Source organism: Fodinibius sp. SL11 (genome assembly GCF_052060035.1).
In the GTDB taxonomy this organism is placed as follows: Bacteria; Bacteroidota; Rhodothermia; order Balneolales; family Balneolaceae; genus Fodinibius.
Genome location: NZ_JBPOEA010000006.1, coordinates 1 through 57,671, shown reverse-complemented (window position 1 = coordinate 57,671; position 57,671 = coordinate 1). Strand labels below are relative to the sequence as shown.

Annotated in this window: 51 protein-coding genes (1 of these 51 running past the window's edge); 33 read left to right on the top strand and 18 right to left on the bottom strand. The window is 40.0% G+C overall.

Going from position 1 to position 57,671, the window contains the following annotated elements; genetic code table 11:
* From ACQ76V_RS09275 to ACQ76V_RS09260, 4 genes are all read right to left on the bottom strand, one after another.
* Positions 1 to 538: the beginning of a valine--tRNA ligase gene (locus ACQ76V_RS09275; RefSeq protein ID WP_441000212.1), read on the bottom strand. The gene continues 2,162 nt to the left of window position 1, outside the view; 538 of the gene's 2,700 nt are visible here — the first part of the coding sequence; it begins with the start codon at positions 536 to 538; its stop codon lies beyond the left edge, outside the window.
* Positions 539 to 944: 406 nt separating this feature from the next.
* Positions 945 to 3,302 (bottom strand): DUF2309 domain-containing protein, encoded by a 2,358-nt coding sequence (locus ACQ76V_RS09270; protein ID WP_441000211.1) that lies wholly within the window; start codon positions 3,300 to 3,302, stop codon positions 945 to 947.
* A 16-nt stretch (positions 3,303 to 3,318) separates the two neighbouring features.
* Positions 3,319 to 4,689, bottom strand: coding sequence for a proton-conducting transporter transmembrane domain-containing protein (locus tag ACQ76V_RS09265; RefSeq protein ID WP_441000210.1), 1,371 nt, complete (start codon positions 4,687 to 4,689; stop codon positions 3,319 to 3,321).
* Positions 4,690 to 4,943: 254 nt separating this feature from the next.
* On the bottom strand, positions 4,944 to 5,279 hold the full coding sequence (locus tag ACQ76V_RS09260) for a hypothetical protein (protein ID WP_441000209.1): 336 nt from the start codon (positions 5,277 to 5,279) through the stop codon (positions 4,944 to 4,946).
* Between the two features lie 201 nt (positions 5,280 to 5,480).
* Between ACQ76V_RS09260 and ACQ76V_RS09255 the strand changes: the two genes are divergently transcribed.
* The gene (locus ACQ76V_RS09255) at positions 5,481 to 6,383 is read left to right on the top strand and encodes a LysR substrate-binding domain-containing protein (RefSeq protein WP_441000208.1); all 903 of its coding nucleotides are present in this window, start codon (positions 5,481 to 5,483) and stop codon (positions 6,381 to 6,383) included.
* A 330-nt stretch (positions 6,384 to 6,713) separates the two neighbouring features.
* Here the strand turns inward: ACQ76V_RS09255 and rsmB are convergent, their stop codons facing one another.
* The 4 genes from rsmB to ACQ76V_RS09235 form a co-directional block, all read right to left on the bottom strand.
* A complete protein-coding gene (rsmB, locus tag ACQ76V_RS09250) occupies positions 6,714 to 8,033 on the bottom strand; it encodes a 16S rRNA (cytosine(967)-C(5))-methyltransferase RsmB (RefSeq protein ID WP_441000207.1) in 1,320 nt (439 codons plus the stop codon).
* Positions 8,034 to 8,239: 206 nt separating this feature from the next.
* The gene (locus ACQ76V_RS09245) at positions 8,240 to 9,556 is read right to left on the bottom strand and encodes an APC family permease (RefSeq protein WP_441000206.1); all 1,317 of its coding nucleotides are present in this window, start codon (positions 9,554 to 9,556) and stop codon (positions 8,240 to 8,242) included.
* A 45-nt stretch (positions 9,557 to 9,601) separates the two neighbouring features.
* Positions 9,602 to 10,450 carry a class I SAM-dependent methyltransferase gene (locus ACQ76V_RS09240; RefSeq protein WP_441000205.1) on the bottom strand — a complete coding sequence of 283 codons (849 nt, stop codon included), beginning with the start codon at positions 10,448 to 10,450 and terminating at the stop codon, positions 9,602 to 9,604.
* A 453-nt stretch (positions 10,451 to 10,903) separates the two neighbouring features.
* Positions 10,904 to 12,502 carry a histidine kinase dimerization/phosphoacceptor domain -containing protein gene (locus tag ACQ76V_RS09235; RefSeq protein ID WP_441000204.1) on the bottom strand — a complete coding sequence of 533 codons (1,599 nt, stop codon included), beginning with the start codon at positions 12,500 to 12,502 and terminating at the stop codon, positions 10,904 to 10,906.
* A 363-nt stretch (positions 12,503 to 12,865) separates the two neighbouring features.
* Here ACQ76V_RS09235 and atpD point away from each other — a divergent pair, with 363 nt between their 5' ends.
* Positions 12,866 to 14,368, top strand: coding sequence for a F0F1 ATP synthase subunit beta (gene atpD, locus ACQ76V_RS09230; RefSeq protein ID WP_441000277.1), 1,503 nt, complete (start codon positions 12,866 to 12,868; stop codon positions 14,366 to 14,368).
* Between the two features lie 19 nt (positions 14,369 to 14,387).
* On the top strand, positions 14,388 to 14,807 hold the full coding sequence (atpC, locus tag ACQ76V_RS09225) for an ATP synthase F1 subunit epsilon (protein ID WP_441000203.1): 420 nt from the start codon (positions 14,388 to 14,390) through the stop codon (positions 14,805 to 14,807).
* Between the two features lie 83 nt (positions 14,808 to 14,890).
* On the opposite strand, the gene ACQ76V_RS09220 is transcribed toward atpC, so the two are convergent.
* The 4 genes from ACQ76V_RS09220 to ACQ76V_RS09205 are packed head-to-tail and all read right to left on the bottom strand — an operon-like array spanning position 14,891 to position 20,145.
* Positions 14,891 to 15,982, bottom strand: coding sequence for a hypothetical protein (locus ACQ76V_RS09220; RefSeq protein ID WP_441000202.1), 1,092 nt, complete (start codon positions 15,980 to 15,982; stop codon positions 14,891 to 14,893).
* Between the two features lie 34 nt (positions 15,983 to 16,016).
* The gene (locus tag ACQ76V_RS09215) at positions 16,017 to 18,326 is read right to left on the bottom strand and encodes a penicillin-binding protein 1A (RefSeq protein ID WP_441000201.1); all 2,310 of its coding nucleotides are present in this window, start codon (positions 18,324 to 18,326) and stop codon (positions 16,017 to 16,019) included.
* Positions 18,326 to 19,111 carry a UDP-2,3-diacylglucosamine diphosphatase gene (locus tag ACQ76V_RS09210; protein ID WP_441000200.1) on the bottom strand — a complete coding sequence of 262 codons (786 nt, stop codon included), beginning with the start codon at positions 19,109 to 19,111 and terminating at the stop codon, positions 18,326 to 18,328. The genes ACQ76V_RS09215 and ACQ76V_RS09210 overlap by 1 nt, the downstream gene beginning before the upstream one ends.
* A 14-nt stretch (positions 19,112 to 19,125) precedes the next feature.
* Complete coding sequence (locus ACQ76V_RS09205) at positions 19,126 to 20,145, bottom strand: polyprenyl synthetase family protein (protein WP_441000199.1); 1,020 nt, start codon at positions 20,143 to 20,145, stop codon at positions 19,126 to 19,128.
* 328 nt (positions 20,146 to 20,473) lie between these two features.
* On the opposite strand from ACQ76V_RS09205, the gene ACQ76V_RS09200 reads away from it, so the two are divergent.
* The 12 genes from ACQ76V_RS09200 (at position 20,474) to ACQ76V_RS09145 (ending at position 30,681) form a co-directional block, all read left to right on the top strand.
* Positions 20,474 to 21,763, top strand: a complete 1,290-nt coding sequence (locus tag ACQ76V_RS09200) for a glucose-6-phosphate isomerase (RefSeq protein ID WP_441000198.1) — start codon at positions 20,474 to 20,476, stop codon at positions 21,761 to 21,763.
* A 3-nt stretch (positions 21,764 to 21,766) separates the two neighbouring features.
* The gene (locus ACQ76V_RS09195) at positions 21,767 to 22,432 is read left to right on the top strand and encodes a deoxynucleoside kinase (protein ID WP_441000197.1); all 666 of its coding nucleotides are present in this window, start codon (positions 21,767 to 21,769) and stop codon (positions 22,430 to 22,432) included.
* A gap of 46 nt (positions 22,433 to 22,478) precedes the next feature.
* A complete protein-coding gene (locus tag ACQ76V_RS09190) occupies positions 22,479 to 22,991 on the top strand; it encodes a YceD family protein (protein ID WP_441000196.1) in 513 nt (170 codons plus the stop codon).
* Between the two features lie 21 nt (positions 22,992 to 23,012).
* Positions 23,013 to 23,192, top strand: coding sequence for a 50S ribosomal protein L32 (gene rpmF / locus ACQ76V_RS09185; protein WP_441000195.1), 180 nt, complete (start codon positions 23,013 to 23,015; stop codon positions 23,190 to 23,192).
* A 21-nt stretch (positions 23,193 to 23,213) separates the two neighbouring features.
* Positions 23,214 to 24,197, top strand: coding sequence for a phosphate acyltransferase PlsX (plsX, locus tag ACQ76V_RS09180; RefSeq protein ID WP_441000194.1), 984 nt, complete (start codon positions 23,214 to 23,216; stop codon positions 24,195 to 24,197).
* Between the two features lie 13 nt (positions 24,198 to 24,210).
* Entirely contained in the window at positions 24,211 to 25,206 is a 996-nt protein-coding gene (locus ACQ76V_RS09175) for a beta-ketoacyl-ACP synthase III (protein WP_441000193.1), read from the top strand.
* A gap of 3 nt (positions 25,207 to 25,209) precedes the next feature.
* Positions 25,210 to 26,097: an ACP S-malonyltransferase gene (gene fabD / locus ACQ76V_RS09170; protein ID WP_441000192.1), complete on the top strand. Its 888-nt coding sequence runs from the start codon at positions 25,210 to 25,212 to the stop codon at positions 26,095 to 26,097.
* A 12-nt stretch (positions 26,098 to 26,109) separates the two neighbouring features.
* Positions 26,110 to 26,859: a 3-oxoacyl-[acyl-carrier-protein] reductase gene (fabG, locus tag ACQ76V_RS09165; protein ID WP_441000191.1), complete on the top strand. Its 750-nt coding sequence runs from the start codon at positions 26,110 to 26,112 to the stop codon at positions 26,857 to 26,859.
* Positions 26,860 to 27,007: 148 nt separating this feature from the next.
* On the top strand, positions 27,008 to 27,247 hold the full coding sequence (locus ACQ76V_RS09160; protein WP_441000190.1) for an acyl carrier protein: 240 nt from the start codon (positions 27,008 to 27,010) through the stop codon (positions 27,245 to 27,247).
* Between the two features lie 26 nt (positions 27,248 to 27,273).
* A complete protein-coding gene (fabF, locus tag ACQ76V_RS09155; protein WP_441000189.1) occupies positions 27,274 to 28,518 on the top strand; it encodes a beta-ketoacyl-ACP synthase II in 1,245 nt (414 codons plus the stop codon).
* Positions 28,519 to 28,521: 3 nt separating this feature from the next.
* Positions 28,522 to 29,265, top strand: a complete 744-nt coding sequence (gene rnc / locus ACQ76V_RS09150; RefSeq protein ID WP_441000188.1) for a ribonuclease III — start codon at positions 28,522 to 28,524, stop codon at positions 29,263 to 29,265.
* A 375-nt stretch (positions 29,266 to 29,640) separates the two neighbouring features.
* The gene (locus ACQ76V_RS09145) at positions 29,641 to 30,681 is read left to right on the top strand and encodes a sigma-54 interaction domain-containing protein (protein WP_441000187.1); all 1,041 of its coding nucleotides are present in this window, start codon (positions 29,641 to 29,643) and stop codon (positions 30,679 to 30,681) included.
* A gap of 202 nt (positions 30,682 to 30,883) precedes the next feature.
* On the opposite strand, the gene ACQ76V_RS09140 is transcribed toward ACQ76V_RS09145, so the two are convergent.
* Both ACQ76V_RS09140 and ACQ76V_RS09135 read right to left on the bottom strand, forming a co-directional pair.
* Positions 30,884 to 31,399, bottom strand: coding sequence for a nucleoside-diphosphate sugar epimerase/dehydratase (locus ACQ76V_RS09140; RefSeq protein WP_441000186.1), 516 nt, complete (start codon positions 31,397 to 31,399; stop codon positions 30,884 to 30,886).
* Positions 31,400 to 31,452: 53 nt separating this feature from the next.
* Positions 31,453 to 32,295: a sigma-54-dependent transcriptional regulator gene (locus tag ACQ76V_RS09135; RefSeq protein ID WP_441000185.1), complete on the bottom strand. Its 843-nt coding sequence runs from the start codon at positions 32,293 to 32,295 to the stop codon at positions 31,453 to 31,455.
* Between the two features lie 588 nt (positions 32,296 to 32,883).
* Between ACQ76V_RS09135 and ACQ76V_RS09130 the strand changes: the two genes are divergently transcribed.
* Positions 32,884 to 34,107 (top strand): glycosyltransferase family 2 protein, encoded by a 1,224-nt coding sequence (locus ACQ76V_RS09130; protein ID WP_441000184.1) that lies wholly within the window; start codon positions 32,884 to 32,886, stop codon positions 34,105 to 34,107.
* A gap of 81 nt (positions 34,108 to 34,188) precedes the next feature.
* Here the strand turns inward: ACQ76V_RS09130 and dnaB are convergent, their stop codons facing one another.
* The 3 genes from dnaB to mtaB form a co-directional block, all read right to left on the bottom strand.
* Complete coding sequence (gene dnaB, locus ACQ76V_RS09125) at positions 34,189 to 35,706, bottom strand: replicative DNA helicase (RefSeq protein WP_441000183.1); 1,518 nt, start codon at positions 35,704 to 35,706, stop codon at positions 34,189 to 34,191.
* Positions 35,707 to 35,850: 144 nt separating this feature from the next.
* On the bottom strand, positions 35,851 to 36,708 hold the full coding sequence (locus ACQ76V_RS09120; RefSeq protein WP_441000182.1) for a uracil-DNA glycosylase: 858 nt from the start codon (positions 36,706 to 36,708) through the stop codon (positions 35,851 to 35,853).
* Between the two features lie 7 nt (positions 36,709 to 36,715).
* Positions 36,716 to 38,167: a tRNA (N(6)-L-threonylcarbamoyladenosine(37)-C(2))-methylthiotransferase MtaB gene (gene mtaB / locus ACQ76V_RS09115; RefSeq protein ID WP_441000181.1), complete on the bottom strand. Its 1,452-nt coding sequence runs from the start codon at positions 38,165 to 38,167 to the stop codon at positions 36,716 to 36,718.
* A gap of 184 nt (positions 38,168 to 38,351) precedes the next feature.
* Here mtaB and ACQ76V_RS09110 point away from each other — a divergent pair, with 184 nt between their 5' ends.
* Genes ACQ76V_RS09110 through wecB form a run of 4 tightly spaced genes read left to right on the top strand, consistent with a single transcriptional unit; the run spans position 38,352 to position 42,940 of the window.
* Positions 38,352 to 39,299, top strand: a complete 948-nt coding sequence (locus tag ACQ76V_RS09110; RefSeq protein WP_441000180.1) for a GDP-L-fucose synthase family protein — start codon at positions 38,352 to 38,354, stop codon at positions 39,297 to 39,299.
* A 36-nt stretch (positions 39,300 to 39,335) separates the two neighbouring features.
* Positions 39,336 to 40,436 (top strand): GDP-mannose 4,6-dehydratase, encoded by a 1,101-nt coding sequence (gene gmd, locus ACQ76V_RS09105; protein ID WP_441000179.1) that lies wholly within the window; start codon positions 39,336 to 39,338, stop codon positions 40,434 to 40,436.
* Positions 40,399 to 41,802 (top strand): nucleotide sugar dehydrogenase, encoded by a 1,404-nt coding sequence (locus ACQ76V_RS09100; RefSeq protein WP_441000178.1) that lies wholly within the window; start codon positions 40,399 to 40,401, stop codon positions 41,800 to 41,802. Before gmd ends, ACQ76V_RS09100 begins: the two co-directional genes overlap by 38 nt.
* A gap of 40 nt (positions 41,803 to 41,842) precedes the next feature.
* Complete coding sequence (wecB, locus tag ACQ76V_RS09095) at positions 41,843 to 42,940, top strand: non-hydrolyzing UDP-N-acetylglucosamine 2-epimerase (RefSeq protein WP_441000177.1); 1,098 nt, start codon at positions 41,843 to 41,845, stop codon at positions 42,938 to 42,940.
* Positions 42,941 to 43,038: 98 nt separating this feature from the next.
* Here wecB and ACQ76V_RS09090 read toward each other — a convergent pair whose 3' ends face one another.
* Entirely contained in the window at positions 43,039 to 44,070 is a 1,032-nt protein-coding gene (locus ACQ76V_RS09090; protein WP_441000176.1) for a hypothetical protein, read from the bottom strand.
* Positions 44,071 to 44,609: 539 nt separating this feature from the next.
* Between ACQ76V_RS09090 and ACQ76V_RS09085 the strand changes: the two genes are divergently transcribed.
* The 13 genes from ACQ76V_RS09085 to ACQ76V_RS09025 all read left to right on the top strand — a co-directional run.
* Positions 44,610 to 45,635 (top strand): NAD-dependent epimerase/dehydratase family protein, encoded by a 1,026-nt coding sequence (locus ACQ76V_RS09085; protein ID WP_441000175.1) that lies wholly within the window; start codon positions 44,610 to 44,612, stop codon positions 45,633 to 45,635.
* A gap of 227 nt (positions 45,636 to 45,862) precedes the next feature.
* A complete protein-coding gene (locus ACQ76V_RS09080) occupies positions 45,863 to 46,420 on the top strand; it encodes a hypothetical protein (protein WP_441000174.1) in 558 nt (185 codons plus the stop codon).
* A 91-nt stretch (positions 46,421 to 46,511) separates the two neighbouring features.
* Positions 46,512 to 47,540 carry a hypothetical protein gene (locus ACQ76V_RS09075; RefSeq protein ID WP_441000173.1) on the top strand — a complete coding sequence of 343 codons (1,029 nt, stop codon included), beginning with the start codon at positions 46,512 to 46,514 and terminating at the stop codon, positions 47,538 to 47,540.
* Between the two features lie 445 nt (positions 47,541 to 47,985).
* Positions 47,986 to 49,266 carry a methyltransferase domain-containing protein gene (locus ACQ76V_RS09070; protein ID WP_441000172.1) on the top strand — a complete coding sequence of 427 codons (1,281 nt, stop codon included), beginning with the start codon at positions 47,986 to 47,988 and terminating at the stop codon, positions 49,264 to 49,266.
* A 205-nt stretch (positions 49,267 to 49,471) separates the two neighbouring features.
* Complete coding sequence (locus ACQ76V_RS09065; RefSeq protein ID WP_441000171.1) at positions 49,472 to 49,858, top strand: hypothetical protein; 387 nt, start codon at positions 49,472 to 49,474, stop codon at positions 49,856 to 49,858.
* Positions 49,859 to 49,956: 98 nt separating this feature from the next.
* The gene (locus ACQ76V_RS09060; RefSeq protein ID WP_441000170.1) at positions 49,957 to 50,409 is read left to right on the top strand and encodes a putative capsular polysaccharide synthesis family protein; all 453 of its coding nucleotides are present in this window, start codon (positions 49,957 to 49,959) and stop codon (positions 50,407 to 50,409) included.
* A 350-nt stretch (positions 50,410 to 50,759) separates the two neighbouring features.
* Positions 50,760 to 52,043: a methyltransferase domain-containing protein gene (locus ACQ76V_RS09055; RefSeq protein WP_441000169.1), complete on the top strand. Its 1,284-nt coding sequence runs from the start codon at positions 50,760 to 50,762 to the stop codon at positions 52,041 to 52,043.
* A gap of 41 nt (positions 52,044 to 52,084) precedes the next feature.
* On the top strand, positions 52,085 to 52,912 hold the full coding sequence (locus ACQ76V_RS09050) for a sugar phosphate nucleotidyltransferase (RefSeq protein WP_441000168.1): 828 nt from the start codon (positions 52,085 to 52,087) through the stop codon (positions 52,910 to 52,912).
* On the top strand, positions 52,909 to 53,562 hold the full coding sequence (locus ACQ76V_RS09045; RefSeq protein WP_441000167.1) for a PIG-L deacetylase family protein: 654 nt from the start codon (positions 52,909 to 52,911) through the stop codon (positions 53,560 to 53,562). Before ACQ76V_RS09050 ends, ACQ76V_RS09045 begins: the two co-directional genes overlap by 4 nt.
* 61 nt (positions 53,563 to 53,623) lie before the next feature.
* Positions 53,624 to 54,595, top strand: coding sequence for a glycosyltransferase family 2 protein (locus ACQ76V_RS09040; RefSeq protein WP_441000166.1), 972 nt, complete (start codon positions 53,624 to 53,626; stop codon positions 54,593 to 54,595).
* A 2-nt stretch (positions 54,596 to 54,597) separates the two neighbouring features.
* Positions 54,598 to 55,467, top strand: a complete 870-nt coding sequence (locus tag ACQ76V_RS09035; RefSeq protein ID WP_441000165.1) for a glycosyltransferase family 2 protein — start codon at positions 54,598 to 54,600, stop codon at positions 55,465 to 55,467.
* Between the two features lie 50 nt (positions 55,468 to 55,517).
* On the top strand, positions 55,518 to 56,654 hold the full coding sequence (locus tag ACQ76V_RS09030) for a hypothetical protein (protein ID WP_441000164.1): 1,137 nt from the start codon (positions 55,518 to 55,520) through the stop codon (positions 56,652 to 56,654).
* A partial coding sequence (locus ACQ76V_RS09025) for an EpsG family protein (RefSeq protein WP_441000163.1) occupies positions 56,642 to 57,671 on the top strand: 1,030 nt, incomplete at its 3' end. The genes ACQ76V_RS09030 and ACQ76V_RS09025, both read left to right, overlap by 13 nt.

Sequence of the window (57,671 nt, the reverse complement as noted above, 5' to 3'; positions counted from 1 at the left end):
TCATCCGCTTGCCGCGATAGATATATCCGCGGTCATAAAGTTCAATAAAACAATCCACCACCGCTTCGTATAGATCATCTTCCAACGTAAATCGTGTACGTTCCCAGTCGCAGGAAGCCCCGAGCTTGCGCAGTTGCTGCAGTATAATCCCACCGTGCTCATCGGTCCAATCCCAGGCATGTTCCAAAAATTCTTCCCGAGTAAGATCCGCTTTGGTGATGCCTTCTTTGCGAAGCTTTTGAACGACTTTGGCTTCGGTAGCGATGGAGGCGTGATCCGTTCCCGGAACCCAGCAGGCGTTTTTGCCCTGCATGCGGGCTCGGCGCACCAATACATCCTGTAGCGTATTGTTGAGCATGTGTCCCATGTGCAGCACGCCTGTCACATTGGGCGGGGGAATGACGACGGTGTAGGATTCGCGGTCGTCGGGTTCGGAGTGAAAAAAGCCGTTATCTTCCCAGAAGCTGTACCATTTATCTTCGATGCTGCCGGGATCAAAATGTTTTGGTATGTCTTGAGAAGCCGTGGATTTATCCAAAATTATGAAAGCTCGTTTTGCAAGTTTCGGTTATCGCTAATTTAGTCGCAAAGATACGAAAAAGGATAGAAGATGTTGAGTAAGAATTGAGGTTAGGTCTTATCACAAAAAGAGTTGCATTAAGATTGAAAGGGGGGGATAAGTTATTTGTATCTCGTTTTGCAACTCCGGACGGAAATATGGTTTTCCATATTGACCGATCAATGCCTCAGAAAAGTTACTGGATATATATTTTTTGGAAGTTGTCCTACTGAAAGAAGGGATTTTAGGTGAACAATAGAGATCAATGATCCGCAAAAATATTATGCAGCTGAAATTGCTACATGTTGATAGGCATCCAGTTAACTTAAAGCCACCAGCGGAATATTGTAAAAATAATTTACTGAATAAATTCGATAGGGTTTAGCTACGTTGCCAATGAAGTAGTTGAACTCTGCCAAAGAGAGCTATTTACAGTTTCTGTTTCCGGATCTAACACCATGAGATAAATCCATTCATTTTCGACTAATTTCCCAAGTGTTTCTTGGTTTGCTGCAAAAATGGATTTCACCCTTTCTTCAGGAGCATAAACTATAACAGTCAGACGAAGAGGCAGATGCTGTAGTAAGTTATCATCTTCACGGAGCGATTCTAGGGGTAAGCCACACTTGAGGTCTCCGCCATTGCCTTGTACTACGCCATGTTTCCCAGTTACATTCTGGGTTACCTTTGTTCCGCTGCCTAATTTTTCGTTATCCACGGCGGCAAAATAGTAGTGGTTGTTAATCCATTGGGTGACCACCATGGGGCCTTTCAAAATCGCCTCCAGTTTTTGGCCGTCGATATCTTTTTGCCAGTCATAGGAATGCAAAAAGCTGCGGGCTTCCAAGTCCAGGTTAGCAGTTAGTGCACGAGGGGCTATGATAAATGATGCATTGCCGGATAATCCCCATTCCGGGCGGGTTTCGGCCCAGTCCGAGGCCCTTCGACCAGCTTCAATTCTTGAGGCTTTCTGATTACCGTCCGAGATATCAAACTGCTCCAAATTTGCATAATTTTGTGCAGTTCTGAGGTTTTCTTTTAGCTGTTCTACTTGTTCGCGATAGGTGTCCGGCACTTTCTTATCAAACAGATGAATATGATTGGTCGTGGTATTGTGCTCAGCCGCTAAGAACCAAGTATCATCGGGAATGGCAATATTGTAATCCTCAGCAAGTAGTTTTCTAATGTTATTGTCATTACAAATATTTGCCAGGGCACGAGCATTATGGCGTCCTTTGTTCCCTGCACAGGCTCCACAATCCAAACTCGAAGCAAATGGATTATTAGCTGTTTGGCTACCATGACCCGCAAAAATGACCAGATCTGAAAATTTATCCCAGCCCATGAGGTTAAAAGCTGAATATGCAATTTCTGCTTTTTTCGAGGTTGATAACTCATTAAGGATCTGCGATCTATCTGATGATTCAGTAGATAAAATTATATCGCTAAAATATTCAGGGTGCCCAATGAATTCAGATACAAAGTGTTCCAGGCGATGGACCAGATTAGGAGCAAGCGTCCGAATCAACATGGCAATGGCGTAAAAGAATCCTGTGGATTCCACATAGCCGAAAGAGGCCGGGATGTTGTTTTTGAGCGAAAATTTGAGCTTCTCAATCGCTTTTTTAAGGCTATTGTAATAGTCAAAATTTTCGGCTTGGGAGTGATCTTCTGTTCGTATCTGTTCGGTTGCCTTCAGTTCAGCGTCAATTATGGGTGGGCATGATTTATGGTGTACGTCTTTTTCGGGATGTACGTACTCCATGGCCACCCCAAAGAATCCGGCATAGCCGAAGGTTTCATAGTCACCTGCCTTTTCTACTGCACGCCGAATCCGTTCGGAACGGGTATCGATGCAGAATACAATTTGTGCATCCGGCATCGTTTGGGTACCGTTTTGTTTTATTAACGCCTGGTTTTTTACTTTTTGGATGAGCGTATCTTGGTAAGTACGTTCCAGAGCTGTAAGCCAAGCCAATTTAAGCTTGTCTAATTCTTTTCTGTCTTGCTCACTTGGATTTGGCGGCGGGAAAAAATCTGTATCAAGCATAGAGCAGAGTGTTAATCGAACTGCCAAATAGTCTTCCAGCGTAATGGGATGGGCATCTTGCCAATCACTTGGATTCTCAGTACGGAATTTGATGTAGCCGACCCATCCGGGAAGTGCAAATAGATGGTGCCTGAGAATGGGGATAAGATCTTCGGTATGATAGGGGGATGTGAGATGTTTAATCGTTTCTAAAGGATCCCCGGGAAGGGAGCTGATAATCTGCCGGTTTGGTAATCTCCGATCAAAACGAGCTGTCGATAGCCATGCTTGGTAAAAGCCTGAATCCCTGTTTGGCATTCCCCACTCGGTAGATCCCTCGTCCAAAAAGACGGTTAGCCATTTAATCATATGCCGGTCTACTTCGCCAAGCAGATGATTTTGGGTTTTCTGGGATTCTAACTCTTTTATGTGCAATAACGACTCCTCAACAGTGAGTGTTATATTTTGATCTTGTAACTGTTGCTCAAGTCTTGCCTGATCAATAGCTCCTCTTTCCCGGGCCTGTTGAAAAAATCTGGCAGAAGGGTATCCATCAATCCCAATATCTTTTCGGATTCGGGCGATAGCCTCATCAAAACGAAGGTTCTCCAGGCCTGCCAACGGATTTGAGGTAACAAAAGAGTAGAGGGGCCAGTTATTTGGTAATTGTTGTGAAAGTGCTCGGATCGTTGCAGCAATCGGTTCTTTTTTCATATAAATTTCAGTTCGATTATTGAAGAATCGTATTGGATTTGGGTTGTGAAACATTAAGTAGGTATACGTACAACCGCCGGGATTTTTTGTACCACTTGAGTTCGATAGCCAGAAAAGTAGCTAGATACAGCACTCCGATAGTGAGCTGATCCCAGGCAATAGGTACGGCCATTTCGGCCATGGGAACTTGTTGCATTAATGTTGATATGCTGTTAAATACAACCGCATACGCAAGAAGGAAAGGAATAACAACAATCGGGAGAGCGATAAGCCGTGAAAGCAGCGGAAGCGATGATCTGCCAAGAAAATCTTGTGCCCCGTGAATCACGGTTAGTACAATTACGAACGTTAGAAAAAGTCCACTATTTATCTCTAACCCCTTCCCGGTAGTAAGAGCAAATAGCCATCCTCCCGCCAAGCCACTCAGGAGTGTTACGGGCAGGTACCATTGCTTCCAACTTCGTTTGTTATCACCGTTGTAGGGTGATTTTTGCTCTATATTTTTGCCAGAAGAAAGAAAAAGATAAGCCTTATAAAAACCGTGCAATATCAGATGGGTAACAGCGGCAGAAAAGAATCCGAGTCCACATTGTAACAGCATAAATCCCATTTGAGCAGTTGTCGAACATGCCAGCTTCTGCTTGATGTTTGCCTGTACAAACTTACTGAATTTACCGATAAGAGCACCAATACCACCCACCAAAACCAGGACCCACAAAAGATCACTTACATAAAGAACGGGGGCCGTGCGCGTCAGTAATACAGCCCCGGCATTTACAAAACCGGCATGCATCAGTGCCGAGGCCGGAGTTGGTGCTGTCATGGATGACATCAACCAACGCTGAAAAGGGAATAGTGCTGATTGCACCACTGCACCGCCAATAAGTAGTAACGAAGGTCCCCAAGCTGCTAATTGGCTATCGGATTTCACGAAGGATATGATCTCCGAAATACTCCATGCTCCAGTAAGTATTGCCAGCCATAATAATCCGGCTCCTACCAATGCAGTGCTTCCCAAGAAGTAATTTCGCGCATTTTTTCTTGAGGCCTTTCCTTCATGATATTGGGTGTATCCTCCGATTAGTTCGGCCATGAACAGGCCCATACTTAGCCAGGAAGCAATAAATAAGAGAATATGATTGGCAACAGCCATCAGAATAGCTGAGATGGCAAAAAGTGCGCAGTTTATTAAAAATCGACGGAGTTTAGTATGGCCTGCCAAATATCTGGCTGAGTAACTAAGCACAATGCTACTAAAGAGGGCTACAGCCGTGCTAATAATAAGCCCAAGATGATCTATGAGTAGAATTTGGCCAAATTGAAACTCCAGGGGATAAAAAAATGACGCTGCTAAAAGTGAGGAAAGAAAAAGGGTCAACGTCCACATTAAAAAAACTATTACTCTGGAAAATGGCTGGTTTTTCTGTCTCAAACTCTCAATCCTTGATAGGGACGCCATGTTATATTCAATTAATTTTAAGAATTAGAATTTATGTACTTTTGTATTTGCTGCGCAGAATGTAGGGAATACCAAGAATAAATATTAATTAATGGTTTTAATGATATAGATAAGATATAGTTTATACTTAACGTATTAGATTTTAGTTTTCTTGGATAAAAGAGTGTGGTCATCCTATCTGACTATTGAGCATCAACTTGAAATTCGATATTGACCTGAGAATCCATGTTAACTGATACATCACTGTCATCAATATTTTCAAAAACCTTTAACAGTTTGTTACGGACTTTTTTAAGCCTTTTAATCTTCTTTTTTGAATCTTGGTCTTCTTTTCCATTGAGCTCATAAGACCGTAGATTCTTTATATTATGAAATGAAATCTTGCTGCTGATGAGGCTCATTAGTACTTCTTTGGCTTCGGTAGGCGTAAATGTTCCCTTTATCAATGTAAAATCTTCGGTAGAAGGGGAGTCAGAAAGTTTAATTTCGCTGCCATTCTGGTTGGTTACATTTCCCATGAGTTATCTTTGTTAGATTTCTTAGGTTTAAGTGCAGTTGATTTTATTGGTGTTTATGACCGACTTTAGATCGGACTTTGTACCATCTATTTATGAAATTGTTTTCATGGTACATTGTATTTACTCCCGCAAAAATAGTCGCTTTTATATATAAGTGTTAATTAATTATTTTGATTTTATACATTAACTATTATTTATGCTATGAAATTTACATTACACCAGCTAAAAGTATTCGGGATGGTAGCCCGTCACAAAAGTATGACCCAGGCGGCCCGTCAATTACATATGACGCAACCCGCTGTGTCTATACAAATAAAGCAGCTTCAGGAGGCGGTAGATATTCCACTGATTGAAGTAATTGGACGAAAAATTTATTTGACCGAGGCCGGAGAAAAACTTTATCAGGCTTACCAAACCGTGGACCAGGAATTGGAAGCATTTGATGCAGCTATTTCTCAACTTAAAGGTGGGCTTAAGGGAACACTGACCATATCATCTGCTTCAACAGCTAAATATTTTCTACCCTATCTACTTGGCGAATTCCAAAACAGGTATCCACAGATAGATATAGCATTGAAGGTAACCAACAGAAATGAGGTTCTACACCATCTGTCACAAAACCAGTATGACCTTGCGGTACTTACTCAGCTGCCAGATGATAATTCTACCACGGCTATTCCATTCCTTGATAACCCATTAGTTATCGGTGCGCCGTATGATCATCCGCTTTCAAAGGAAAAAGATATCACCTTGGAACAGCTTAAGGGGCAACTATTTATCTATAGAGAAAAAGGATCGGGTACACGCATGGTGATGGAAAAGTACCTAAAAGACAATGAAATATCCCCAAAGCCTACGATGGAACTCAGTACCAATGAAGCCGTAAAACAAGCGATTCGAGCGGGTATTGGTTTATCTGTTATTTCAGAACTAAGCCTTGCCAATGAGGTAGCGCTTAATCAGATATCAGTATTGGATGTTCCTAATTTTCCAATTACAACCCAGTGGCATGTAATTTATAGAAATAACAAAAAACTAACACCCGTAACAGAAAATTTCATCTCTTTTCTGCAAGAAAAAAATGTTGCGCAAAATATTCCTTAAAGGAGAGAGATAAGACAAAGCATAAGCATAATTAATGCTTGGATTGCCCAACAGTTGCCTTGCTACATTGGTAGAAACTGAGTTAAGGTGTAGTTTTTTTGCAAATTACCCCCATAACCAATTATTGAAATTCTACAAGACGAAGTTACAGCAAGCAATTACAACTGTCATATAATACAGCAAAAGATTTACGCCCATGGTGTTGGAGGTAAACGCCTGAACAGAAAGGGCTGTCACAGTTATAAGATACCGCCCACATCAGCCGGCTTAACTAACTGTCCATTTTTTTGTAGCAAGTCATTAATATAAGTTCAGAATTACTCTGATATTTTAGCTGGTTCGCTTTAGGAGTACCCCAAAGTGTCCGTCGCAGCCGTGTTTATGGGGGTAGGTTTGATAAGCTAATCCGCCATGAGCCATAACTTCGTCGGGGACGTATCCTTCAACCGATTGCATTTCAAAGTTTTCATGACGATCAAGGAATTGCATGACTTGTTCCATATTTTCTTCTTCCTCTAAGGAACAAGTGCTGTAAACCAGTCGCCCGCCTTTTTTGACCATCTTGGCAGCAGAATCGAGTAATTTAGCTTGTAACTCAACTGCGTTTTTTAGGCCTTCTTCATCGCGTCGCCAGCGCAGATCGGCTCGTTTTCTGAGTACGCCCGTTCCGGTGCAGGGGGCATCCAGCAGAACGGCATCTGTTTCATCAAGTTCTACTTCCGTGGCATCGGCTCGGCGCACCCGAATATTTTCGGCGTGATAGGAGAGGGCACTTTCCGCAAGTTTATCCAGTCGTTCAGAAGAGATGTCAACGGCTAAAATATCTCCTTCACCGTTCATCAGATCAGACATTAAAATGCTTTTGGTGCCAGGGGCTGCACAGAGGTCGTAAATTGATTCACCAGATTCTGGATCCAATAAATAAGGGGCAAAACCGGCTGCTATATCCTGCACCTGGCAGAACCCTTTATCGAGCCACTTTTTGGAAATAAAAGGAGCTACGCTGTCCACCTTGAAATAACCGGGTAGCCAGTCACTTTCTTCAAATTCGATACCGTGCTTGGTCATCCGCAGCTTAAAATTTTCTGTTTTGGTACGCAGATTATTGGCACGGATATAATAATTAGGCCGTTTATTATTGGCCTGCATTAACTTAAAAGCTTCGCGTTCCCCAAAACGATCGGTCCAGCGCTTCACCAACCATTCGGGATGCGAAAAGGTAGTAGCAACTAACTTGGTACGATCTTCAAAATTGGGTTTGGGAAGGTCATCAATATCTCGCTGCAGATTTCGCAATATTGCGTTGGTAAGATCGCCCGTTCGTGAGCCGAGGTTATATTTGGCAATCTCTACTGATTCGTTAATAGCCGCATAATCGGGCGTGCTATCCATAAAAACCATATCATAAACGCCAAGACGCAGGATATTTTTTAAGCTCGATTTCATCTCATCAATTTTAACATTTGAGAATTGATCGATCAGAAAATCGAGATAGGAACGTCGTCTTAAAATATTTTGCACATACTCGCGTACTTCAGCACGGTCGCGGCTCTCTAATTTATCTGCGCGAGAATAATCCAGAATTCTATTATCGTCAAAGTCTTTTAATATTTCTACGCTGATAGAACGAGCTGTTGCTTCAGTATCCAATGCAATATTTTTTTGAGTTAAACTTTCTTGTGATAAACAATCCTAAAATTTTGGGAAACCACATCTACAAAGTGTAACAGTAATTCTGCTCACTTATTTTGCACGCAGCTAATAAAATACCTGGTTACACAGGTTGCCAAAAATACGGGTTTAGCATGGGAGTTGCTAATTGAGAATGGATTAATTGTTCCCGATTTCGGACTTCGTTATTTCGATATATTTTGAGCCCAGTAGTAAACGGGAAGTCCTATAGCTAAGATAGCTATGCCTATCATTGCGCCCCATCCGGTAAACATTACACTCGAATACAGCAGGTATAGGCAACAGATGGTAAATAGAATTGGAGTTAGGGGATATAGCGGAACGTTGAACGTGTCTTGGGCAGATTCTTCAGTATTTCTAAAAAGAAATAGAGTAATAGTTGTAAGAAGAATAAAAAACCAGAAAACGGGTGCGGTATAGTCGACCATTGTGGAGACTGCCTCCTTAGTGAAGGCCCCTAAGATAACCAGTCCCAAGCTTATGCCTCCCTGTACGAGTAATGCATTAATGGGTGAATTGTAATGGGGGTTCCATTTGCCGATCCATCCCAAAGCGTTGAAATCGCGTCCCAGGGCATAGTTCGTGCGTGCCCCGGTGATAATCGTGGCATTGGCAGTTGAAAGGGCAGAAATAATCACAATTACTGCCATAATAAAGGCTCCCTCGGATCCAAAAATATTATTGGTAAGATCTACACCAATGGTTTCGGATGTACGAAGTTGTTCGAGTCCCAACACCTGAAGGTAGGCACTATTGATAAGTACATATAAAATAGTGATGACAGCTAAACCAATGAGCAAAACCTTGGCCATGTTTTGACGGACATCCTTTAGTTCTGCAGAAAGGTAAACTCCCTCATTCCATCCGCCATAAGTGAGCAAGACAAAAATCATTGCAGCACCAGCAGAAGTATTGACTGATGATCCGGTTTGGGATGTCACTTCCCCGCCAGTGATAACGCCGGCAAGCCCACAGAGTAGTAAAATGCCGACAATAAGAGTCGTCATTCCATTTTGAGCATTTTTGGCGGGATGGGTCCCCCAGATGTTTAAGCCTGTTAACCCGATGACGGTAATTCCGGCGTATATTGACGAGCTGTAGGTGCCCAGGCTATAGATGGTAGAGGCATAGTCGCCAAGGATAAAAGCAGCCAGTGCAATGGATCCGGTTTGAATGACCGTCATGCGACCCCAGGAAAACAGAAACCCGACGGTAGATCCGTAAGCCTCAGTAAGAAAATGGTATTCACCTCCGGCATCCGGTTTTTTAGTTGCAATTTCGGCATAGCAGAGAGCGCCCATTATAGATATGAGACCTCCTGCCAGCCAAAAGCCAATATAATGTAACTCAGATGAAGCATTTTGTGCCACAATGGAGGGCAGGCGAAAGATACCGATACCTACCACAATGCCAATAATGACTGCTATAGCACTGAGATTAGAAAAGATTTTGATCGGTGAACCTGAATCAGATGTGTCCATGCAGCAAGGCTCAAACGTTAATTAGATCAGGAAGTCCTTGGGATATTAGTTCTTTGTAGCCGACCACTGATAAAAATTCTTTTCCTGGCCATTGTGGTGCTGCATCATTCCGTAAATTTTGTCTCCTTCTACACGTCCGCTAAAGATATAATTTTGGTCACCGTTTGATGCCCGCACGGTAAGCCGCTTACCTTTAAGCTCGGCTTTGTGGATATCAAAAAAAGTATCCGTGTTGTCAGTAAGTTTTACCGAGATTTCCTGAAATCGCTGGTTAATGGTCATATTAAAATTGGTGTTCTTGTAGTTCCACGACCAGGATCCTTCTGCTTGTGCCGGTATTACCCAATAATAAATGTCATGGCTTCTGCCGTTATTCTTCACAACAACTTCTTTGTCAGCCTTCCAACTGCCCATGTCAAAACTGTGGGAGACAATTTGAGTACCGGGTTCTAAATCATTTAATAGTTTTGGGCGTAATTTTTTGTTTACAGATGGCAGCAGGTACATGGTAATTACAGAGGCTTCACTAAAATCCGTTTCAAAGAGATCTCCTTCCATAAACATTATTTGACTATCAACTCCTTCGCTGCTTGCATTCTCACGGGCTTCGGCGATTCGTTCTGGATCAAGGTCGATACCGTGACCATTGGCCCCACGCTTGGCGGCAGCAATGACAATACGTCCATCGCCGGATCCTAAATCAATCACATAATCACTGGATTCTACATCAGTTAGATCAAGCATGCGTTCAACTACATTGTCGGGGGTAGGTACATAGGGAACATCCAGGTTTTGTCCCATTGAGGGCGTTGCCCAAGTAAAGAATATTCCGAGAGTAATGATTACAGAGAAAAAATGATGAAGTAATGATTTACCTGATGGTAGTTTTTTCATAATTCGGTTGCCTAACTTTTAAGAAGAATATTTTAATTCTATTATCTATCAATTAAGTGGAATAGTAACTATGCTGGCTATGACTAATCAACTAACTTTTTTATCCCCTTGTTCCAATGAGAATGAATAATTACTATTTTTAATAGTATATCAACTTATAATAATTAACAACTGCAAAAACTATTTTTATGTAATGTAAATAGAGGCCAAGCAAAACTATTATTTCTGGAAAAGTGAAAGAATTAGTTGCGGATAAACTTTTTAAAAGAGGGGTTGGCAGTTTCTTTTAGTGATTTATTGAAGGGTGTTATTCTGAAAAAATACGTTCAGTTAATTACATCATCTAATCCAAGCATTTATTTTGGATGTGGATTTGAAAGGAGCAATAAACAGTTTTGAAGCTCGTGTTTCTTGCACTCAGACAAAAAGGACCGAGAATAGTTTGAAAGGTTCTTAATTTTGAAACACAATACTAAAGGTTGTCCCTTTATTATTTTCGCTCTCGATAGAGAGATCCGCTTTAAGCTGCTTTGAAAACTTTTTGATCAGCGTCATGCCCAGGGAGTTCTTTTTCGACTGCTTCGGATCTTGCGGGAGTCCCACCCCATTATCACGGATATAAATGTTTACTTGGTCATCCTCTACTATACTTCCAAGCTCAATATGCCCATTTGATTTGCCATCAAAAGCATGTTTATAGGCATTGATTAGAATTTCATTTATCACCAATCCAAGCGGTATGGATTTTGACATTTCAAGACGGGCATCTTCCAAGTTAAATTTGAGATCTATAGTAGCCTTTTTTTTGGTAAATGATCGGTGAGTTAGATTACCGATTCTTTGGATGTATTCCTTCATGCTGATATTGGAGAACGACTCATTTTGATAAAGGGCTTCGTGGGCCAGTGCCATCGATTTGATACGGGAACGCGCAGTTTTAAGTGTACCAGAATGTTTTTTTGACTCAGAATTCCTTTCCTGCAATTCTAAGAGGGCACTTACAAGGGCCATATTATTTTTTACACGATGATGAATTTCTTTGAGCAGTATCTTTTTTTTATCAAGTGAAACCTGCAGTTCTTTCTGGCTTTCATTAAGCTGACGGGTTCTATTTTCAACTTCCGATTTAAGTTGTCGGTTCCACCCACCGATCAGTTTAAAGGCTCCATATCCCGTTATCACGATTATTCCAATTGATATCCACGAAATGATTTCGAATGACTCGAGGGCATTGACCACATCTACCACCGTAGCCGATTTTTGTTCGGTCATAACCTCTTGGACTCTTAGTTTGCCCAAGTATTTCCCTGAAAAAATAAAAAGGGCCAGTGCACCCGTAATAGAAGTTACTGCACCCGATACCCATTTTAAGGACAATCGAGGTCGGTCGGGCAGCTCAAAATAGCGTTTCTTGAAACGTTCAATTGTAGGAGTGAATAACCATAGTAGCGGGCCCGTAATTATAATTGCTTGAATAAATGAACCGCTCCACCAGCTTTTCCAGACCATGAGTGTTTCAGAAGCGGAAAGTTCGTGGCTAAAACTCCAGATAAAAGAACCCAGAGAACTACCGATTGAAGCAATGAACATGATGGAGATGAAAAACGCAATGCTCTTAAAACTTCTTAAATCATAGGAGACGTTGAATCCTTGATAAGCCATTGCACAAATAGCTATTCCTAATACAAATGCGATAGCAAAAACGAGAGCCCATCCCCACGGCATGTTTGAATGAAATGCAATAATAAAAGAACTTAAAAAAATGGGGATAAACCCCCACTCAAAACCAAACCAGAAAAAAAGCAGCAGGCCTAAAATTAGTGCCGGATTAAAAAGAAAGAATTTAATGACGTCGGCACGACCGGTAGACAATGAAAGCCACTCGTTAGGGAGTAGGGCAATGGTAGCAAACAACGTTCCGAAAATAGCGACTATCCACATCGTAAACATCCCCAAAACGCGTTTATCCGTTAACGGATAACCCGAAAGCAGGGTATCAAATGTTAAAGGTTTCCAAAGTGAGGAAGTGCTTCGCTGTTCTTGATAATTCATAAAGATTTAATTCCCAACGCAAGTAACTTATTAGCAACGCATTTTTATGAAGGTAAAAAACAGCATAAACATTAAAAAATATTAATGTTTATTAAGGTAATGGTGTCCACTAAAAAGAATGGGGCAGATTAAGTAGCATCAATATTTTTCCAAAGTTGAGGATGGAGATATTGAAGTAGGATCTCAATTTTTATTATGAAGAGAGATAAAATCCACTGACAGCAATTGGTATGCAATAAAGGTGTTATTTAACTTTCATTTGCTCGTAAAAAGTCCTAACTTTTGCCGCTTCTTATGTGGTAGGAAATTTATATTTCTTTCCAAAAAGAAATTATCAAAAGTTAACTCATTAGAACTAAACAAATAATGAATAAAGGAACCGTTGCACAAGTGATTGGGCCGGTTGTGGATGTTGATTTCGATGAAGGAGACATTCCACCGGTGCTTAATGCACTTTATATCGAAAGAGAAGACAATTCTAAACTTTACTTGGAGGTAGCTCAGCACCTCGGAGAAAATCGTGTTCGTACTATTGCGATGGACTCTACCGATGGATTAGTTCGAGAGATGGAGGTTTTTGATACCGGAGCGCCTATTTCGATGCCGGTAGGTGAAGATATCCGTGGGCGGGTATTTAATGTGGTAGGCGAACCTATTGACGGTATTGAGCCGCCTAAGGGAGATCGAAAATATCCTATTCATCGATCTGCCCCAGATTTCGAAGATCTGGCAACTTCTACCGAAATGCTGGAGACCGGTATCAAGGTTATTGACTTGCTCTGCCCGTATGCCAAAGGGGGTAAAACCGGACTTTTCGGTGGTGCCGGTGTAGGAAAGACGGTTCTTATTCAGGAGTTGATTAATAACATTGCCAAAGGGCACGGTGGCCTTTCGGTATTTGCCGGTGTTGGAGAGCGTACGCGTGAGGGTAATGACCTTATCCGTGAGATGCTTGAAGCCGGTATTATTGATTACGGCGAAGAGTTTAAGAAATCGTTTGAAAATGGGAAGTGGGATCTGAGCAAAGTTGATATGGATGCCCTCAAGGAATCCAAAGCAACTTTTGCTTTTGGACAGATGAATGAGCCGCCCGGAGCGCGTGCTCGAGTTGCCCTTTCCGGATTGACGTTGGCTGAGTATTTCCGTGAAGAAATTTCTCGTGATATCCTACTCTTTATTGATAACATTTTCCGATTTACGCAGGCCGGATCTGAGGTATCAGCACTGCTTGGACGTATGCCTTCTGCCGTAGGTTATCAGCCGACACTGGCTACCGAGATGGGCGATCTGCAGGAGCGAATTACTTCTACCAAGAGTGGTTCAATTACATCAGTACAGGCTGTGTATGTACCAGCTGATGACTTGACCGACCCTGCTCCGGCAACAACATTTGCCCACTTGGATGCAACGACGGTATTGAGTCGTGCGCTTACTCAGATTGGTATTTATCCGGCTGTAGATCCCTTGGACTCTTCTTCTCGAATTCTGGATCCGCATATTGTCGGTAAGGAACATTATCAGACTGCGCAGCGTGTGATTGAGATCCTTCAGAAGTATAAAGATCTGCAGGATATTATTGCTATTCTGGGTATGGATGAACTTTCGGATGAAGATAAGACAGTAGTAGCACGTGCACGTCGTATCCAGCGTTTCTTGAGTCAGCCATTCTTTGTTGCTGAGCAATTTACCGGTCAGCCTGGTAAGTATGTAAACATCGAAGATACGGTAAAAGGCTTTAAGAAAATTCTCGAGGGTGAACTTGATCACCTACCTGAAAAAGCATTCTATATGGTTGGTACGATCGAAGAAGCTGAAGAGAAAGGCGATAAATTATTGGCCGAAGAAGAAGCGGAAGCCGCAGAATAATAAGTGAGGAACGTGACCAATGAACACCTTTAGTGCTCAAATACTAACTCCGGAAGGTTCTATTTTTGATGATGAGGTAACCGGAGTACAGGTTCCCGGAGAGATGGGAAGTTTCGAAGTTAAGACGCTTCACGCCAATATTATTTCATCGCTTGAGATCGGTCAAATATTGGTTCGAAAAGCTGCCGGTGGCGAACAGCATTTTGCTGTAACGGGCGGTTTTGTTGAAGTGGTAGATAATAAACTAACGCTGCTTGCTGAGGCTGCTGAACCGGTTGACGAAATCGATGTAGAGCGTGCAAAGGAAGCCAAGCAGCGTGCAGTCGAGCGTCTTGAATCTGACGATAAAGATATCGACAAAGAACGGGCAAGAAAGGCACTTAAGCGTGCTAAAAACCGAATTAAGTTATCGGTTAATCTCGGAGTAAGTACCCGGTAGTTCTTACCTATTTTGATAATTTCTTTAAGGCGATCTCTTTGTAGAGGTCGCCTTTTTTATTATAAAATTTGTCGGAATAAATCTTACTGGGGCCTGAGAAACAGGTGTTGGCTGGCGGTATGTAAATCACGCCAACATCTATTTATGACAGTTTCAGGGTTAATGACGGACATTCCTAAAAGAGGATAGATGTTATGCACAGAATCGAGGGCTATTTTACATGATCTGCGAGATTGTATCGATGCTTCTCGAATATATTTAGAATCAAGGCTATTAGATTTTTTCAGCTTCTGCCAAGACGTATCCACCGTTTGATATAACGCTTCTTTTGTTTTTTTGAACTGTAGTTGAAACTTTCCAAATTTTTTCTGTAATGAAGTTGGTACTTCATTGAATTTTGTAACGTCATTTTTGGATAGCAATAGATCTTTAGCCTCATCAAAAAATCGTCTCGCTATACCAAGAAAAGAAATAGCCAGCGTGCAATGAGCAAAAGTTTCAAATGGATATTGGTAGAGACGTCCAGTTACTTGTGCAGCATCCGATGAAATAGAAAACACTCTTTCCTTGGGAATCTGAGCATCTCGGGTATGAAAACTATGGCTTCCGGTGGCTTTTAATCCCATGCTATTCCACTTATGATTTATATTAATTTCATCGGGATAAAAGGCGACCGCCTTAGTTATGGGTTCGCTATCTTTGTATAGGACTTCTCCATTTTTAGAGATATAACAGGTTGCTGTAACCAGGGTAGCATGATCAATACCAGAAGCGTATTTCCATATCCCATTCACTTGAAACCCCGTATTATTCTTTTCTGCTTTGCCTCCCGGAAATCCAGAGCCGGCGATGAAGGTATTGTTTTTGTCGAAAATGGATTTTGCGAAGTCAGGATCCAGAAATGCACCGAAAAGTCCGGCACCAGAGGCAAGGGTAAGCGTCCAGCCTAAACTTCCGTCAATCCAAGAAGTTGCCTCAAGCCAGGGCAGAGCTGAAGGTAAATCGTGTTGCAATCCACCATACCGCCGGGGAACAAACAGATCTAAGAGCTGTTTACCGTGCAGAATATCGACTGCGGAATAAGTTAATTTTCCTGCTTTTTCAGAATACGTAGCCGCTTTGGTTAATGAAGAGACTTCTTCGTCAGAAAAATAATCCGAGATTTTTATTTCCATCTAATGTAGAGCGACTCTTTAACATTGATACCCTTTACCAACCAATGCGACCGGTCCCGGTTTCATTACCTTCCGTACTATCGGGATCTTGTGGCATCACAAATCCGGGAGGAGATTCAAACGCATCGTAGCTCCAAGGGGCTTTGGAATCCGATGAAGCCAGGTTAATAAATTTACCAACAATAGGTAAGGCAGAGCGTGCTCCCTGACCAATGTATGTATCTTGGGGGAAGCGAATCATACGGTTTTCTCCACCTACCCAAGCGCCCATCGTTATATGAGGCATCATAGCCATAAACCAATTATCTGCACTATTTTGGGTAGTACCGGTTTTTCCTGCTACATCTTGTCGAACACCATAGACATTACGCAGTCGAACGCCTGTACCATAATAATCTTCGCCACCACGAATAACCCCCCGCATCATATCTACCATCATATATGCCGTTTCGGGGCTGATCACTTCTTGCTGATATTCGGGATGATATTCCTTGATAACATTCCCTTCTTTATCTTCAATTCGAGTAACAGCAATGGGATCAATATGCACGCCTTGGTTGGCATAGGTTGTATAGGCGCTGACCATCTCAAGCAGAGAAACTTCAGCTGTTCCAAGTGCAATAGACGGATAGGCGCGCGTACCAGACATATCAATACCCAGATTGGAAGCCATCTGTTTAATTTTTCGGGCAGCAGGTTCCAACTCTTCCAGTTTGTTGGTACCAGGTGCACCGGCTAACTCAGGCAAAAGTCGAATGGTAACATTATTTAAGCTGCGAGCCAGCGCTTGCCGCAAAGGCACCATTTCTGGTCCCGAAGGAACTTCAGGATCTTTAGGTTTCCATGCTTTGCCCGATCGATCATAAAACACACTGGGATATTTGGAGAATTTATGATAGGGTTTGTAGCCGTTGTCGATTGCTACCGTATAAACAAAGGGCTTAAAGGTTGAGCCCGCTTGTCTTCTGGACTGGTAGACATGATCAAATTGGACATTACCGTAATTGGAGCCCCCCACCCAAGCTAAAATATTACCGTTATTGGGATCAATACCCACAAAACCAGCTTCAAGACGCGTTTTGGTATGCTTCACCGAATCCACAAAAGCAGAATCGGCCATCAGGGTATCAAAAACCACAGATTCTTGATCCGTATCATATTTCGAAAACGCATTTTTGTAGCGATCGGTGTCACGAATAAATTCCTTTAAAAAGGTTGGGTATTTTTTCCACAGCCGATCCATGTATTCTCCGCCGGATGAAGTCCATTCATCTTCATAAATAGATTGAAGAGAATCCAGTTTTGTACGAAGGGCCTGTTCTGCGTAGCGTTGCAGTCGCGAATCAATGGTTGTGTAAATGGTTAGTCCATCGGTATTTAAGTTGTATCCGTTTTCTTTTAGCCACGGATCTACTTTTTGCCGGACATATTGGCCGAAATAACGATTTTCTTGTCCGGATTCTGAAGGGGGATGGTAATCAAGTACTATTGGCTCTTCTCTTAGCTTATCATATACTGCATCACTGATAAAACCTCGTTTGTTTAGCAGGAAAAGGACGGTATTGCGTCGCTTTTTGGTATTTTCAGGATAAATGCGTGGATTGTACGTATATACCATCTGGAGCGAACCTATCAGTGTTGCGCCCTCCGAAATGGTTAAATCGCTTGCACTTTTACCGTAATGGGTTTGGGCAGCAGACTCAATACCAAAAGCGCTATTGGGAAATTCCACGGTATTGAGATACATTTCAATTATTTCACGCTTGGTATAGTTGTGTTCAATTTGAACAGCCGTAATCATTTCCCGGAGTTTACGGACCACCGAGAAGTCCCGACCAATTTTTTTATAAAGATTACGCGCCAGCTGCTGTGTAAGCGTAGATCCCCCCTGAACACGTCCATTAATTAAGTGCCAGGGTATAGCCAAAGTACGGATCATGTCGATGCCCCAATGATTGTAGAAACGATGATCTTCGGTGGCAATAAGGGCATCAACTACGTGAGAAGATATGTTTTCAATAGGTACGTAGGTGCGATTTTCGGTATAGTAGCGATCTAAGACAACCCCATCACGACTTTTTAGTTCAGAGGCCACGGCAGTTTGTGGATTTTCGAGCTCTTCTATAGAAGGAAGGCCTTGGTACAAATAAAGGGTAAAGCCGGTAACTAATAGTATGATGATTCCAGCAATTGATCCAGCCCATTGCAGCAGTTGTTTTGATAATCCATTTTTATCGGAGGAATTGTTGGCTGAATTCCCGTTACGTTCCTGGGCTTTTTTTCGGCGAAACTCGGGATCGTTGAAATAACGATCACTATCATTATTGTAGTTTGAATCACTCATTAATAACTGCTGATTTCAAATTGTGTTAGCGTCTGTAATTCCGGCTTCCAACAAACGAGAGAGATACCCTCATTATTATAAAAAGCCATCGTTTGATGGTGATAAAAGGTACCCAAATTTATATAGGTTCCGAAAGGAAATTGTTTCACTCTGGGGATATGATCGTGCCCGCATAAAATAAATTCTACATCTGAATTTTTGAGCTGTTGTTCGGCCCAGGTGTTTAGCTCTTCTTCTTTACGGAGATTCCAGTCCATTTTGCGGGTGATGCGTGAAAAGTATTTCATGATAGAAATCCCCATTTTTGGGGGAATTATCGTTTGAAAAAGTTCCACAAACGCTTGGCTTCTTAATAGGCGATGCATGAATGGTCGTTTTAACCCATACACTGGATCTGCAAGACCGTCACCATGCAGCGTTAATACCTGTTTGTTTTTGGTGCTAAACTTGAATTGTTCATGGATTAGATAAAATCCCCGATCTTTTAAATGGCTACGAGTCCAGTTGTCGTGATTACCCGTAATATAGAGAGTAGGACCAAGCTGATTGTTGAACGCTTCGAACCGGTTGAGAAGTTTTTGGCCAAGATTGGGAAAAAAGTCTGGATACTCCATCCAGTAATCAAAAAGATCTCCTAACACAGCAAGGCGAATATCATTACGTTGGCAATAATTGATAAGCTGGATGAGTTCGGATTCAATTCGTGCGTTTTTACTGCCAGAAAATCCCCCCAGGTGGATATCCGAAATGAATAATAGGGGTGGTTCTACGATGGGGCTATCCATTGATCTGCAAGCGATTATTTCTTCCGCTCAATGATAAAGGTGATAAGATCTTCAAATGATGTTCGTTCAGGTGATTCAGGCAGTGTGGCAAGTTCATCCAATGCTTGTTGAGCATAGTCATTCATAATAGAACGGGCATACTTCATGCCTCCTTTTTCGTGCACAAAACGTACGATTTCTTCAATTTCATCGTTACTTTTTTTGCGCTTTCGCATGAGATGTCGCATGCGGATCGTTTCAATAAAAGAAGCGTTATCAAGAGCTTTGATAAAGGGGAGCGTTACCTTGCGTTCCTGAATATCGTTGCGCTTCGGCTTTCCAATGTCGTCCACGCCGTAATCAAATAAATCATCCCGGATTTGAAAAGCGATACCGGTGTTCATCCCAATGTCGTGCATTTTTTGGTGCATTTTGGGATCATCAGAGGTAGATATTGCGCCACATTCACAACAGGCAGCAATTAGACTGGCTGTTTTTTCAGAGATTACTTTAAAGTAGTATTCCTCATCCATGTTGAAAAGACGGGCTGCTTTAAATTGTCGCAATTCGCCCTCACTCATCTTTTTAACGGCATCAGAAAGTACTTTCAGCAATTTAAACTCTTCATACTCCAAAGCAGTTAATAGTCCCTTTGAAAGTAAAAAATCGCCTAAAAGAACACTCGCTTTATTCTTCCAAACCTTATTGATACTGAGGAATCCACGTCGCACTTCGGCATCATCAACAACATCATCATGGATAAGGGTGGCAGTGTGGAGTAATTCAATCATGGTTGCAGCCACATAACTGCGCTCGTTAACATCCCCGAAAAGTTTGGCCGACATAAATACCAGGGTAGGACGAATTTCTTTACCCTTTTGTCGTAACAGATATTGAACAATTCTGTCAAGAAGAAATACATCAGTGCGAAGCGCATCTTTATAAAAAGTGCGAAACTCTGATAAACTGCTTGATACAGGACTGGTGATCTGCTTCAGCGTTTTTTTATCAGGTCGTTTGAATTTTGTGACTTCTTTTAGTTCAGTATCAATCATGTGCCTGAGTTGAGGACTTAATAATGTGCAATAGATGTTGGTTATAAATGATCGACAGCTTGCTTTGAATGATACCTAATATAGCTGTCTGTAATGAGCTTCTCCACATTCAATTTTAGATAAAATCATCTTTAATTTACGGGGTAGCAAAAATGTAATAATCAGCATTATTGGAAGTTGCCGGTGTAATGCTGATGCCTGGATAACCTAAATTATCCAATATTAATTTGAATTTTAGTGATTAATCGGGTTTTATATTGCATCAAATTTTTTAGTTTACGCCGATTGATTTACGTGAACCTAATGTACCTACAAAATACAGGAAATCATGATTGAGATTAATACTGATCGGGCAAAACAGTTTATAGCTGAGGATGATTTTAATCAGGCTTATAAACAGGCTGAAAAGGCTTTTAAATTAGTACAACAGGGCCGTGGAGAAGGATCTGAATGGCTGGGATGGAGAGAACTGCTTGCGGATCCTAATGATGCTGTTCTCGAACAGATCGATAGTTTGGCAACAGCCATCCGTGAAAAGGCCGACGTTTTTATTGTATGTGGTATTGGCGGATCCTATTTAGGTGCGCGTGCAGTTATTGAAGCTTTGAGTTCTTTCTTTGGAAGTGATGGTCCGGAGATAATTTTTGCCGGCCACCAAATGAGCGGGAAATATCTGAAAGATTTGGTTGACTATCTGGAAGAACCTAACAACGATGATGAGCCAAAGAGCGTATTCCTGAATGTGATTTCAAAGTCGGGGACTACTCTTGAAACAGCTCTTTCATTTCGTGTGCTTCGAAAATGGATGACCAAAAAGTATCCTGGAGATGTAGATGACCGGATTATTTGTACTACAAGTGAGGAGGGGGGGGCTCTTAATGAATTGATCGATGAGCATGGATATAAAAAATTTATTATTCCTTATGATATAGGAGGGCGGTTTTCAGTATTGACGCCGGTAGGATTGTTTCCTATTGCAGTGGGCGGGATAGATATCAGGACGCTTTTTTATGAAGCCGTTTCAAAATACGAGGAGCTGGAAGAAGATCCTGGCCAGGTTCTTGAATATGCGACCGCTAAGTTTGCGTTGTTTAACAAAGGTAAAACATTGGATGTAATAACGACTTTTGAGCCTCAACTACAAGCACTGGGGGGATGGCTCCAGCAGTTGTTGGGGGAAAGTGAAGGAAAACAGGGTAAGGGTATGTTTCCTGCTACAGCAACCTACTCAACTGATTTGCACAGTATTGGACAGTTTATCCAGCAGGGAAGTCGTAATATGATGGAAACGTTTATCACGGTAAAATCAGCTGACAAAAGTGTCACAATAGAGAAGTTGCCCGGAGATCATGATGGGCTTAATTATTTATCGGGATTAACATTTCATGAGATAAATACGCAAGCATTTAAGGGAACATTGCAGGCACATACAAATGGTGATGTTCCCAGCATTGTTGTTTCACTCGATAAGTTGAACGCCCAACATGTTGGTGAGTTTATCTATTTTTACGAGCTTTTGACGGCTGTGTATTGCTATTGTTTAGGGGTTAATCCCTTTGATCAGCCGGGCGTAGAAGATTATAAAAGAGAAATGTATCAACTACTGGGGAAAAATTAGGGTATGTCAGAGAATATCTCAGAACAAATTGACGAAGCCGAAGATGATAATTTAAAATTTATTGCTATTGCCGGTAATATTGGTGCGGGCAAATCGTCGTTGACAGGTCTTTTGGCAAAGCATTTTGGATGGGAGGCCTTTTACGAATCTGTCGATGATAATCCCTACTTATCCGATTTCTATGATGATATGCGCCGGTGGAGTTTTAACCTGCAGATCTACTTTTTGTCCAGCCGATTTCGGCATCAGAAAGAGATGCTGCAACGCGAAGGACGTTTTGTACAGGACCGGACGATTTATGAAGATGTTGAGATCTTTGCCAAGAACCTGCACGAAATGGGATTGATGAGCGACCGTGATTTTGCGAACTATGAAGCACTCTTTCAGGAGATGACCAATTATCTCCAAGAACCCAGTTTGTTAATTTATATTCGCGCGCAGGTTCCCACGCTCGTCCAGCAAATCCAGCAACGGGGTCGCGATTATGAAAACACTATTCGTATTGAATATCTTGAGCGTTTAAATCGCTTGTATGAAGATTGGATTCAGCGTTACCCCCATGAGAAGCTTATTATCGATACTGATGACCTCGATTTTGTAAATAACAAAGAGGATTTAGGCCGCATTATTGAGCTTATAGAACAGCGATTATTTGGATTGTTTAATTGATTGCAGGTAAATTCAAATATTCATATTTTTGGGCACTATTACAGATATGTCAAAACTTGAATTTAACATAGTAGAAATACCCGACGGTGAAAGCCGGCGCACGGTAGAATTAACCGAAGAGGATCTGGACTTGTCGCCCCATACGTTTGAGGGAGGGACAGTTGATCTGCTTTTTTACCGTACGTTACATTTTATTCGGGTGAATTTTCATGTGGATTCGGAAATAGAAATTACGTGTGATCGGTCACTTGAACCATATATTCAGCCCATTGAATCAGACTATGAAGTAGTTTTCAAAGTTGATGTACAAGAAGAAACAGAAGATGAAAATGGAGCTGTACGTCGGTTTAATTTTTCAAGTAATACGCTAAGCATTGAAGATGAAGTCCGTGATACTATATTTTTAAATATCCCAATTAAGAAACTGCATCCGAAGTTTCTTGATGAAGAAGGAAAGCCAAAAGAGTTTGAAACAAAATCTTTCGGAGATACTAAAGAAGATAAAGACGCCGAGGTTGTAGATCCCCGGTGGGAAAAATTGAAAGAACTTAAGAATTAACAGAAATATCATTATTAGCTAATGGCACATCCAAAACGTCAACATTCTAAGTCAAGAACCAACAAGCGTCGATCACACCACAAAATTGGTGAGCCAACCCTGGCTGAATGCGATAATTGTGGTGCATTGCATCGTTATCATCATATTTGCAAAGAGTGCGGCCACTATCGCGGGCGGCAAATCCTCGATGTGAACAAGTAATTCTATCCTAATCTCTTATTCATGATCATTGCTGTAGATGCCGCAGGGGGCGACTACTATCCAAAAAATCCGGTTGAAGGATCAATACAAGCTATCGAAGAAGATCCCAATCTGACGGTTGTTCTTGTTGGACCTGAAGAATTGATTAATAATGAACTCGAAGGACATGACTACGATCAGAAACGATTGTTAGTTCAGCATGCCCCGGAAGTTATTGGTATGGATGAGTCACCTGCACAGGCAGTTAAAACCAAGCAGAATTCTTCTATTGTTACCGGTGTTGGAATGCACAAAAGAGGAAAGTGTAATGCTTTCCTGAGCGCCGGTAATACCGGTGCGTTACTTGCTGCTTCAACTTTTCTCTTGGGGAAGTTGGAAGGTATAAGTCGACCTACGATTGCAGCAATTTATCCCACAATTAAAGGGCCCCGTTTGGTGATGGATGCCGGAGCAAACCTGGAGGTACGTCCATCAATGTATGTTGAGTTCGCCAAGATGGGGCGGGTCTTTGTTAATGAAATTATGGATGTTGATGACCCTCAAGTAGGCTTGCTTAATGTTGGAGAAGAAGAGGAGAAGGGGACAGAAAACCTTAAAAAAGCTTATAAGGAATTGCAGTCACTGCCCAAATTTGTTGGGAATGTAGAAGGGGGCGATATTTTCAGTGGAAAGGCAGATGTGTTTTTGTGCGACGGCTTAATAGGCAATATCGTTCTCAAATTTGGTGAATCTATTCCCGATGCGCTTGAGTTATTTGTGAAAAAAGGAATCAAAGATTTAGGCCTTGGAGCAGAAGAAGCAAAATTAGTGAATAAGGTATTAAAAGCATCACTTGCAGAGTTTAACCCCGATAAAGTAGGTGGTGTACCTTTCTTAGGCGTTGATGGATTAACTATGGTAGGACACGGCAGTAGTTCTCCATTGGCGATCAGAAATATGATATTGAGTGCCGCAAAATGTGTGGATCACAATATCAACGAAAAAATTGTAGCATCTCTTAAATAAATAATCCCCATACATGGCGGAAGCAACACAAGCAGCAATAACAGCAGTAGGACATTATCTGCCTGAAAATCGGCTGACCAATGCCGATCTTGAAGAATTGGTAGAGACAAATGATGAATGGATTCGAACCAGAACCGGTATTGAAGAGCGGCGTATCCTCGAAGATGATGATAAAGCCACCGCCTTTATGGGGGCAGAAGCAGCCAAAGAAGCACTTGAACAGCGCGGTATATCGGGTGAGGAAATTGACACTGTTATTGTTGCAACCGTAACCCCCGATTACCTTTTTCCTGCAACAGCTTGTCTGATTCAGAACGAGATTGGAGCAACCAATGCATATGGCTTCGATCTATCTGCCGCTTGTTCAGGTTTTTTATATGCGCTTACAACGGGTGCTAATTTTATTGAATCGGGCCGGGCAGAAAAAGTATTGGTGATCGGAGCCGATAAAATGAGCTCAATAATTGATTATACTGATCGATCAACATGCATTTTATTTGGTGACGGTGCCGGAGCTGTGCTTCTTGAAGCTTCCGAGGATGAAACAGGAATTATTGATTATATTCACCGCTCTGAAGGGGATACGAATTTATCCCTATATCAACCGGCGGGTGGTAGTTTGAATCCGGCCACTGAGCAGACCGTTGCCGAACGATTACATTACGCCAAACAAGACGGACGTACGGTTTTTAAGAAAGCTACCGTTGGAATGGCGGATGTTTCAGCAGAAATTATGGAGAAGAATGACCTTACGGCCGATGATGTAGCATGGCTGGTTCCGCATCAGGCAAATTTGCGTATTATTGATGCTACGGCAAATCGCATGGGTCTCGATAGTGACAAAGTGATGGTCAATATCGATAAATATGGGAATACAACGGCCGCAACCATACCACTTTGTTTGTATGACTGGAAAGATGAATTAGAACATGGAGATAATTTGATTCTGGCCGCTTTCGGCGGTGGCTATACCTGGGGATCAATTTATCTAAAATGGGGGTGGAAGTAAGCTATGAGTACAGCATATTTATTTCCCGGACAGGGGGCACAATCTGTTGGAATGGGACAAGCTCATTATAATGATAACGAGCAGTTTGCCTCATATGTAAATCGAGCTAATGCTATTCTCGGCTTTGATCTGAAACAGATCATGTTTGAAGGTCCCGAAGAAAAATTGAAGCAAACGGAATTTACGCAGCCTGCTATCTTTTTACATTCTATTGCTCTGTTTAATACTTTGGATGCGGATCCGGGTATGGTAGCGGGACATAGTCTGGGGGAATTTTCTGCACTTGTCGCTTGTGGAGCAGTAGCATTTGAAGATGCTCTCAACATTGTACGTCGTCGCGGTGAGTTGATGCAACAGGCCGGAGAAAATAATCCCGGGACCATGGCGGCCGTTATTGGGATGGATGACGAAGTGGTAGAACGGATTTGTAAACGGGCAACTGAAGAGGTTGGGAAGGAAGTCATTGCAGCGAATTATAATTGCCCCGGACAAATTGTGATTTCCGGGGATGAAGAAGCAATTGATAAAGCGATTGCATTACTGAAAGAAGAAGGGTGCAGGCTGGCAAAAAAACTTGCGGTCAGTGGAGCTTTTCACTCTTCATTGATGCAGCCAGCCTATGATGGCCTTAAAAAAAGTTTGGAAACCTTGGATATCTCAAAGCCAAAGTGCCCGATTTACAGTAATTACACTGCTGAAGCTACATCAAATCCCGAAGAAATTCGGTCGAACGTGTTGAATCAGTTATTGAACCCGGTACGATGGACTCAAACGCTTCAGAATATGCATGAAAATGGTGCTGATACCTTTATTGAGGTGGGACCGGGAAATGTTTTGCAGGGGCTGGTAAAACGCACGCTTGATGATATTACAATAAACGGTTATCAATAAAATTATTAGATCATGAGTTTATCATTAGAAGGAAAGACAGCATTAGTTACGGGAGGAAGCCGTGGAATTGGTAGAGCTATTGCCTTGACATTGGCTGATTATGGAGCTGATGTCGCCATTACTTTTGCCAGTTCGGTAGATGCAGCAAATGAAGTCAAGGAAGAGATTGAAGCTAAAGGATGTAGGTCTAAAGCTATTCAGGCTGATGCTGTAAAGCTTGATAAGGCTGAGGAGGTTATCAATGAACTGATTAACGATTGGGAAAAACTGGACATCCTGGTCAACAATGCAGGTATTACGCGTGATAATTTGATCCTGCGAATGAGTGAAGAGCAGTGGGATCAAGTTATTGATACGAACCTGAAAAGTATTTTTAATTATAGCAAGGCTGTTGCAAAGCCTATGATGCGAAATCGAGGTGGTTCTATTATAAATATCAGTTCAGTAGTGGGTCTCTCCGGAAATGCCGGACAAAGTAATTATGCGGCCTCGAAAGCAGGAATTATTGGGTTTACGAAATCATACGCGAAAGAATTTGCTTCAAGAAATATACGGGCAAATGTTGTTGCTCCGGGATATATTACAACAGAAATGACTGACGAACTTGACGAGAAAATTTCAGAAGCAATTGAAGAAGAAACCCCCATGGCACGTGCCGGCGATGCAGAAGAAGTTGCCAATACCGTACTATTTTTAGCTTCTGACCTTAGTTCTTACATTACCGGAGAAACAGTACGTGTGGATGGCGGAATGGCTATGTAAACCATATTTTAACATTCAGCATGTAATGCTGAATGTCCTTAATCCATAAAAATGTATTTTACGAATTTATATTGTATTTTCAGCCCATGCTTAACGAAAGTGGGCAGATTTCATTAAAGTTAACCCGAACATAAGTTAAATTACCGTTATGTCTCAAGACGTTGAATCAAAAGTAAAATCAATCATTGTTGATAAATTAGGTGTTGATGAATCAGAAGTTACGCACGAAGCGAACTTCACTAACGATTTAGGTGCTGATTCATTGGATACTGTTGAGCTCATTATGGAGTTCGAAAAAGAATTTGATATCAGCATCCCTGATGAAGATGCAGAAAACATTGCTACCGTAGGTAATGCTGTTGACTATCTCGAAGAGAAAGTAAGCTAATATTCTCAAGCGCTAATATTTTTAGCATGTCTAATCGCAGAGTTGTAATTACCGGAATCGGTGCCCTTACCCCTGTAGGTAAGACGGCACCCGATTTCTGGAATGGTTTAATATCGGGTAAGAGCGGAGCTCAGCCTATTGAGCATTTTGATACCTCGGACTTTCCCACAAAATTTGCCGCCCAAATTGAAGACTACGACGAACTGGATTATTTCGAACGCAAAGAGGCGCGTCGACTGGATAAAGTATGCCAGTATGCGCTTATAGCTGCCGAAGAAGCGATTCAGGATACCGGTCTTGATTTGGACGACATCAACAAGGATGATGTTGCGGTAATTGTTGGAACGGGTATAGGAGGTATGAATACGTTCTATGAGCAGTCCATTTCATTTCACGAACATGGACCGAGAGGCGTATCTCCGTTTTTTATTCCCAAATTAATACCCGATATGGTAGCGGGACAAATATCCATCAAATATGGATTTAAAGGGCCCAATTTTTGTGCAGTTTCAGCATGTGCTACCGGATCCCATAATATAGCTCTGGCGTATGACTCCATTAAAAATGGGCAAAGCGACATGGCAGTTTCCGGAGGTTCTGAAGCACCGGTTTCACGTATTGGTGTAGCCGGCTTTAACTCTATGAAAGCGATGTCCACCCGTAATGATGACCCCCAAACCGCATCACGACCGTTTGATAAAAACAGAGATGGGTTTGTACTTGGGGAAGGATCAGGAATTTTATTTTTGGAAGAGTACGAACATGCTAAAGAACGAGGGGCTCAAATATACGGAGAAATTGTAGGGTACGGCTTTTCAGCTGATGCCCATCATATTACAGCACCTGATCCCGATGGAGAAGGAGTGATTTTAGCTCTTAATCGGGCGCTCAATTCTGCAGGAATATCTACTGAAGATGTAGACCATATCAATATGCATGGTACTTCAACACCACTTGGTGATATTGCCGAAACTAATTCCATTAAAAAGGTATTTGGAGATCATGCTTATGAAATAAATCACAATTCAACCAAGTCAATGACAGGTCATGCCCTTGGTGCAGCAGGGGCCATAGAAGCGTTAGCTACCTTGCTATCAACCTATCACGGGATGATTCCGCCAACGATAAACTTTGAAACGGCTGATCCTGAATGTGACTTAAATTATACCTTTAATGAAGCAGAAGTGCGGGACGTTAAATATGCCCTAAATAATGCTTTTGGGTTTGGCGGTCATAATACTACGCTCGTTTTTAAAAAATTCGAAGAATAGTTAATGTTCGATAAACTCAGGTCATATTTTCAAACGGACGAAGAATTACCGCCTGAGCAGGAAGAACGAATACGAAAACTCGAAGGGATTATTGGCACATCCATTGATAATCCCTTTATCTATATACGTGCTTTACGGCATCGTTCTACATTAGTTGATGATAAGTTTTCATCGATTGATTCGTATGAACGACTTGAATTCTTAGGTGATGCTGTCCTTGATCTGATTATTACCGAGATTATTTTTGATCTTTTTCCCAATAAAAATGAAGGGTTTCTCACAAAGTTACGGGCTAAGCTTGTAAAGGGTGACACGTTAGCCATGTATGCGAAAAACTTGGAGCTGAATGACCTTATGCTTCTGGGGGAACGGGTACGTGGACAGGGTATAGAACAATCTAAAAGTGTTTTATCTGACCTTTTTGAAGCTCTTGTGGGCGCTTTATATCTTGATTTGGGCTATAAACCTACCTCCCAATTTGTTCGAAATGTAATACAAGAACTTGTGGATTTTGATCAAATTATAAATAGCCTTGATAATTATAAAAGCATGCTGCTGGAATTTGCCCAAGCGAAACAAATGGAAATTCCGACCTATGCTGTTATATCAGAAGAGGGGCCGGGACATGATAAGACTTTTGGTGTTGAGGTCTATGTAGATGAAAAACCAATAGCCCAGGGAAAAGGCAAGAGTAAGAAAGAAGCCGAACAACATGCTGCACGCAAAGCATTAGAAATATTACAGTAATAATACCTACCTATCTGTTAGTAGTTTTTACCCCAAGAACTACTGTTTCTTAGAATAACTATTACTTTTGTGATATTAATTTTCAAATCTTCGTAAAAGAATAGATAAATCCTAAATTATTGTTCTAAACACAATAAAATCAAGGATTACCCCACAAAATAATTAGGAAAATTTAACTGGGAATGTAATTAAAAAGTAATAGATTTTTAATTACCTGATTTGGGAACACTTTAAATTTTTAAATAGAGTAAACTATTCAGGTCAAATGGTTTAGGAAATATCATTCAGTAAAATATATACTACTGAATATTAAAGGCTTAAGGTGATGATTTTGTATAAGGAAAAATAATATTAAATAAGAGAGAGGGTTACATTATGGAAAAGGATTACCCATTAAGTACAAATTCAGTACGAAAAAAGGACGCGAAGAAACCTGTTTTTATTACGCAAAACCCCGTCATGAAGGAGTTGTTGGCTAAAGTAATGTTGGTAGCAAAAACCAAAGCAACTCTGTTGATAACCGGAGAGAATGGAACGGGGAAAGAAGTGTTGGCTCAGTTGGTTCATTACCATAGTAATAGGAGTGAAAACCAATTAGTTGCTATAAACTGTGGTGCAATCCCATCTGAATTAGTTGAAAGTGAGTTTTTCGGTCATGAAAAGGGAGCATTTACAGGAGCACATGCCAGAAAAGAGGGTTGCTTCGAATTAGCACATAAGAGTACACTCTTTTTGGATGAAGTTGGTGAGATGCCCAAGTCGATACAGGTAAAACTGCTCCGAGCCGTTGAGTTAGGATCTTTTCGTAGGGTTGGTGGTAAGGAGGAGATTGAAGTTGATTTGGGCTTGATCTCAGCTACAAATAAAGTTCTGTTTGACCAAGTACAATCCGGAAGTTTTAGGGAGGATCTTTTTTACCGCTTGAATGTTATCGAATTATACGTACCGCCGCTAAGACATCGTAAAGAAGACATTCCATTATTAGTGGAATTCTATAAAAATCATTTTGTAGAAAGCTATGGGATAGAGGATATTACATTCTCAGAAGAAATTATTGATATATTTTTATCGTACGATTGGCCCGGTAATGTGCGTGAGTTGAAAAATGTTGTTGAGCGGAGTGTTGTGCTTTCTGATGGTGAGGAAATTACTCCTGATGTTATACCATCACGCATCCATCGAGGTGAAAATATATATCCGGTGTGTAAAGGCAATTCTTACGACAAAATTATCCAAATTCCAATTGGAACAAGTTTAGGTGAAATAGAACGAAAAGTTATTGATCAAACTCTGTATTCTGTGGATAATAATAAGACTGAGGCAGCTAAAATTTTAGGTTTCAGTCGAAAAACATTGCATAACAAATTGGCAAAGTATGAAGCTGAAAAAGACGAATCCGAAAGTTCATCTTCTTAGTTGAGAAATCTATCCAAAAGGGGAAGCCTTGATTTAAAATACGTAAAAAGTGCTGGGTTGCATACTTCTCCGCTTGTATATATTTCGGATGTAATTTGGTGGTGAATATTGTTGGGCAATGTGATTTTTTCAGATAACTAATCCCATCTTGCAAAGTAAATGAAATGTTTTGACTCCTATCATTATCCAGGATATTGAATGGTTAAGTATAGGATTCGCAAGTATCCATAATTTGAACTGAAGCCATTTTAGAAGAGATAGTATCCTTGTCCAACGAATCAGAAATCAAAGACTTTAAACTTGTTTCTAATCGAACGGTAGTAATAGTCATAGCCGCCGGAAAAACGTTATAAAGCTCACCGGTTGTAACGTCTTGACTGATAAAAATACCAGTTACTTTTCCGGATTGTAATAAATCCAAAAGTTGTTTTTGGCTATCAATAACAGGATAACCCATATAACTTTTATTTTTTTGCAGACCTTGATGATCAACAAACCCCAAAACATTATAGCGATCAGACAACATATGTTTGATCTTATACAAAATTATTTGTCTATCTCTGTTGGTTCCATAAATGAGTACATTTTTACAGCTGTATTTCCTTTTTGCTTTTAAAGCCTTTTGTGACAGCTGATAAATAATAAAACCGGGTAAGATGCCGAGAATGAAATAGTATATCCCCGATAGATTGAAGGGGATAAGTCCTTCTGAACTCATAGAAAATATACTAATCAAAACTATGATTGGTGTAACATTTAAAATAAACAACATTACGTATTGGGATTTTTGTAGTTGGCATCAATCTTATAAGGCAGTTTCCAACTCATGGAAAAGGGTAGGTGCTCCGATTTTATTGTTTCACCAAGAGAAAGAATAGCACCTTGCATTATTGCATTTTTAAGCTGTCGAATATTGCCTGGCCAATTATAGTTAAAGCAGTCATAAAGGGCTTCGGCCGATATTCTTAAATTCTTATAGTCTTTGTTTTGGTCTCTGATTTCGTTGAGAAAGTTATTTATCAGGATGGGAATATCTTCCTTACGTTCACGCAGTGGGGGGAGCATTATTACTACGGGATCCAACTGAGCAAGTAATGTATCCCACGCCGATGAATGGGTAAGATCTCTATACGATTCTTGATTAAAAGAAAGAACTAATCGAGGAATTGAGGTTTTATCCAATCGATATAATTGATTAATTCCTTTATTTACGGATGCAATAATGTTGACCATATACTTTTGAGATAGTTCTGAAAACTGATCCAAATACAGGATACCTCCATTTGCTTGTTCCAATGCCTCATACTTTAATGTAAGTTGATTTTCATCAAAGTTGAGATGCCCCCAGAAGGTATCCTTATAATCTTCCTCATTAATGTCTACACAATAAAATGAAAAGAAAGGTTTATTTGCCCGTTTGCTATGTTGATGAATAATTTCCGCAATTTTTTTCTTCCCGGAGCCAATTTCTCCAACGATGAATACATTAGAATCCAGTTTAGCTAATTGTAACACCTTATGGAAAATATCTTGCATCAGTAGGCTTGCAAAAGATTTTTCGATATCTTTGAGTAGTGCATTTTTTGTTCCGATAGTATTCATTGATGCAATCATGATGTAGGAGGATGTATTTGGATAAATAAATAACACTGATACAAAATTCAGTTTGACATATCACTACAAAAAGCAACTATGGTCAAACTTTTCGGTAAAGTTATTTCAGAGTCCTTCTCTTTCTATCCACCTTAGCTACAACAAATGTGCCAAATTTTATTAAGGGTAGGTTTTAGTGGATTGATCAAAGAATGCAGAGATATGACATTCATTTTTAAGCATCAAGCGGGTGTACTTGGGAATTAATTTCATAGGAGATTTTTAAGAAAGTGTAATATTGATTCACAACATATTGTTGCTTCTCTATTAAAAAATTGGTTCAAAAAAATATTGAGAAATAATATTTAGATTTTACAAAGTGTGTAATTATGAATAATAAGACTTCACAGCTGTATATTTATACATATGGTATGCCACCAAACTATGGTCATAGGTTAATTTATTATAGATAAGAAGGTTCTCTACTATTTTGGCGCGTTTGTTGCTTATAAAAGATGAATAGTTGCAACAGGCATCTTTAACTACATGGATCAAGAGATATTAAAAGTAGACTTAGTTATTTATCACATATTTTAAAGAAGAGAACCAATGATTTTTTTTGAGGTATTTAATTATTTATTGCTAATCATGGGTGGGGGTATTGTTATTTATTATCTACTGATTAGCTTATTCGCCTTCCGCAGGGATAGGGACAATAATTTTGAAACAGTTAAAAGTCGTAAGTTTGCAGTCATTTTATTCATTCAGGAGAAAGAGCAGGTATTATCTCGTTCATTATATAGTTTGTCCGGATTGGTTTATCACAAAAATAAATATGATTTAATCGTTATTGCTGATAATTATACTGATAGTATTGTTCAAGTAGCAGAAAAAATGGGAGCTAAAATAGTAATCCCCCCTTCAGATAAGTTACGCGGCGATAATAAAAATATTTTGCCGTGGGTGTTTGCACATCTCTTAGAAGAGGAACAATCCTATGATGCAATGACCGTATTTAATTCTGATGGATTGGTATCTGGGAATTATTTGGAGGTGATGAATTATTATCTGGAGCAGGGAAGTGAGATTATACAGGGTAGTTATAAGAATTTGCATACCCCAAAAGGATGGATTGATAAGATTTGCGAGATGAATTTTTTAATGGATTATATAATCTATCCACAGGGGCGTAAAGCATTGGGATTAGGAACCAATATTCGAAGCAATGGAATGTGTTTTTCCACTTCATTATTACATGAATTTCCTTGGAAAGAAGGACAGCAAAGTATAAATGAATATGGTCTTAGCTTACGTTTACATGGCATAGAAATAGACTTTGCTCCCGAGGCTGTTGTATATACAGAAATTTTGACTGAGAAATGGAATAGAAATAGTTATCTAAATACTGGTAGCTATCAGCTTCTGAAGAAATATGCTCCTCAGCTATTACGTAACACACTAAAAACAAAATCCCTTAAATATATCAATATTCTATTTGAATTAATTTCTCCACGATTTGTAAATATGGTACTCTTTGTTGTAGCGATGAGTATAATAAATGCAGCTGTTTGGTGGGGAGGATGGATATTAACGTCGCCATTACTACTTTGGTTGGGTATAATGGGATTATCAATGATAAGTGTTTTTATAAGTTTGATAGGTACCGGTTCTCAAAATAAGTTTCTGAAATCGGCTTTTTATATACCAATAAATGTTTATGTAAAGGCGAAAGGGCTCATCCAAAGGTTTCTTAGAAAAGAAAAAGTTGTTGAAGGACATGGGGGAAAAGATAATCCCCTTGTAGTTAAGGATGAGAATCAACCCGTAAAATAATTTGTAGTAATAGTAAAAAGAGAGAAAGCTGAAAGAGTCATCAAAAGAGCTGCATGAACGTAAATTGAATAGCAAAGTGCTTTAAAATGGAGCACTATCGTCACCGCTGGGATTGTGGCCCATCGGTGGCGGGCCTCCATCGTTTGATTGCTCACCATTATTCGAAGAATTATCCTGAGGTTCTCCATACGGACCGGCATCGGCGGTTGTAAGATTTTCGAAACGAGCATAGTCTTCCACAAAATATAATGGGACACTTCCGGTTGGACCGTTACGCTGTTTGCCAATGATAATTTCTGCCAGTCCCGTAGTGGATTGCCCCTCAGGCGTAGTTTTAATTCCATAATATTCTGGACGATAGATAAAACTTACAACATCAGCATCTTGCTCAATAGATCCCGATTCACGAAGGTCACTAAGCTGAGGACGTTTGTCACCACCTCGCTGTTCAACAGCCCGGCTAAGCTGCGATAGGGCAACGACCGGAACATCTAATTCCTTGGCCAGGGCTTTAAGTCCACGAGATATTGAGGCAATTTCTTGCTCTCGGGTACCATGATCTCCGCTGGCGGTCATCAACTGCAGGTAATCCACAATGACCAGGCCAATATCGTGTTCACTTTTCAGTCGCCGGGCTTTGGTACGGAGCTCCATAATGCTCAGGCCGGGCGTGTCATCCACAAAAATATTGGCCGTAAAAAGTCGACCGGCTGCATCAATAAGACGCTTAAAATCCTCATCTTCTAACTGGCCTGATCGCGCACTCTGAGCATTAATCCGTCCTTCCATGGTCAATAGACGCTGAACAAGCGATTGGTTTGACATCTCCAGACTAAAAATAGCCACCTTGGTACGCAGTTTTTCATTTTGATGCAAAGCAGCGTTACGAGCCGTAGTTAAAACATAGGCTGTTTTACCCATCGAAGGACGCGCAGCAATAATAATAAGATCTCCGTTTTGCCAGCCGGCCGTCATTTTATCAACATCGGTGCCGGTAGGAACACCGGTAATCCCTGAGGATTTGCCCCGGATATCCTCCAGATAGGAGAGAGTATCTTTTAAAACATCCCCAATGGGTTGGGCCTGGGATCGCTGCTTTGAATTAGCAAGATCAAAGATCCGCTGCTCCGCAAAATCCAGTACATCAATTGTATCAGAAGAACTGTCATAAGCTTGTTTAATAATATCGGTGCAACCAAGAATTAAATTACGCTTTGTTGCTTTCTCAGCAATGATTTGGGCGTGATAATCAACATTGGCAGCTGAACTGACCGATCGTGTTAACTCTGATAAGTATCCGGCACCACCACAAGTATCAAGTAATCCTTTATCGCGTAATTCATTTTCCACCGTGAGCAGGTCGAGAGGATTATCGCGCTCATAAAGATCGTGTAACACCTCAAAAATATGCTGATGCGCAGGCTTGTAAAAATCTTCCGGAGAAAGCATCTGCAAGGCAATAGTCGCTGCTTCATGTTCAATCAGCATGGAACCCAGCACAGCTTCTTCAACCTCTACAGCCTGGGGCGGTACGCGACCTTCTTGATCCAAAACTTTGGAGTCCGAGTTATTATAATTTGATCCTTTATTTGGTGCCATCCGAGAATTGATCTGAAATTATAGCAAAATTCGTGTGATCTGACTGATATGAACAATCCCAATTATTTATTGTTCATGCATCCATAAGTATAATAAAAGCGACACTCTTACCGAAGTAAAAGCCCCTTTAATTTTTTAAAAATTTCAGGGTTGTCCACCAAGCTCATCATATCTTTTGCGGAGCAGCTGAACGTCTTCCCACGTAGGTCGTTTCCATTTGGGATGGCGAAGCAATGCAGCGGGATGATAGGTTGCTAATAACTCATATTTGCCCCTAAAATCGTGAAATTGGCCCCTCATCTTTGTTAGGGATAGGTTATTATCCAGAAGTGTTTGGGCGGCCACTTTACCAACGGCTAAAATTAATTTCGGCTCAATTAAATCAATTTGTCGCAATAAAAAAGGCAGGCTTCGTTCGCGTTCTTCCGGTTTGGGATTCCGGTTATTTGGGGGGCGGTGTTTTAGAATATTGGCGATGTAAACATCCTCCCGCTTGAAGTTAATGGCATCAAGGATTTTATTCAGTAATTGTCCGGCCTTTCCTACAAAAGGCTCACCTTGTTTATCCTCCTCGGCCCCGGGCGCTTCACCAATAATCATTAAATCCGCAGTGGGATTTCCGACGCCAAAAACCAATTGCGTTTCTTCCAAATCGGTACGAAGCACATCAGCTTTTTCACACAGCGCTTTAAGCTCCTCTAGAGAATCACATTTATCAATGTGATAATATACATCATTGGATTGATCCTTATTAAATAACCCTTCTTGTGAAGTAAATTCCTCATCATGTTGGGTATTTTGTCCGGAAGATGTTTCTTGCACGGATGGCTCTGTTACAACGCTGTTGGGCGAAGGTGATGCGTGGGAAGGAGTGGATTTGTCTTGGGGAGATACTTTATTTTCAGGATCCATCGAAAAATCCCCATACAGTTCACGCTCTTGCTTAATGAAATTAATTGCATCTGCAATAACTTTTTTGGGATCTCGGTCAGAATCAGTCATAATTTTTTTATCCAACAATTTCGGCAATTACTTCTTGTTCTTGTTTCGCCTCCCGAGTTAATTCTCCAATCAGATACCCCTCATTAGATCGAGCTCCCAGCCTGACCGGTAAAATCCTGTTTTCGTACTGGGAGTTATAGGGAATACCAACGCGGATGTAATTATCCGTCCAACCCAGCATGGCACCATCATGATTTGCTCCCTCAAATAGCACCGGACGAACTTCGCCTGTAAAGGAAGTATCAAAATTAAACCGTTTCTTCTTGGAAAGACGACGCATTTTATGAGTGCGTTCTTTACGTACGCTGTTTTGTACTTCTGGCTCAATAGTTAAGGCATGTGTATTGGGGCGTTCCGAATAGGTAAAAACATGCAGATAGGAAACAGGAAGACTATTGACAAAATCATAGGATTCTTGAAAAAGCTCATCAGTTTCACCCGGATGACCGGTAATGACATCCACACCAATTGCAGCATCGGGCATCAATTTTTTAATGAGTTCAACCCGTTGTCGATACAGATCAGATTGATAACGTCGCCGCATGAGTCCCAACATTTTATCGCTACCGCTTTGGAGGGGCATGTGGAAGTGTGGCTGTATTTTATCTGATTCCGCTGTGAAGTGAATAATATCTTCATGCATCAGGTTAGGTTCTACCGATGAAAACCGGATGCGTTCAAGTCCATCTACAGCATCCAATTGTTGCAGGAGCATTAAAAAGTTTTGATCCGTTCCACGTCCGAAATCACCGGCATTCACACCTGTAACAACTACTTCTTTAAAACCGTCTTCAACCAATAACTTTGCATTTTCAACAACGGTATTAATTTTCGGGCTACGACTTTCGCCACGCGCCATCGGGATGGTACAAAACGAGCAGTTATAGCTGCAGCCATCCTGTACTTTTAGGAAAGCTCGGGTTCGATCATCCGCAGAAAAAGCATTGTGGAAATCAACTGCCTCGTTCACATCTGAATTATATACAATGGGTTCCGATCGTTTTTCAAAATCATCAAATAGTTCGAGTAATTTAAATTTATTCTTGGCTCCGAGTACCGCATCTACTCCGTCGATCTCAGCAATTTCTTCAGGTTCCAGCTGAGCATAACACCCGATAACGGCAACAAAAGCCTCGGGATTTCTGCGAAGCGCACGTCGTACGGTATTGCGGCAGGTACTGTTGGCACTTTGCGTCACCGAACAGGTATTAACGACATAGATATCCGCATGGGTATCAAAATCGGTTATATCATAGCCTTCTTGCTCAAAGTCGCGCTGTATGGCCATCGTTTCGGAGTAATTGAGCTTACAGCCGAGGGTTTTAAAAGCAACTTTTTTCATGTATTCGTAGATGGTGGGATTTCGGTTCGCAGATCGATCAAAAGGAAAATACGAAATGACTGTAAAAATATCGACGACGATAAATATAACTGAGCATGCCCGGTTCTTGCCAATCATGAATTGTAAAATTATTGCTCATCCTATCCGTCAGTATATAATTATTACTCGTGGATACTTTTTCCATGAATAGAAAAGGGCAAGTGTGTTCAAGTTAGGGGATCAAGAATAGCTCTGCTCAAAGGTGGTACAGTTGTTGTAACTAAGTTCTACACAGAATTATTATTTCTTTGAAAATCAGGATATGAAACAAAATAAAGTATATATAGCGGGTCATCGGGGGATGGTAGGGGCAGCTACGCTTGAGCTTTTTAAAAGCAAAGGTTATTCAAATATTGTAACCAGATCTCGCAGTGAGCTGGATCTGCGTGACCAGCAAGTCGTGAATGAGTTTGTTGGAAGAGAGTGCCCGGATATCATTGTTTTGGCGGCTGCAAGGGTGGGAGGTATTTTGGCTAACGATCAAAATCCATATCCTTTCTTACATGATAATCTGGCCATTCAGACGAATGTGATAAATGCTGCTCATAAATATAATGTGAAGCAGTTCATTTTTCTCGGCAGTTCTTGTATTTATCCCAAGCATGCCTCGCAGCCTATCAAAGAAGAGTATTTGTTGACTGGTTCTTTGGAGCCAACCAATCAGTGGTATGCGATTGCAAAGATTGCGGGTATTAAGCTTTGTGAAGCCTTAAATCGTCAATATGGACGTAACTACGTTTCGCTGATGCCGACGAATTTATATGGTCCCAGAGATAATTTTGATCTCGAGACTTCACATGTAGTACCGGCTATGATCAGAAAATTTTATGAGGCGACTGAAAACGGTCATGCTCCTGTAACGCTATGGGGGACGGGAGCACCCAAGAGGGAGTTTCTGCATGTTCAGGATTTGGCCATGGCTATTCTTTTTGCCGTAGAAAACGAGATTGAGGGGGATATGTATAATGTGGGTACGGGCAAAGATATCTCAATATGTGAGCTTGCATACTTGATACAACGGATAGTAGGCCATGAGGGTGAAATTATTTGGGATACTTCTAAGCCTGATGGGACACCGAGAAAACTTCTGGATGTCTCCAAATTACACGCTTTGGGATGGAAGCATAATAAGACGTTGTCAGAAGGCCTTACGGAAACATACCGATGGTTTCTGCAGAATACAAATCAGTTAAAAGAAGTAAAGCTATAACGTAAAATAAGTTTTAAATAAATAGTGAGGGATGGTTTGAAAGAGAATAGAAAAGTAGCATTGATCACAGGAGTAACTGGCCAGGATGGTTCGTATTTGGCAGATTTTCTACTGCAAAAAGGATACGAGGTGCATGGTATTAAACGCCGATCAAGCTCATTTAATACCGGTCGTGTTGATCACATTTATCAAGATCCTCATGCTGATGAACTACCGTTTTATCTTCATTACGGTGACTTAACCGACTCAACAAATTTGATTCGTATTATCCAGGATACCCAACCCGATGAGATTTATAATTTGGGAGCACAGAGTCATGTACAGGTATCTTTTGAAGCTCCTGAATATACTGCCAATAGTGATGCACTGGGAACTCTTCGCATTCTTGAGGCTATCCGAATTCTGGGTTTAGCAGACAAAACTAAATTTTATCAAGCTTCCACAAGTGAACTCTATGGTAAGGTGCAGGAAGTTCCGCAGTGCGAATCCACACCGTTTTATCCGCGTTCCCCCTACGGTGTGGCCAAACTTTATGCCTACTGGATTACTGTAAATTATCGTGAGGCTTATGGCATGTACGCGGTAAATGGGATTCTGTTTAACCACGAGTCCCCCGTTCGCGGAGAGACGTTTGTGACCCGAAAAATAACGCGTGCAGCCGTTCGTATCGCCGCCGGCTTACAGGAGAAAACCTATCTTGGAAACTTGGAAGCTAAACGGGATTGGGGACATGCAAAGGATTATATCGAAGGCATGTATCTAATGCTTCAGCAGGATGATCCTGAAGATCTGGTGTTAGCTACAGGGGTAACCCACAGTGTACGAGAGCTTTGTGAATTGGCATTTTACCATGCCGGTGTTACGCTCAAATGGATTGGTAAAGGGATTGATGAAAAGGGGATAAATGCAGAAACAGGGGATGTGATTATTGAAATAGATCCCCGCTATTTTCGTCCTACCGAAGTGGATCTACTTATTGGAGATGCCACCAAAGCCCGACAAAAATTGGGATGGACTCCTAAATATACCTTTGAAGGACTTATTGAAGAGATGGTTCGTGAAGACCAAGAAAAAATTAACCTCATAATAAATAATAAAGATGAAGACTATTCCAAGCTTTCCAATTACATCCAATAATAATACGGGCATAGTAAAGCCGAAGCCCATTGTTCAATTACGAGAAAAATTCATTAATCACATCCAAAATCGTACGGCTAAGATAGGTATTATTGGTCTTGGCTATGTAGGACTTCCCCTTATGTGGACGTTCCATGAAAAGGGTTTTCCGGTTGTTGGTTTTGATGTGGATCAGACTAAAATTAATAATATCGAAAGCGGCAAGCCTTATATAAAGCATCTTGGCTATGATATGATGGAAAAACTTGCAGCTTCGGATCGGTGCTCGGCGACCCTTGAGTTTGCAAAACTTAGCGAGGTAGATGCCATTATTATGTGTGTGCCAACTCCGTTGAATACCTACCGCGAGCCTGATATGCAATATGTTGAGCAAACAACACAGACTATTGCTAAACAACTTCAAAAAGGGCAGCTGGTTATATTAGAATCGACTTCGTATCCCGGGACAACCGACGAGCTTATTATTCCGATTTTAGAGAAAGTTTCAGGAATGCAATCAGGCAAGGATTTCTTTGTGGCATATAGCCCGGAGCGCGAAGATCCTGGGAATCCAAATTTTAATACTGCTAAAATTCCAAAAGTAGTTGGGGCCGACGGGGCTGATGCTCTTGCTGTCGCCAAGGCATTATATGATTCCGTTATTGTGGAAACGGTCCCCGTTTCAAATAATAAAACGGCCGAAGCGGTTAAGCTCACCGAAAATATATTCCGATCGGTGAATATTGCACTGGTTAACGAGTTGAAAGTCGTCTTCCAGGAAATGGGTATTGATATTCATGAAGTATTGGATGCCGCAGCTACCAAGCCTTTTGGCTTTATGAAGTTTACCCCCGGCCCGGGATTAGGCGGGCACTGTATTCCCATTGATCCGTTTTATTTAACATGGAAAGCCCGTGAGTATGAGCAAAATACGCGTTTCATTGAATTAGCCGGTGAAATAAACACCAGTATGCCGCGATATGTTGTAGAGCGGACGATTAAGGCCCTGAATTCACACCACAAGGCGGTTAATGATAGTAATGTGTTGATTATTGGTCTTGCGTATAAGCCCGATGTAGATGATCTGCGAGAATCACCGACTTTTAAGCTGATGGATCTGCTGAATAAATATGGGGCTAATATCTCTTATTACGATCATTACATACCCGAAATATGGGAAACAAGAGAGCATAAAGACTGGACTGGACTAAAGACCGTGGCGTGGAATAAAGAAACCATTTCGGAATTTGATGCTGTAATTATTTCAACCAATCACTCTGATATAAATTACCAAGAGTTGGCCGATTGGAATGATGTTATTATTGATACCCGCAATGCGATGAAAAATATTCAACCACGAACCAGTTCCCAGATTTGGAAGGCATAGATGTCTCTTTAATCGGGAGAAACAAGTCAACAATGTTAGGATGAAAAAGTTATTAGTTGTAGTGGGTACACGGCCTAATTTTATTAAGGTCACACAGTTTAAACATGTGGCAGAGCAGGAGTTTCCGGGGAGTTTTGATATCAAAATTGTACATACCGGTCAGCATTATGACGATAAAATGGCCGATGTGTTTTTCAAGCAGTTTGAGTTGACCCCGGATTATTTTCTGGAAATCCCTCCCTCATCCCCAAATAACCAGATGGCAGAAGTTATGAAACGTTTGGAGCCGGTGGTGCAAGAGGTACAACCCGATTTAATTTTAGTGACGGGGGATGTAAATTCAACATTTGCAGCATCACTGACGGCCAATAAAATGAACATCCCACTGGCTCATGTAGAGAGTGGTTTACGAAGCGGTGATCGGACGATGCCGGAAGAGATTAATCGTATTTTAACAGATGAAATTTCCGACTATCTATTCATCACTGAGCAGAGCGGAATGCGGAATCTTTCTGGAAACGGTAAGACCGAAGATCAGCTCTTTTTTGTCGGTAATACCATGATTGATACGATGGTAGCCTTTAATGATAAGATTAACGACTCACCTATTTTGGAAAAGCTGGGACTTACAAAAGACAATTTTGTGCTTATGACTATGCATCGCCCGGCAACGGTTGATCATAAGCAGGAGTTGATCAAGCTAATTCACTTAATTGAGGAAATAGCTCAGTCTGAAAAGTTGGTATTTCCTATTCATCCACGAACCGTTAACAAGCTTAAAGAATTTGATCTGCACGATCGATTGATCACAAATAAAAATGTGCTATTAACTGAACCCATGGATTACTTTGCTTTCCAAAAATTAATAGCCAGCTGTAAATATATTCTTACCGACAGTGGGGGTATTCAGGAGGAATCAACGTTTAGGAGAGTTCCATGTTTGACGCTACGTCCAAATACAGAGCGTCCATCGACGATACAAATTGGGACCAATACACTTGTTCCTTTCGATTTGGAGGAAATAAAGCGAGTCATCTGTTCTATCAAGGAGGGACGTTATAAGAAAGGATCTATTCCAGACAAGTGGGACGGAAAGGCGACGTACCGGATTTTGAAGACCATTAAAGAGCAGATTTAGCTTTTAATACCCATTAATCTTCACTCCGGAAGGCTCAAAAAAAGGGAGGCCAAATATTATTTGGCCTCCCTTTTCAATTTAAAGAAGTGTTAGAAAAATTACGGCTGAAACCCATTTACAACGGCATGGGCAATAAAGTAAATATCACCGGAAAGTCCATCTACTTCGTAAGTATATTCGGTAATATTATCATGAGAATTTTGGTTGCCGTATTGGCCCGGAGCTACCGTATACCCATTGTTAGACACCTGCGGATAGGGAGTGGATCCCACATACAAATGCGTTTCCAACAATGTATAGAGAGCGTTTGTAAAGAATGATTGCTCAGTCATAGTATATGTTACCGTAAGCGTTCCGTCTGTATAGTCAGCGGTAAGAATTCCAACTAACGTGCCTTTTCTTAAATCACATTGTCCAGCACCGGCATATATATCCAAAGTTTGTTCGCTGTTATTCTCAGTAATTAGTCCATTGGTCCAACCCCAATTATTAAACGAAACATTAGCAATAATTTCTTCATCAAAACAAGTGGAATAATTGCTGTCAGTATTCTTTTGCCCATTTTCGGCAACTGTTTTGACTGCAAATGCTGTTTCGTTGCCCATCATAATCGTTTGCCCGTCGTTTTCGATAAGCGTAACACCCTGAAGCTTGGATAACATTTTCTGTTTGGTGTTGGTGTAGTTTCGCACTTCCGCTACGATATTTTTTACTTTTTGCACATCAAAATGAGCTCCTCCATTGCTATAGATGCTCGAAGGCATATTTTTGTATTCACTTATTTTATCAACGTCAAATGATGGATAATCAATAAGTGACCAAATGATTACCTGAATTTCACGATAGGTTAAAGATGGGTCATTCATTCGTAGCTGATCTTTTATGCTCATGAAATAATTTAATGCTTTCCATTCTACATAACCTTTGGTGGAGTAAAATTTAACTCCTTTTTGTTCTCCTTTGACATAATCGTCGTTCCACTCAACACACCATCCCTCCCTAATAGATCCATCTTCAAGAGTAACGTTGAAGAAGCTATTTGGATTAACTTCAGCCTCAAGGTTCATGGTGGTATTTTGTGCGCCCTCAATTGGCGTCACCGATTTAAGGTATGTAAAGCTTTCACTCAAGCTAACTTGCGAACTTTGTTCACAGGAAGATAGGCCCAATACCATTCCGGCTAATAATATTATTGATAAACGTTTACTGATTGTTTTCATTTGTACTCCCCTAAGGTCGAGATTAATTATAGTTATTGGCAGTTTATTACCGTCTAAGATGAAACCGTTGAAAAGCCTTGTATCATCATAATTCAACTTTTTAGCAACAACATCTGTACCACTTTGTATTTAGCAGGATCTCTTTTCCCAATTATTACTTATCCACTTAAACCAATTATTTAGTTGCGAGCAATAGCGTAATATTTACAATACGATTGAGTAAATATTCATCTGAATGACCGTTCTTATTATTGAATGATATTTAATATTCCTTGTGATTGTTCTAAGTAGGGGTATTTGATTACCTGGATACAGTTGGCACGCTTATTGAATTTATTCCCATAAAGTTGGTCTCAGAAAATGAAAGAGACTGTAACTATTCAAAATTAAGTACTGTTTCTTCTTGGATGTTAGTGAAGCGGTACTGGTAATCATATTTGGGAACTATTATGAAAATATTAGTAACGGGTACAGATGGGTATATCGGATCAGTTTTAGGTCCATATTTATTAGAGAGAGGGCATGATGTTACGGGACTTGATACAGGTTTTTACCGAGCGGGATGGCTCTTTAACAATGGGGAAACGGTCTATCCATCGTATATCAATAAAGATCTTCGAGAGATAACTTTAGAAGATCTGGAAGGATTTGATGCTGTAGCTCATCTTGCCGAGTTATCGAATGACCCGTTGGGACAGTTGAATCCTGAAATCACTTATAAAATCAATCACGAAGGTAGTGTTCGTTTGGCAAAGCTTTGCAAACAGGCTGGTATTGAGCGGTTTGTGTATACTTCATCGTGTAGTGTGTACGGAGAAGGAGATGACAGTTACAAAACCGAAGAGTCAGAAGTTAGCCCGCAAACACCTTATGCCGAATGCAAAACAAGGGTAGAACGGGATGTTTCAAAGTTGGCTAATGAGCATTTTTCGCCCACGTTCTTGCGCAATGCTACTGCCTATGGAGCTTCGCCACGAATGAGATTTGATATTGTACTCAATAATCTGGCAGGCCTTGCCTGGACGACGGGTGTTATTGAGATGATCAGTGATGGAATGCCATGGCGACCGTTGGTGCACGTGAGAGATATCTGTAAAGCTATTGCCTGCTCGTTAGAAGCCCCTATCGAATCGATCCACAATCAAGTGTTTAATGTAGGTGATACTGAGGAGAATTTTAGAGTACGAGAGATTGCGGAGATAGTCGGCGCAGCCTTCCCGGGATGTAAAACCACCTTTGGAGATAACGGGGGTGATAACCGCAGTTACCGGGTTTCGTTTGATAAGATAAACAGCCAACTGCCTGGATTTTCATGTGAATATACGGCAGAAGATGGAGCAGAGGAATTATATAAACTATTCAAGAAAATTGATTTAGATCCTGAGGTTTTTAACGCTAAACCATATACAAGGTTGAAGCAATTGAAGTTTTTGTTAGGGACCAACCAGCTGAGTCAGGATCTATTTTGGGTTTAAGTAATTACTCGGCTATGGATAGTGAATATTCAGAGGGAGGTGCATTGGGTGGTACCTCCCTCTAATTTGGCATAGAACTTATTGCTTACAATAATGTAACAATCACTTATTAGTGAAAGTATAAAAACTGCCTAATCCTAAAAAATAAAAAATGAGAGATGAATAAATAGGGGAAGTGTTATTTATCTACCTTAGTTATTCACTTCTCGAAGTATATTCAAACAATTATGAGTTGGCTATCGGAAAAGAAACTAAAATTTTTTTTCAGTTCTGTAATTGTACTTTTTGTTCTTCAGGAAGTACTGGTTTACCGCTATATATCAGAACCGTATCCTGCACTGAGAATGCCTCCCTTTTATGGGAACAACATGAACGAGGACGGCTTTTACGAGACTAAAAGTGTGAAGATAAAGATAACATTTGAGAATAATGATCCACTTTTGCTTACTCCTCGAGAATTATTCTATAACGCTCCTACCTCTCTCCACTGGTCATTGATTAGTAAATTTCAGCCTATCGATGAAAAACCGGGAACAACTCCCTATAAACGGTTTGAAATGTTGGAGCCAATTATACCAGGATTTTTTACAAGTAGACAACGAAGTTTATATGAAGTTCAACACAATCCGGAAACCTTAAAATGGCTCAGAGAACAAATAGGTATGATTTCGCCTGATAAAAATCCAGAGAAAATTTCATTCAATTGGTACAAAGATTTGTATTCTCCCGACAATCTACTGAACCAACAACGCGAGCTAATTGGTAAAACTACAATATTTTTATAAAATGGTTAAAAGTAATTCAATATTTTCCCAGTGGGTATTTTCTGAATACGATTCGATCACCAAGAGCTTACCAATCTACCGGATAATTTATGTGCTCTTTGCTTTTATGGTACTTTTGCCAAGATACCTGTGGATTAGTAATTATCCCGATACATTTTTTTTGCCGAGAATAGGGATTACGCTTTTCTTTTCCGGATTTCCTGATATTTATTTTTTCTACATTTTAAATTTTTTACTGATAGCATCTCTTTTATCACTTCTTGTTGGCTATAAAACATTTTATACTTCTATAGCAGTCGGAATGCTTTTCTTTTTGGGAGCTGCCTGGGAGTATTCCTTTGGCAAAGTTAATCATGATATACCTTTGATTATTATTCCATTGATTCTGGCATCCAGTTGGGGCAATCCGGTTTCAAAAGTGAAGAATACTCAAAACGGAAAATCATGGGCTGTTCCTTTATTTGCCTTGCTGATGGGCTTGGCAATGTTAACAGCTGCTATCCCCAAAATTGTCAGCGGTTGGCTGGATCCATCGACTTCTGCGTTGGCAGGCCACCTCGTTCGGAACTATTTTGTCGCTGAACGTGAAACGATTTTGGCAACGTATCTATTGTCTCAAAACCATTTTTATCTTCTAAAATTTTTGGATTATGGTACTATACTCATAGAATCAGCTTTTATTTTCTCTGTGTTTTCTCTCAGGAATTTCAGATTGGTATGTGCTTTAGCATGTTTCTTTCATTTTGGGGTTCAATTAACAATGGGAATTTCATTTTCAACGAATCTCCTTGCTTATGCTTTATTTGTTAACTGGGCGTATTTATACAATTTTGAAAGTGTTAAACATTGGCTTAACAGGCTCGAAGGATTTTTCAAAAGTATAGGCTTTCTAAAGCTGTTTATTGTATCAATTCCTGTATGGGCGTTTTATTCTTTTATCGGTAATCCTTTTGCAATAGATTTTGGGCTCCAAACTATTCTGGGCGGAAATTTTATAAATACAATTATTATGCTTGGTGCTGTAGCTATATCCGCACGATATTTCTACAGAATCCTGATGAATTTCAGTATTAGAAATGAGTTGGACCTTACCGGAACTTCCACTAGTGGGGGTCTCTAGGAAAACGTTTAGAATCTGAGAAAAAATATTTCGTATTCTTTCCTTTAAAATTACTCTTTTTACTATTGTTAAGTGAAATTAGAGGCAGATAAATAATTTTTTCTATTCAATCTGTTGGATTGATGATTTGCCCCATTCATAAACGAGAGAGGGTAAAAATTTAGACGAGTAAATTCTTTATATCCGACAGAAAAAATTACTCATCTATAATTGCCAATGCTATTCCTTTTCTCCCATTTAGAATTTTTCAACTACAATTTATGGGTGAAAAATGCATTTGGAGATCTAAGAGAAGAGTCTCTACCCTCACAAATGATGGATTATATTAAAAAAATTAGGAATTGGCACACCTATTGTAACATAAAAAGGGATAAGATGTAGTTTACAGAATTTTCCTCATGTTAAAGGCTTTTAAATGAGATAGATAACCAAGAGAGAAAAAATTATGGAAGAGTTAAGATGTTTGAATTGTGGTAGCCAGCTAAAATATACATTCGCAGATTTAGGAACATCCCCTCTTTGTAATGAGATTATAAAACCGGACCAAATCAATGAGGGACAAATGAGCTATCCGTTGCATACCTATGTTTGTGATGAGTGTTTTTTAGTTCAGGTGGGTAAATGTGTGAGCCCTGAAAAAATTTATGAAGATTACAGTTATTTTTCGTCCTACTCTGATTCCTGGCTGCGTCATGCCGAGGAATATGTAGATTTTATGGTGGATCGGTATGATATCAATAGAGAGAGTTTTGTGGTAGAAATAGCCAGCAATGACGGGTACCTGCTTCAGTATTTTAAGCAGAAAAAGGTGCCAATGTTGGGGGTTGAACCGTCTGATACGGTTGCCCGAGCAGCATTAGACAAAGGTATTCCCACCGAGAAGGTGTTTTTTGGTACTGAATCGGCCAAAAGTCTTCGAAAGAAATATAAGCCTGCAGATCTAATCCTTGGAAATAATGTTTTGGCTCATGTTCCGCGTATTCATGATTTCATTGAGGGGCTGGATATTATGTTGAAAAAGGAGGGAATCATGACGTTTGAATTTCCCCACTTAATGCAGCTTGTTGAAAACAATCAGTTTGATACCATTTACCACGAGCACTTTTTCTATTATTCGTTGCACAGCGTACAATCCCTGTTTAAAAGACATGGATTTACCATTTTTGATGTGCAGGAATTGAGTACACATGGGGGATCTATTAGGATTTTTGTCACTCGGGCTAACAATCAAAAATATGAGGTATCCGAGAATGTACGTCAATTGTTGCAGGAGGAAGAACGGAAAGGATATCTAAATATCGATTTTTACAAGTTGTTTGGTGAGTATGTGAAACAAACGAAAAGAGATATTTTGCGGTTGCTTCTCAATCTGAAAAATCAGGGAAAGTCGATTGTTGGATATGGAGCTCCCGGAAAAGGCAACACACTCTTGAATTACTGTGGAATTGGCAATGATTTTATCGACTATACCGTAGATCGAAGCCCCCATAAACAAGGTCATTATTTACCGGGGTCTTTAATTCCCATTTTAGCACCCGATAAAATTCGAGATACGAAGCCGGATTATATTTTTATTCTGCCCTGGAATTTGAAGGATGAAATTATAAATCAGTTGCAATACGTAGCGGAGTGGGGCGCTCAGTTTATTATTCCCATCCCCCAACCTATGGTTATTAATTCGAGACCGATGGAATTAGAGCTGCCGGTATTAACCAGCGGATTATAGGATTGCCGAGCTAGCCAGTTATAAATGTTAAGTATCTGCCGGATGATTTTAACTGCGAAATCTGATGGATGGCTAATTACTCTATGAATAAATGAGAGGGCTATCTGTGATTTGATCCCCTTATACAATTAGATGAACGAGGATAGTTAATAGAGATTACATTTGAGCGGGAGGCTTCACTCAAATAGAAATTGTACTAATGGTTATGATAAAATTGATATTGAAAAAACTCAGATATTTTGATTTGGTAATATATCTGAGAAATAACTATGCATTATTTGCCAAATACTATACCTATTTATCGCTTGTCCGAAAAGAAATAAAACATCCCATCTTAGTTTATACAATGGGTAAGGTGGGTTCAACTACCATAACATATTCTCTTAAAAATCAACTGGAAGAATATTCAGTTTATCATCTGCACTGGCTGAATGAGAGGAATTTGAATACAGACCAGAAGTTTTTAGCTAATCACTTACGCAAAAATAAAGATGCGGGAATAAAAATCGATGTATTTCCAAACTATCTTTCCAGGGGATTTTATTTTAGTAATAAATTTGCACGTTCTGGGGGGGGGATAAATTCAAGATAATAACTCTTACAAGAGATCCTGTTGCCAGGAATATCTCATCGTTTTTTCAAAATCTTAAAAAATGGTTTAGCTATGATATTCTTTTAAAGCGTAGTCAAATGAGTGAAGATTTTATTGTGGAGGAACTAAAAACGCTTTTTGTTGAAGAATATATTGTTGGAAATCGAATTAACTTTATTGATTGTGATCCACTCACCTGGTTTGATCAGGAATTAAAAACGGTCTTTGATATCGATGTATTCCAATATGATTTTTCCAGCAAAAAAGGCTACCACATTTATGAGAAAAACAATATATCTGTGTTACTTCTTCGAATGAAGAATCTTAACAATCGTTTTGAAGAAGCATTTAAGGAATTCCTTGGGAAAGATCTAACAATTAAAAGCATTCAAAATAAAGGTGATCAAAAAGAATATTCGGGTGTGTACAGTAAGTTCAAGCGTACTATTAAAATTCCCGATTGGTATTTAGATCAGATGTATGAATCACATTATGTTCGTCACTTTTATACGGATAAGGAAATTGCAACCTTTCGAAAAAGATGGGCTTAAACGTTGTAATTGGAAGTGCTCATTTAGGATAAGTCATTGGGATGTGAGTGAAGCGAGGTCAATCAATGGTACATTATAATGAGTATTTATTTCATTGTGTACTGTAAGATTTACTCGGTTTTGAGTCCTTAACACAGTGCTGCATTTCTTAAAACGTTATCCATTATAGCATTCTCTCTCCCCCCGAAGTCCTTTAGTGATCTGGATGGATCAACAAGCTATAGGGACTATTATTTTTTAGAAGTCTTAATTAATTGGCACAACTCTTGTAACTAAAAATTACGGGTATGAAGGTTATGGGAACAAGTATAAGAGTTAACTATGACATCTAAATTTTAATTGAAAAAACGATGAATGAATCGGGGAATTTGAAGTGTCTTAATTGTGATAACGTACTCAAGCATACATTTGCGGATTTGGGTACATCTCCTCTTTGCGAAGAGTTTGTAAAGCCGGAACATGTTAACAAGGGACAACAATCTTATCCACTGCATGCTTATGTATGCGAAGAATGTTTATTGGTTCAGGTTGGTGAGTATGTTAAACCCGAGGATATCTATTCGGATTATTACTATTTCTCTTCTTACTCAGACTCTTGGCTAAAACATGCCAGTGATTATGTGGATATGATGGTGAAAGATTACGGAATTAACCGTGATCAATTTGTCGTTGAAATTGCCAGCAATGACGGGTACCTGCTTCAATATTTTAAGGAGAAAAAGATTCCGATTCTCGGTGTTGAACCTTCAGAAAATGTAGCGCGGGAATCAGTAGCCAAAGGAATTCCGACTGAAAAAGTATTTTTTGGTGAAAAAACGGCTAATATTCTCAAAAAGAACTACCGGCCGGCTGATCTGATTTTAGGAAACAATGTTTTAGCACATGTTCCTAAGATCAATGATTTTATCAAGGGTCTTGAGGTAATGCTGAGTGAAAAAGGAATTATGACGTTTGAGTTCCCTCATCTTATGCAGCTCGTGGATAACAATCAGTTTGATACGATCTATCACGAGCATTTCTTTTACTACTCGCTTATTGCCGTGAAATCAATATTCGAAAAACACGGGATGAAAATTTTTGACGTCCAAGAGTTGAGTACGCATGGAGGATCAATAAGGATATTCATTACCAGAGAGTCTAATGACAATCATCAAGTAAGTGAGAATGTAGAGCGTATAATAGAACGGGAAAAAGAAGAGGGGTATCTGGACATAGATTTCTATAAATCATTTGACAAAAATGTACAGCAGACAAAACGAGATATTTTAGCGTTGCTTATCGAGTTAAAAAATAAGGGTAAGGCGATAGCCGGTTACGGGGCTCCGGGTAAAGGAAATACACTGTTGAATTATTGCGGCATCGGTACCGACTTTATCGATTATACTGTGGATCGCAATCCCCACAAACATGGCCAATATTTGCCGGGTTCACTGATCCCAATATTTCATCCTGATAAAATCAGGGAAAGCAAACCGGATTATGTCTTTATTCTGCCTTGGAATCTAAAAGAGGAGATTATGAAACAAATAAGCTATATCTCAGAGTGGGGCGGAAAATTCATTATTCCAATTCCTAAACCGGAAATCCTGGATTCCCAATCCATAGTTAATCAAGAGCAAGTTATCGCTCAGTAACGGAAGTATTTAATGGAAAACTTCAAATAGAAAACAAAAAAATGAAAGTAGTATTATTTTGCGGTGGACTTGGAATGCGAATGCGTGATTATTCAGAAGAGGTTCCTAAGCCAATGATTAAGGTGGGGTACCGCCCGGTACTCTGGAATATTATGAAGTATTATGCTCATTTCGGCCATAAAGATTTTATCCTTTGCCTTGGGCATAAAGGCGATTTCATTAAACGCTATTTTGTTGAATATGAGGAGTACACTTCTAATAACTTTGTATTGAATAATGGCAAAAGAGAAATTGAACTGCTCAATTCTGATCTGGATGACTGGAATATTACGTTCGTTGATACGGGGATGACCTCGAATGTGGGACAACGTCTAATGAAAGTACGTCCCTATCTTGAAGGAGAAGAGATGTTCTTGGCAAATTATGCAGACGGGTTGTCCGACATGCCCCTCAATGAGATGATCGACCAGTTTAAAAAGTCGGGCAAGACAGGAGGTTTTTTAGCCTACCAACCCACACAGAGTTTTCATGTGGCAGAGCTTGGAGACAATGGCATGGTCAACAGTATAAATCCCATATCAAAGTCAGGGCTATTTATTAATGCCGGCTTTTTTGTATTGAGAAATGAAATTTTCGATTACATAAACTATGGGGAAGAGTTGGTTATGGAACCTTTTCAACGGTTGATAAAGGAGAAGAAGTTGTATGGACACCGCTACGAGGGGTTTTGGATGCCGCTTGATACCTTCAAGGATAAGCAACAAATAGACGATATGTATGCCGAAGGGATAACCCCTTGGCAAGTATGGGATCAGAATGGTCAGGAAATTGCAACAACAAAAGTGCAGAATGGAGCTAAGGCGTTATGATAAGTGCTAAGTTTTCCACTCCCAACAAGGAAGGATTAAAAATGCTCTTTTTAGGGGCCCATTGTGATGATATTGAAATAGGATGTGGTGGCACAGTCTTGCATATGATTGAGAATTACAAAATAGATCACATTAAATGGGTTGTCTTTACCTCAAATGAAGTACGTAAAAAAGAAGCAGAATCAAGTGCAAAAGAATTTCTGAAATCAGTAAAGAATGCAGATGTAGATGTTTATGATTATCAGGATGGATTTCTTCCATCGGTTTGGAGTGAAATAAAAGTAAGATTTGAGGATCTGAAAAAAGAAATTGAACCTGATATCATATTTACTCATTACCGAAATGATCTGCATCAAGATCACAGAACCTTAAATGAATTGACGTGGAATACCTTTCGTAATCATCTAATTTTTGAGTACGAAATACCTAAATACGATGGAGATATTGGAAATCCGAATTTATTTGTTCCGCTAAATGAAGATCAGATTAAACAGAGAAATGAGATTATAACGAGTTGTTTTAAAAGTCAGCAAAATAAACAGTGGTTAGATGATTCTTTGTTGACTTCAATGCCCCGAATAAGGGGTATAGAGTGTGCTTCAAAAGGTAAATATGCCGAAGCTTTTTATAGTAGAAAATTGACTATTTAGTCAAAGAGAGATTAAAAATATTATCACTGGACTTTTTATGCTGAAAAATAAATCAGAAATATTGAGTATTAAAGAAGAGCCGTTTATTTCTGTTGTAACCCCGGTTTACAATGGTGGAAAGTTCTTGCGGGAATGTATAGAAAGTGTCCTCAATCAGGATTATGATAACTGGGAGTATATACTGCTAAATAACTATAGTACAGACGACAGTTTGCAGATTATGCAGGAATACGCCGAAAAGGATGAACGGATTCGTATTTATGATAATGAGGAGTTTTTACCCCAGATGAAGAATTTGAACCATGCTTTTCGTCAGATATCACCAGATAGTAAATATTGCAAGATGATTTGTGCTGATGACTGGATATTTCCGGATTGCCTGTCAAAGATGGTGGAGATTGGGGAAGAATATCCCAGTGTGGGAATTGTAAGTGCTTATCGCTTAGTAAACAATAAAGTCCATTTAGATGGGCTTCCATATCCCAGTAATTTTAATTCAGGAAAAGATATTGCCCGGAGATATCTATTGAACGGATCTTCTGTATTTGGTTCTCCAACTTCATTGTTGTTTCGGTCCGATCTGATATTAAAAAGAGATAAGGTGTTTGAAGAGTCACACCAAGCTTCGGATACGGGAGCTTGTATCGATATACTAAAAGAGTCTGACCTGGGATTTGTGCATCAAGTTTTGACGTTTTCACGCCGTCACGAAGACACGATATCTAATACGGAGGCAAAAGAAAGCTTCGCATTCATTCATGCGAAATTGTATAACCAGTTGACCTATGGGCCATTTTTTCTAACTGAGAAGGAGCTCAAGAAAAGTTATATGCAAAGAATAAATCTTTATTACATCCTGCTTGCGAGAAATTTCTTTGACTCAAAGTCAATGGAAGATTTCAAAAGACAGTTGGAAGTACTTGATGAGTTGGGATTAGAATTTGAAACAGGAAGATTTCTGAAAAAGTTTACTCGAGAGCTGTTTTTACAAGTACTTAAAAAATTTGGTATTGAGCTTAGGAGGAGTTCTTAAAAATGAAGTTTTCTGTCATCATACCCACTTATAACGATTGGCAAAGGTTGCAACAGTGTGTTATGGCCTTGGAAGGTCAAACATTGTCTCGCGATCAGTATGAGGTTATCGTGGTAGATAATAGTGAGCATGGGGTAATACCGGAAGAGGTACATTTGCCGTGTCGTGTTCAACTTATCCATGAGCCCAAACCCGGCTCTTACGCCGCGAGAAATAAAGGAGCGGCCGTAGCCACCGGTGATATTGTTGCATTTACAGACTCAGATTGTATTCCCGATAAAAACTGGTTGAACAATGCACAAAAATATTTAAATGAAGCGAATGATCTGGTTGGGGGTAAGGTTGAGATTTTTCAGCCGGAAGGGGGAAGTAAATATGGCTACATGTATGAGCGTGTAACAGCATTTCCACAGCAAAAAAATGTACCCCTGGGAAAGGGGGTAACAGCCAATTTATTTGTTAAAAAAGATGTGTTTGAAAAGGTTGGTGGATTTAATATGGCAATTAAATCAGGCGGTGACTGGGAGTTTACACTTAGGTGTACCAAGGCTGGTTACCAAATGATTTATGCTGATGATGTGCAGGTTAAACACCCGGCACGGAATTTGCAAACTATATTTAAAAAGCATTACCGCTTAACATGTGGAGGAGCTCTAAAGGTGAAAAGAGAATATGGGTACAGCGAGTTGCGAATGCTTGGCAGCCATATTAAGGGGGGATTAACTGGCAGAAAAAAGAGATCAACAGTAGTATTAAGTATGAAGGAGCGGGTCATCGTTTATTCCATTGACCTAATGAAGTTTATGTATCGCGCTATCATTTATGTGGGGGTCATACTTCGATTGATAAATCCTGATAAAGTAAGGGAGTAATAAGTAGCAGTGTATAATCAAGACTATTATAACATGACGAATTGCTAAAAATGAAGAAAAATATCCTAATAGTATCCCGCTCATTTTATCCGATGAATTCTCCTCGCTCCTTTCGAACTACTGAGCTTGTCAAGGAGTTTGCTCGTCAGGGGCATGGCGTGACACTATTGACCGTAAAAAATAATAAGCATCACATTCCCTTTGAAAAAGAGTTTGAGATAAGCATTAAAGATTTGGGCCCATTAAAATTACCTGAGATTAATTTAAATGGTAATGGAAACATACAGAGAATGGGCAAAAGAGTTATACGACGGGGGTTGTACCAACTTTTTGAGTATCCTGATATTGAACTTATGTATCGTGTAAAAAAAGCACTGGCCTTTGAAACAGGGTATGATCTATTGATTTCAATAGCAGTCCCACATCCCATTCACTGGGGAGTAGCCTGGGCCTGGAGAAAAGAAAATCCTATAGCAAAAACGTGGGTGGCTGATTGTGGGGATCCCTATATGGGATCTGCTTTAGATTCATTTAACAAGATGCCATATTTTAAATTTTTTGAGAAAAATTTTTGCCAAAAGACAGATTTTATAACCATACCTATAAAAGAAGCGAGAGAAGGATATTATCCTGAGTTCAGAGATAAAATTAAAGTAATCCCCCAGGGATTTAACTTTGATGAAATTGACCTCAGCGAAATAAATCACACTGAAAATAACGTTCCAACTTTTGCCTATGCCGGAGGTTTAATTCCAGGTGGAAGGGATCCCAGTTTGTTTCTCGAATACCTAACTTCACTCAATATTGAGTATAAGTTTATCATATTTACCAAGAACTCTGAGTTGATTAAACCTTACTTAGAAAAGGCAAATGGAAAAATCGAAGTCCGAGATTATATCCCAAGAGAAAAGTTACTACAGTTCTTAGCAACCATGGATTTCTTAGTGAATTTTGAAAATGATACTACACTTCAATTGCCCAGTAAATTAATCGATTACTATTTGACCGGTCGTCCCGTATTGTCGGTATCAAGTTTTAAAATCGATAGAAAAGTCATCAATGAGTTTTTGTGGGGGGATTACAGTAACAGTTATGATTTTGGAGATATGGATCAATATCGTATAGAAAATGTTTGTTCTCGTTTCATACACTTAGCGGATAAGGGTGAATATCAATGGAAAGCCTAAATGATAAATCAGGATATTATGCCGTTATACTATTTTTGATCTGGCCATTTTTGGCTTTGGCCTCAGCATTTAAAAACTATTCATCCAGCTGGGGAAAAAATATACTTTGGGCGTTCGTAGCATTTTACGGATTCGCATTTGCAATAGGAGCAGAAAGTGTAGACAGTGATATTACCCGATATGTTCAGGAAGTAGAGTATCTGCATGGTATTGATATGAGTCCCGCTGACGCAATAGAATATTATAAAAAGAGTGGAGAGGTTGATGTATTAAGAACGTTCATTGCTGTTACTGTTTCAAGAGTTACGGGTAGTCAGGCTGTGCTTACTTTAATTTATGGCATTATTTTTGGCTTTTTCTTTTCCCGCAACATCTGGTTTGTTTTGGAACGCTTGGAGGGAAAAATAAAGCCAATAACAATTCTTTTGATAGCATGCTTATTTCTGATCATTCCAATATGGAAGATGAATGGGTTTCGGTTTTGGACAGCTGCACACATATTTATTTATGGGCTGTTGCCATTTTTGTTTGACAATAAAAAGGGAAAAATACTTTTTTGCTTTTTATCACTGTTGGTGCACTTTGCCTTTTTGGTACCGGTGGCAATTTTATTGAGTTATCTTATAGCTGGTAATAGGTTAGTAATTTATTTCATATTTTTTTTAGCCACATTTTTTATTACTGAGATAAACCTTACGGCCTTTAATAATATTATTGATAATTATGCTCCCGAAATTATTCAAGAGCGTTCATCGAGTTATAGGGGAGAGGATAAGGTAGAAGCTTATCGAGATGGTGTCGAAAAGGACACCGTTTGGTATGCTATATGGTATGGCAGAGCACTGGGATGGTCGGTGATGGGATTTTTAATTGTACTTTTCTGGCAAGGGAAAGCTTTCTTTGAAAATAATCGTAGGTGGAAGAGTTTATTTTCATTTGTCTTATTGTTTTGTGGGATTGCCAACTTGTTTAGTTCTCTGCCGTCAGGAGGCCGATATTCATCTATTGCAAATTTAG

Excerpts from the sequence above, each read along its gene's own strand:
- ACQ76V_RS09270 (WP_441000211.1), bottom strand. The coding sequence starts at position 3,302 with ATGAAAAAAGAACCGATTGCTGCAACGATCCGAGCACTTTCACAACAA.
- ACQ76V_RS09265 (WP_441000210.1), bottom strand. The coding sequence starts at position 4,689 with ATGTGGACGTTGACCCTTTTTCTTTCCTCACTTTTAGCAGCGTCATTT.
- ACQ76V_RS09260 (WP_441000209.1), bottom strand. The coding sequence starts at position 5,279 with ATGGGAAATGTAACCAACCAGAATGGCAGCGAAATTAAACTTTCTGAC.
- ACQ76V_RS09255 (WP_441000208.1), top strand. The coding sequence starts at position 5,481 with ATGAAATTTACATTACACCAGCTAAAAGTATTCGGGATGGTAGCCCGT.
- ACQ76V_RS09245 (WP_441000206.1), bottom strand. The coding sequence starts at position 9,556 with ATGGACACATCTGATTCAGGTTCACCGATCAAAATCTTTTCTAATCTC.
- ACQ76V_RS09240 (WP_441000205.1), bottom strand. The coding sequence starts at position 10,450 with ATGAAAAAACTACCATCAGGTAAATCATTACTTCATCATTTTTTCTCT.
- ACQ76V_RS09235 (WP_441000204.1), bottom strand. The coding sequence starts at position 12,502 with ATGAATTATCAAGAACAGCGAAGCACTTCCTCACTTTGGAAACCTTTA.
- atpC (WP_441000203.1), top strand. The coding sequence starts at position 14,388 with ATGAACACCTTTAGTGCTCAAATACTAACTCCGGAAGGTTCTATTTTT.
- ACQ76V_RS09220 (WP_441000202.1), bottom strand. The coding sequence starts at position 15,982 with ATGGAAATAAAAATCTCGGATTATTTTTCTGACGAAGAAGTCTCTTCA.
- ACQ76V_RS09215 (WP_441000201.1), bottom strand. The coding sequence starts at position 18,326 with ATGAGTGATTCAAACTACAATAATGATAGTGATCGTTATTTCAACGAT.
- ACQ76V_RS09210 (WP_441000200.1), bottom strand. The coding sequence starts at position 19,111 with ATGGATAGCCCCATCGTAGAACCACCCCTATTATTCATTTCGGATATC.
- ACQ76V_RS09205 (WP_441000199.1), bottom strand. The coding sequence starts at position 20,145 with ATGATTGATACTGAACTAAAAGAAGTCACAAAATTCAAACGACCTGAT.
- ACQ76V_RS09200 (WP_441000198.1), top strand. The coding sequence starts at position 20,474 with ATGATTGAGATTAATACTGATCGGGCAAAACAGTTTATAGCTGAGGAT.
- ACQ76V_RS09195 (WP_441000197.1), top strand. The coding sequence starts at position 21,767 with ATGTCAGAGAATATCTCAGAACAAATTGACGAAGCCGAAGATGATAAT.
- ACQ76V_RS09190 (WP_441000196.1), top strand. The coding sequence starts at position 22,479 with ATGTCAAAACTTGAATTTAACATAGTAGAAATACCCGACGGTGAAAGC.
- rpmF (WP_441000195.1), top strand. The coding sequence starts at position 23,013 with ATGGCACATCCAAAACGTCAACATTCTAAGTCAAGAACCAACAAGCGT.
- plsX (WP_441000194.1), top strand. The coding sequence starts at position 23,214 with ATGATCATTGCTGTAGATGCCGCAGGGGGCGACTACTATCCAAAAAAT.
- ACQ76V_RS09175 (WP_441000193.1), top strand. The coding sequence starts at position 24,211 with ATGGCGGAAGCAACACAAGCAGCAATAACAGCAGTAGGACATTATCTG.
- fabD (WP_441000192.1), top strand. The coding sequence starts at position 25,210 with ATGAGTACAGCATATTTATTTCCCGGACAGGGGGCACAATCTGTTGGA.
- fabG (WP_441000191.1), top strand. The coding sequence starts at position 26,110 with ATGAGTTTATCATTAGAAGGAAAGACAGCATTAGTTACGGGAGGAAGC.
- ACQ76V_RS09160 (WP_441000190.1), top strand. The coding sequence starts at position 27,008 with ATGTCTCAAGACGTTGAATCAAAAGTAAAATCAATCATTGTTGATAAA.
- fabF (WP_441000189.1), top strand. The coding sequence starts at position 27,274 with ATGTCTAATCGCAGAGTTGTAATTACCGGAATCGGTGCCCTTACCCCT.
- rnc (WP_441000188.1), top strand. The coding sequence starts at position 28,522 with ATGTTCGATAAACTCAGGTCATATTTTCAAACGGACGAAGAATTACCG.
- ACQ76V_RS09145 (WP_441000187.1), top strand. The coding sequence starts at position 29,641 with ATGGAAAAGGATTACCCATTAAGTACAAATTCAGTACGAAAAAAGGAC.
- ACQ76V_RS09140 (WP_441000186.1), bottom strand. The coding sequence starts at position 31,399 with ATGAGTTCAGAAGGACTTATCCCCTTCAATCTATCGGGGATATACTAT.
- ACQ76V_RS09135 (WP_441000185.1), bottom strand. The coding sequence starts at position 32,295 with ATGATTGCATCAATGAATACTATCGGAACAAAAAATGCACTACTCAAA.
- ACQ76V_RS09130 (WP_441000184.1), top strand. The coding sequence starts at position 32,884 with ATGATTTTTTTTGAGGTATTTAATTATTTATTGCTAATCATGGGTGGG.
- dnaB (WP_441000183.1), bottom strand. The coding sequence starts at position 35,706 with ATGGCACCAAATAAAGGATCAAATTATAATAACTCGGACTCCAAAGTT.
- ACQ76V_RS09120 (WP_441000182.1), bottom strand. The coding sequence starts at position 36,708 with ATGACTGATTCTGACCGAGATCCCAAAAAAGTTATTGCAGATGCAATT.
- mtaB (WP_441000181.1), bottom strand. The coding sequence starts at position 38,167 with ATGATTGGCAAGAACCGGGCATGCTCAGTTATATTTATCGTCGTCGAT.
- ACQ76V_RS09110 (WP_441000180.1), top strand. The coding sequence starts at position 38,352 with ATGAAACAAAATAAAGTATATATAGCGGGTCATCGGGGGATGGTAGGG.
- ACQ76V_RS09100 (WP_441000178.1), top strand. The coding sequence starts at position 40,399 with ATGAAGACTATTCCAAGCTTTCCAATTACATCCAATAATAATACGGGC.
- wecB (WP_441000177.1), top strand. The coding sequence starts at position 41,843 with ATGAAAAAGTTATTAGTTGTAGTGGGTACACGGCCTAATTTTATTAAG.
- ACQ76V_RS09085 (WP_441000175.1), top strand. The coding sequence starts at position 44,610 with ATGAAAATATTAGTAACGGGTACAGATGGGTATATCGGATCAGTTTTA.
- ACQ76V_RS09080 (WP_441000174.1), top strand. The coding sequence starts at position 45,863 with ATGAGTTGGCTATCGGAAAAGAAACTAAAATTTTTTTTCAGTTCTGTA.
- ACQ76V_RS09070 (WP_441000172.1), top strand. The coding sequence starts at position 47,986 with ATGGAAGAGTTAAGATGTTTGAATTGTGGTAGCCAGCTAAAATATACA.
- ACQ76V_RS09065 (WP_441000171.1), top strand. The coding sequence starts at position 49,472 with ATGATAAAATTGATATTGAAAAAACTCAGATATTTTGATTTGGTAATA.
- ACQ76V_RS09060 (WP_441000170.1), top strand. The coding sequence starts at position 49,957 with ATGAGTGAAGATTTTATTGTGGAGGAACTAAAAACGCTTTTTGTTGAA.
- ACQ76V_RS09055 (WP_441000169.1), top strand. The coding sequence starts at position 50,760 with ATGAATGAATCGGGGAATTTGAAGTGTCTTAATTGTGATAACGTACTC.
- ACQ76V_RS09050 (WP_441000168.1), top strand. The coding sequence starts at position 52,085 with ATGAAAGTAGTATTATTTTGCGGTGGACTTGGAATGCGAATGCGTGAT.
- ACQ76V_RS09045 (WP_441000167.1), top strand. The coding sequence starts at position 52,909 with ATGATAAGTGCTAAGTTTTCCACTCCCAACAAGGAAGGATTAAAAATG.
- ACQ76V_RS09035 (WP_441000165.1), top strand. The coding sequence starts at position 54,598 with ATGAAGTTTTCTGTCATCATACCCACTTATAACGATTGGCAAAGGTTG.
- ACQ76V_RS09030 (WP_441000164.1), top strand. The coding sequence starts at position 55,518 with ATGAAGAAAAATATCCTAATAGTATCCCGCTCATTTTATCCGATGAAT.